We start from the raw sequence: 55890 nt of genomic DNA, 5'->3' as shown, positions 1-55890 counted from the left end.
CCATCGACATCGACATCCTGGAGAGGACCGGTGCTGATGCCGCCGCCCACGCCAACAGACGTCACATTGACATCGTTGTCATTCACGAAAGCTTGCCATTCAGCCGCGACGCTGTCGCTCAGGGCGTTGTTGGTGCCTGTATCGCGATTGGGGTTGCCGTCGCTCAGGAAAAAGACCTGGTTATTCGCATCCGGATTGGCCGCTATGACCGCTCCGAATTCGTCGATCGTCAGGTCGATACCAGCGCTGAAGTTGGTGAAAGCGTCTTGCACACGGTCACCGCCCAACTGGTTGTTGAGGCCGTCAAGCACCGCGGCGAGGCTGGCGAAATCGGTGAAATTGCCTTGTGCAATCGCATCCGCCACTCCGAACTGATCGCCCGAGAATGTAATCAGGCTAACCGTGACATCCCCGGTCGTGTTTTCAAACAGCTGGAACGCTGCATCTTTGACCGCTTCGAGCTGGAGGTTGAGCTCGTCCGAATTGAGCGAGCCGCTGAAATCAAGAACGAACGCGGCGTTGATGTCCTGGTCGACGACTGTCGTGGCAGTGAGATCGTCCTGCGCATCAGGGGCGTCATCAACCACGTTGATTACGAAGTCGTCGGCTACGGTATCGCCATCGCCATCGGCGAGAGTGATCGAAACCGGGAGATCGAAATCGACATTGGTTTCCGTCACCCCGATTTCAGCGATATTAAGCTTAACAGTTCCTTCGACACTGTAGACATCGACGAAGGCGACGAATTCGCCCGGAGGTGCGTTGATCGTGACCGTTTCGGTGGAATTGTTGCCAACAGCGATCTTGGTGATCGACTGGGTCGTGCCATCCGTAAAGTGTGCGACATATTCGATATTGTCGCCCTGGCCGAAATTCTTCATCGAGAAGGTGATGAAGGTCGCGTTCAGCAGGTTCGTACCGCCGATCGGATTGTAATCACCGGGGCCATCGTAATCGTCCAGCGCGCCGAGATCGAAGCGCATGAACTGGCCGTCATCGAAATTGTTGCTTCCAATGCCGAAGCCCGCAGTCGATCCATTTACGTCTGGAAGCTGATCGACGTCAGGAATGCCGCCAGCTTTCCACGCTGCTAGTTCGGCGGGAGTAAAAAACCCTCCATTGCCGACGGGTTGCCAGCCGGTAACGAAAACGAGATCGCTGCCGGTGCTATCTTGTGAAACGATCACACTTTCCGTCGGACCGGTCCCGAATGCGCCATCGTTTTCGATGTCCACGACGGTCACTTCACCGTCGAGAGGCACGATGAGATCGAATTCGTATTCGCCAGACGTTCCCGCTTCAGGATCCACTGTGATCGTGAAGACCTCTGTATCACCGGCGTTCAGCGTTCCGCTGCCGTCATTGTCGACGAAAGCAGTCAGCACATTGCCGTTTTGCGAAGTCACGAGCGGCTGGCCGCCAACCGTGAGCCCTGTCACGTCAGCCGAGATAGACTGCACTGTCCCGGGTCCATCCGCTCCGAAATCGACGTTCAGCGACCCCACAAGCGTCGCTGCGTCAGCGTCGTTCGCGACCATTTCGTCATCGATCGGCGCCGTGAATGACGGGGCGTCGTCCTGGAACGAGATCAGACTTCCGATTGCCGTCGAGGCAGTCGAGCTGTCGCCATCAGCATCCGTTGCGGTGACCGATGCGATCAGCGCACCGCTTGCGATCGAGACAGATTCGTCCGGGCTGGACGTGCCACCGACCGGGTGCTGGACGGATAGGTATTGCACCAGGCTGACCGTGCCAGTGGCACTGTTCACGGCGACAGCGAAAGCTGCCTCGCCGGACTGATTACCCACGCGGCCAACAACCACGTCGCCCTCCTTGTAAAGGACGATGTCGGTGCCATCAGTGGTGTTCAGACCTGAGTCTACGCCTGCGCTCGACACGTCGAGTGCAAACTCTGCATTACCGGGGCCGTCTGCTCCAAAATTGGTGCCGGTGAAGGCCAATCCGTTGATGTCTTGGGCGTAGCCGATGACGTCGCCGGGCACATCCGGATCATTTCCGGTGTTCGTTACGCCAGCGAAGGCCGCAATCGGACCGCTTACGTCCTGCGCGTCGCCATCGAGGCCGGGGGTTTCGTCATGGGAGACGCTCAGGCCTGCGGCGCTGATCGCGGCAACAGGGCTGTCATCGTCGATCGTGATGCTGATCGTGCCATTGGCCGTATCACCTTCGGCGTCGCTTACGACCACGCCGACTGAGAGCGACTGGTCGTCCTCGCTGGCGCCATCAGGGTGATCGACCGGAGCAAGCAGGGTGAAGGTGTAGGCGCCAGTGTTGACGTCCGTGATCACGAGAGTGAAGACATCCGCACCGGTCAAGGAATCCTGGCCGGTCAGCGTCAGAGTGGTCGCATCCCAGACAGTCTCGACCGGATTCCCAGCGAGGGTAGTCAGTCCAGTGTCGGCGCCCGCCGTCAGAGTGATTGAACCTGGGCCATCGGCACCAAAATCGATCCCTGCAAGATTGCCTGTCTGCACGGTCGCTTCCCCGGCGACGTCGCCAGTGCTGTCGCCATTACCAGCGATCCCGCCCAGGCCTTCTTCGTCGACGACAAATGTCGCTGCATCGGCGTTGATCGACGGGCCTTCATCCGTAATGCGGACCTGGAAGATGGCAGTGGTTGTGTCACCGTCGCCATCGGTGATGGTGTAGGTGAAGCTTTCCACAGCGTCTGCAAAGGGCGCAGTGATGTTCGTTGCCGAAGTGTAGAGCAGGTTGCCGCCACCATCGATCGTGACGGTTCCGCCGAGGCTTCCGGTCGCGATGGTGATCGCTGGTGTGCCGACACCGTCCGCGCCGTAGCTGTCATTACCGGTTATGTCGGTGACATTACCGATATTCGCTCCGCTCGCATTGTCGTCGGCGCTTGCGAGGATGCCATCGTCGGTCGCCACCGGAGTATCGTCATCGACGTTGATGACGAGCGATCCGGTCGCAATATCCGTGTCACCATCGGTCACTGTGTAAGCGATCGGGAACAGGAGGTTGTTTTCGGTATCGCCCGGGAAATGCCAGATATTGGCATTCTGCGTCACGGTGTAGTCACCATTGTTCGGATCGAGCGTGACCGTCAGAACCTTCACAAAGTTATTAGCGCCCTGCTCCTGCTCGACGATGATGTCGTCGCCCGATGCGATGTAGCGGAACCCGTTTGGCGAACCGGCGGTCGAGAACGCAATCGTCCCACCGTCATTGCCGAAATCGTGATTGAGCGTGCCCGTGGTGAACTGAGCATCAACATTGTCGTTCAGTCCGCCCGGATTTCCGCCAAGCGCATCGTCGTCAAGACGCACGAAATTGTTTGGACCTGTGGCTGGGACGTCGTCCGTGAAAGTCAGGTTCGAACCGATATCGAGCGTAGTGCTCGCGGTATCGCCATCGTTGTCCGTTACAGTGCCGATCAGTTTGACAAGACCGTCCGATGCCAGCGAAACGCTGACCCCGTTGCTGCCGGTGCTGAGGTCGTGATCAATGGCACGGCTCTGGTCGAGCACAACCTTGCCCGTACTGTCGACCGTTACGGTGAACACCTCGGCGCCCGACGCAGCTGCGGTCGCATCGGTGCCTTCGCGGCCGACCACGACACCCGCTTCGAGGAAGAGGAACACGCTGTTGCCGGACAGCGTGTCGATCAGTCCCGAATCGCTTCCATTGGTCGTTTCGAGCGCGAAGCTCGTGCCGGCCTCGCCATCTTCACCTGCATTGAAGATGAAGTTGTCGGCGAAGTTCGTGTCGGCATCCGCGCCAAAATCCGCATCGCTTACCGAAAGGCTGTCGTTGATACCCGACAGACTTACCGATGGGCCATCATCGAGGAACGTGAGCGCTCCTCCGATTGCGACAGTCGCGCTGTCGGTATCGCCGTCACCGTCCTTGATTGTGACGGTGGCCGAGATCTTGCCGTCGAGATTGAGCGGATCGTTGTGTTCACCATTGGAATCGTCGCCATCGATGAGATGCTCGAGTGCGACAATCTGCGTGAGAGTGATCTTGCCATCCCCGTCGATCGAGACCGTAAAGGCTGGCTGATCACCGTTGCCATCGTCGAAGACGCCGGTGATGAGGGTCGCGCTGGTCGCAACAAGCGTGATCGGATAATCCCCGACCGCCGTTGCAAGACCGCTAGCCGCATCAATAACCGAAAGCGAAAACTCAGTCCCGTTAGGGCCATCTTCACCAAAATCGGCCGTGAAGTTAAGGATCGAAGCTGTTGAAGTAGCGCTCGTGGTCAGGCCATCGGTTTCATCCACGGTCACGGAGCTGCCCAGCGCTACATTGCTGAGCGCAGGACCATCGTCGAGGAAGGTGATACCGCCCGCAATGTTGGCTGTTGCAGTTGCCGTGTCGCCATCGCTGTCTGTGATCGTCGCGCTAAGTGTGATCAGGTTTGCCGCGGCGAGGCCGGTCGGCTCGTTGTCCTGATTCGTGTCGCCATGTTTGACGGCGCGTTGCTGATCGAGCGTCACTGCGCCGGTCGCGGCGTTTACAGAAACGGTGAAGACAAGCGCACCTGTGCCATCGGTACGTCCTTCGACGACGCCATTGTTTACCGAGAGAACAACCGCTTGGTTTGTTGCGGTGTCGACCAGACCGGTCGAGCCCGCATTCACGCCCAACGTGTAGCCGCCGACGGATCCAGGGCCATCGGCATTCGCATCCGATGTGAAGAGACCGGCGAACTGAGCGGTCGCATCTGTTCCGAGAACGGTCTCATCGACCGTCAACGCACCTGCCGCGGGTGCGCTGGCGGTAATGGTCGGCAGATCGTCCGAGATTGCCAGATCGACCGTTGCGTCAGCCGTGCTACCATCCGTGTCAGTCGCGATGACATCGACAGAGCCGAGATTCGCAAGGTCATCGACGTCGATCGTCGGATGATCGTCGTAATTGTCGTTCAGCGTGGCCGTGACGGTTGCCGTTGTGTCAATGACCGAAAGATCCAACGTGACCACCAGTCTACCGCTGTCCGACCCCGTGATTTGCGTGTCGCTGACCCGCACCCAATCGAGATCGCCGTCAAGACCTGTGATCCCGCCGAAGGCGATCGAAACAATATCGTCGGAGCCTTCCGTGAAGACGATTGTGTCGCTGCTGGTGACGGAACCAGGCGTCGACCCGTCCGGAAGGTTCTGATCGTCGACTGTCAATGAAATGTCTGGCCCAGCCGAAGGATCGGCGCCGTCCGTAATGAAGATCGGCTGATCGGCGGTGTCGAAATCCCCGTCGCCATCAGTCAGCGTGTAGCTGAACGAAGCGTCGATCGGACCAAGAGACTGATCGAGATTTGGATTGGGATCGAAGGTCCAGTTGCCGAGCTGGTCAATTGTGTAGGTGCCATTCGCCGTGTTCACCGTCGCTACGGATCCAGGCGTCTGCGGGACGAGCGTTTCGTTTCCGTCGATGGTGATAGCAGTAACGGTCGCACCGTCGGCGCCCAGGGTGTCATCGACGCCGTCGGTCAGAACATTGCCGCTGATCGCGGTCGCAGCGTCCTCTGCGACATTGATGCCAGCCTGATCGGTAGCTGTCGGGACATCGTCGGTGATGTTCACGTCAATCGAACCGTCGCCGATCAGAGCGCCATTGGTATCGCGCACTTCGTAGCTGAAGCTTTCGGCAGCATTCACGACATTCGGGCCGTTTTCATCGACCGCATCCGTGAACGCTTCGCCGAGCGTGTACCTGTAAGCACCAGTTTCGGTGTTGAGGATCAGGATACCGTACTGGCCCGTGATCTGAACCTCGTTTGCGCCTGGCCCAGGAACCGTATTCGGGTCATCGAGGGAAAACACCAGTGTGCCCGTGGCACCGATAACCGAAATCTGCCCATCCGGGTCGATTTCGCTGCCGGAAAGCGGATCGCTGCCCTCCAGAAGTCCGGCTTCATTCACGTTGATATCGTTGTCGGAAACCTCGCCCGGAGCATTCACGACATCGATCGTGAGAGTGGCCTCGGCCCTGTCACCGTCCGCATCGACAATCGTGTAGGTAAAGACATCTGCCACATCGACATTCGTGCGATCGGCAATCGATTCATATGTGTATGCGCCGGTTTGCGCATCCACCGTCAGTATCCCGAGATCCGTGGTTATAACCAGGTCGCCGTCGGAATTGACGGTTGTTTGCGTGATTGTGTCGTTGACGCTGGTGATCTGGATCACCGCACCGGCAGCGCCAAAGCCATCCGCACCGGCTTCATCGACGCCATCGCCATCATTATCGGAAAGCAGGTTTCCGCCGATCGTGGCGCCTTCGTCGACCGTGTTGGAGTTGTCGGTCGCAATCGGCGCGTCGTCGACAATGGTGATGTCCAGATTATCGGTCGCCGTGGAACTATCGGTATCCGTCGCAACGACCGCAAAGCTGTCCGTGAACGAGCCATCGTTACCGTTGGTGTGCAGCAGCGAGTTGTCTTGCAGGGTATAGGTATAGCTAACTGTCGCGCTGACGACATCGCCAGCCGCGTCCGTGGTCGTCGAGACACCTGTGATGACGAGCTCGCCATAAACCGGATCATCGATCTCCACGGGAAAAACGGTGGTGCCAGCTGCATCGAACACAGTTTTGCCGCCGACGGTCAAAGTCGAAAGGCCATCCTGACTTGTGATTTCGAAGGTGCCCGTCTGAACCAGAGCATTGGGATCGGATTCAGTGCCGTCCGGCAAATCGCTTTCGAAAAGCGTCTCTTCCGAACCTTGCCCGTCGAGACCATTGATGACGACAGGATCATCCGCGCCATTGATCCTGATCGTCAGAGTAGTGGTCGAGAGATCGCCGTCTCCATCGGTGATGGTATAGGTGAAAGTTTCGGTGAGGCTCTCGGTTTCATCGAGGCCCTGCACATCAGCATTCTGGTTATTCAAAACGTAGCTGTAAACGCCATCTGCACCGATCGTCAGCGAGCCGTACGTGCCGGTTACGCTGATACCGACCTGTCCGGTCACGTCCGTGGTCGAGGTGCCTGCGGCGACACCCGTGACAGTGGCGCCATCAGCACCCTCGACGTCAGTCACACCGTCGCTGGTGTTGCCATCGGTGCCGCCGCTGCCGGTCAGCACATTGCCATCGGCGATCAGCGGGCCATCCTCGGTCACGCTGTCCATGTCCGCAATCGCGGTGGGAACATCATCGACAATCGCGATTTCGAGCGTGTCCTCGCTGAAATCGTCGTCCTGGTCCTCGACCCGCACAACGAAACTGTCCGAAGTGTTGTCGCCTGATGTGTTGGTTTCCAGCGTATAGCTGTAAGTGATCGAACCGGCGTTGATCGCTATGATTTCAAGCGTGCCGAACGATCCGGTGAAGGTTTGTCCAACCGAACTCACCTCTGTGCCATCGATCAAGACCGTTGCCGGGCCGTCTTCTGCAGAGAAGGTGAAAGTGCCCTCGGTCGTTTCGCTTTCCGTGGCAGCAGCCGAGCCTGCGGGAGGTCCGTCAAGACCTGCTTCGTCGACGGATGTACCGCCCTCACCTGCCACTGGCAGGTCAAGCGTGGTTTCGCCGTCTGCGATCGCAATGACCAGATCGGCATTGGCCGTGTCGCCGTCGCCATCGGTTATGACGTAGTTGAAGGTGTCGCTGACACCGCCCGGAGTGCCTGAGTCACGGGTATAGCTGAAGGTACCGTCAGCAGCGATTGTGAGAACGCCGTACTGGCCTTGCACAGTCTCGCCGGTCGCACCGGAACCGCCAGCACCCGAATACGATGTGACGACAGCGCCGTCAGCACCCTGGGTATCGTTGGTAAGAACGTTGCCGCCGATCGGGTCGAACTCGCCCGCGGCGACCGAACCTGCGTCATCCCGCGCAGTCGGCGTATCATCCACGATCGCAATCACGATCGAGGTGTCGGCCGTATCGCCGTCGCTGTCGGTTACGGTTACGGTAAAAGTATCGCTGTCCGGGTCGGTCAGCGTGTTGTCGGTGAGTTCGTAGGTATAGGAATACTCGGTTCCAGTCAGCGTGACAGTAAGCACGCCCTTCGGGGTCGTTACCGTACCGCCATTGGTCACATCCACGCCGTTTATTTCAAGCGATCCGATAGTGTCGTTTCCGGTGTCGATCAGGATCAGGCCGGAGGTGAATTCGCTGTCGCTCGCTGCGTCTGAACCTGCCGGCTCGTCACCGCGGGCTGCGAGACCGGCTTCGTCCGCGCGGTTATCCCCTTCGGCAGCGATTTCCGGGACGGAATCCGGCTCAAGTTCCAAGGTCACTGTCGCGGTCGAAGTGTCTCCATCCCCATCGGTGATCGTATAATCGAAGGTGACCTCACCCTCTTCGCCCGGCCCAGGCGTGTAGGTGAAGGTGCCGTCACCATTGTTGACGAGCGTGCCTGTGCCGCTGAGGGTTCCGTCGACGAAGGCGACGTCGCCATTCTGGACATCATCCGCGCCAACAACATCGTTATCGAGAACGCTGACGGTGATCGGGCTGTCTTCGCCAACCTGATCCTCCGTGTCATCCACAGCTTCCGGTTCGTCATCAATGATACTGATTACGAGAGTGTCTTCCGCCTCGTCGCCATCCAGATCCGTGACGACGATATCGATCTCAACCGAGGTGTCGTCGCCGTCCGTGTTATCGGCGAGAGTATAGTCGTACGTGATCGTGCCGAGGCCGGTCACGGGTTCGTAAGTCAGGTCGGTCACCACAAGAGTGCCTGTGCCGTCGTCGATCACAGTCTGGGGCAGAGTGCCCGGAGTGATTTCGACGCCATTCAGCGTGACGGAGCCAAGTCCGTCTGGCGATGAGAACTCGATTACTCCGGCCGTGTTTTCGTTGGGATCGCTGTTGTTGTCCGCGATGCCGTCGGCGATTTCGCCCGATCCGACGGGTTCTTCCCCGCGCGGCGCAAGCGCGCCTTCCTCAACCACAGTTCCCGCGCCGGTGCGTGGAACACTGGTGATGACGCCTGGCGCATCGCCGATCTCGATCAGAAGCGTTGCTGTCGAGGTGCTGCCGTCCTGATCGACGATCGTATATTCGAAGGAATCTTCGACCCCGCCCGGCGTGTTAAAGTCGCGAACATAGGTGTAGCTGCCATCCGCATTCAGCGTCAGCGTGCCGTATTCACCCTGCAGGGTTTCGCCGGGTTCGGCTGTGCCATTCGCGTTGCTGAATCCCTGAACCGGGCCGTTTTCAGCGTAACCGTCAGCGCCTGATACGTCGTTGACCAGCACATCGCCGGTGATCGGATCGTGAGTGCCCGCCGGTACTATATTAAAATCATCGGCGGCGATGGGACCATCATCGGTAATGTTAATGGTGAGGGTCGCTTCGCCCGCATCGTCGTTGGTGTCGATCGCAGTAACCTGGAAGACGTCCGACACCGCATCGGTCGTGTTGTCGGAGAGCGTGTACGTGAACGTCACTTCGCCCGAAACCAGATCGAGGCCCGTGATGGTCAGCTCGCCCAGGGGCGTGGTGATCACCTGGCCCGGACCGGTCAGCTCGATGCCATTGATGAGAATTGCGGAAATGCCGTCGAGCGCATCGACGACAATGGTGCCGCTCGTGCTTTCATTGTCGGTTTCGGCCTGGGTACCTTCCGGCTCGTCGCCGCGAGCAGGCAAACCGTCTTCTCCGACGGTGGCGACAGCGTTCGGAACGCCAATCGGATTGTCGATGGTTTCGATTACGACTTCCGGCTGATCGTCACCGAAAGGCAGAATTTCTTCTTCCGGATCTTCCGGGAATTCCAATTCGGTGAACGGCAGTAGATCGCCGATATCGAATGCAGGCTGGATCTCACCCTCGTCGCCAGCGAAGTTGCCACCCGAACTTTGGGTGGCACCGGCGGCAGGCTCAGGCTCGTTGCCGGTGAGAAGTTGAGCGACAGTCTGAGGCGGTACGGCGACGCCTTCGACAACGATCTGGGGCACAAACACGGCCCCGTCAGGAATGACGATCCGCGAACCGTCGGCCAATGTGATGACGAGGTCACGTCCCTCGACCGACAGATCTTCAAGCGACGCGCCAGGCGGCAAAGTGATGATGTTGTCCTGGGCCGGCAAAACAATCTCGCTCGGCTCGCTTACGGAATCGGTTACGAAATCTTCCGTGCGGTCCTGATTGGCGTCGTTTTCGAGTTTCATCGCTTTGCCGTCCTTGCTCGTCGGATTTCGCCGACTTTTTAGGGCGCAAGCGCAGCTAACCTCACGCAACAAATTGCGCTTGGCAACTCTGTACTCGCAGCCCCGATTTATTGTTTTCGCGCGGTTCAGCGCTGAAAAAGCACAACCCCCCGCAACATTGATTCAATTTGACCAGCTTTTGGCAGTGGTTTCAAGCTCGTTTACCAAACCGATGAACTATAATTAAGTCTATGTAATATATAATTTAACTTACTAAAATGCACTGCCAGAAAGAGATTAATTGGTTAACGTGACACCGAATCGCCTCACCCTCATCGAATCGCTGAACGCGAATCTAAGGCCCTGAAAATCAAGCAATCTGCGGGTAGGCGGCGCGAAAAGAGTTCGATTTGTTTGAGGATTTGAAAACAAATCGGGCTATGAGTGACAGTTCGCAGTTGTAATGACTCATCGGGAATTCGGGGGATCGTCTCGTGGAGGAAACACGCGCCAAGAGCGGCGTCAGAGAAGACAAGGTGCTGTTCGCTTGTTTGGCGCTAGTCATCGTAGCGCTGATCGCGGGGACATCGCTTCCGTATTTGATCGAGCAGTCGAATTCCGTGCCATCGCTGGTCTCGCCAAATGATGCGCCGCCCTTGAGCGAGAATGCATCTGCGAAAGAATTTGAGCCGGAGCCACGATCCGGGGCCGGCGCACGAACGGCGCAGATTGACGGAGCTGACAGTCAGAACTCAAAGCCGTCACAACCTGCAATCGACCCTGCACTCGCCCGCACTGCTAAAAACGAGGCAAGCGCTCGTGCCCCGATAGCCATTGGCGATGCTTCACTTGCGTCAATCGCATTCGACCTTGGCGAACAACCAGCGTCAGCTGCAGACGTAAGACCTGTGGGAGGCGACCTTATCGAAGTGCGAAAATCCTTGATCAACCAAGGGACAAATCTGGGATCGATGACCGTCACGATCGATCAGAACGCGCGCATCTTTGTACGCGGTGACGAACTGAAAAGCCTGCTCGAACAATCGGAATTGCACTCTGGCATGCCATCGCAGCTCGCATCGAGCGAACTCGTTTCCTTTCAACAAGTGCGCGATGCAGGCATCGACATCCGGTACGACCCGATCGACGATCAGATCGTGCTTCATCCTTGACTGCACGTCAGGTAGGCTGAGGGCTCGTATTCAGACTGCGATTGGAAAGTTGGCGGAGAGACAGGGATTCGAACCCTGGGTACCCGTAAGGGCACAGTAGTTTTCGAGACTACCCCGTTCGACCACTCCGGCATCTCTCCGCGTCCCTCGATCGGACCGCCAGGTCGGTATCAATTCGGCGGCCACTCATGGAAGGGAGCGCGCGCGTTAGCGCAGGCATTTCAGCTTGCCAAGACCTCTTGGGTCACAAAAATGGGGCATATCTTCGCGCGGCACCGGGCATTCCGCTTGTTTTGCGATTGCTAAGGTCCATATTCCCTAGATCATGGAGCGCTCAGAGTTCTTTTCCACCCAGGCAGGCCGGACGATCAACGCGCCGAGGCAGACGCGCACGCGGTTCGGCATCGGCGATGTCGTTCGGCACCGAATGTTCGATTTCCGCGGGGTCGTCTTCGATATCGATCCGGTATTTGCGAACAGCGAAGAATGGTATCAATCCATTCCCGAAGACATTCGTCCGCTGCGGGATCAACCGTTCTATCATCTCCTCGCCGAGAACGATGACGAGAGCTACGTTGCGTATGTTAGCCAAGGCAACCTCTTAGCGGATGCTGTTCGCGGGCCGGTGGATCATCCGACTGTTTCAGAGCTTTTTGAGCAGTTCAAGGACGGCCGTTATAGGATGCGCCGTTCGCTGACACATTGATCGGCGACTGTAAAAGGTCCCTCAGCTCTTCAGCTTCCACCCCGATCGCAGCACGAAATAGACCGCGACCGCGATCAGCATATTGAAGACACCGATGCCGATTGCGGCCATCATCACATCGCTTGCGCTTCCGATGTCGCTTTCTCCCAGAAAGCCGTACCTGAATCCCGAAATGACGTAGAAGAACGGGTTGGCGCGGCTTACCGCTTGGAACGTGGGGGCAAGGTTGTCGAGCACGTAGAATGTGCCCGAAAGCAGCGAAAGCGGCGCGATAATGAAATTGGTGATCGCCGCATTGTGATCGAATTTCTCAGCCCAAATCGACGTCCCAAGACCCAGCAAAGCGAGCATTGCCGATCCCATTAGACCAAACCAGATGATCGCCCAGCCATGCTCGATCGCCAAGCTTACATCGGGCCAAAGCACCATCGCCAGTGCGACTGCGCAGCCGACAGCGATAGCCCGTGTCACGGCCGCAAGCACGATGCCGCTCATTAACTCACCCGGCGAAAGCGGTGGCATCAGCAAGTCGATTATCGTTCCCTGGATTTTTCCTGAAAGCAGCGAGAACGAGGAATTGGCAAAGGCATTCTGCATCATGCCCATCACGATCAGCCCAGGCGCGACGAAACTGGCAAAAGGTACGCCGAGCACTTCGCGCCCCCCCCGGCCCAGTGCGACCGTGAAAATGACGAGAAAGAGCAAGGTCGTAACCGCCGGGGCCCAAATCGTTTGCGTCTGCACCTTGAGAAACCGGCGCACCTCCTTCATATAGAGGGCGAACAAGCCTGTGCGATTGATCCCGGTGATGACCGGCTGGCCGCGCGGGGGGAACCGGATGCTCCCGCCGGTTGCATCGTCTTCGGGAGCGGCGTCCGATACGGAGCCTGCAGTTGAACCTTGTGAAGCTTGCTTTTGCATGGCTTCGCCGCCTAGGGCCTTGGCCTGAAACTGACAAGCCGGACGCTTGAACAGAATTAAGAACGGATAGACATCTATGAGTTGGACTGACGAGCGGATCGGAACGCTCAAAAAGATGTGGGAAGGCGGATCGACCGCCAGCCAAATCGCGGAAGAATTGGGCGGCGTCAGCCGGAATGCCGTGATTGGCAAGGCTCACCGACTGGGCCTGAAATCCCGACCATCTCCGGTAAAAGCCAACGAAAAGAAAAAGGCTGCAAAGAAGGCGGCCAGCAAGACTGCGGCTCCCGCGAAAAAGGCGCCGTCGGCCAAGGCTACGACATCAAAGCCAGCTGCGCGTCCGGTGGCAACCTCTGCCGCGTCCGCAAATGCGAACACGGATGCACCACCCAAGAATGATGGATCACCGTCTCAACCGGTGCCTAACCCGACGCCAAACCTCCCGAAAATCGTATCGGTCGGTCCCGGCGGGTTCCTGCGCCAAGGGCCAGGGGATCAGCAACCGCCCATTCCACCTGCCCCGCCCCGTCGGCTTGTTCCGGCCAAACCGAGCCCGGAAATCGCCGACAAGACGAGCCTGCTCGATCTATCGGACAAAGTATGCCGGTGGCCGATGGGTCACCCTGGCGAACCCGATTTTCACTTTTGCGGAGAGGCCGTAAACCCGGGATTTCCGTATTGCGTGGAGCATTGCGGTCGGGCCTATCAGGCGCAGCTACCCCGCGGTGCCCGACGCCCCCCACCCCCTTTGCCGTTTGGCGGACCGCGCGTACGCTAAACCGATCATTGCAATTTTGAAGGCCCGCCGGTTTCGACCGGCGGGCCTTTTGCTGGAACAGTTCTGACATCGCCTTCGCATAGGAGATAATCATGCCCCTTTCGCTTCAAGCCGCCTACGTCCCAAGTGCCATCCAGATGTTGGGCACTGCCGATCACCTGCTTGACGTGACAGAGCAGTGGTGCACCGCGCAGGAATGCGACCAGTCCGCGATATTGGGTGCCAAGCTGATCGATGACATGCTCCCCTTCTGCTACCAGATCAAAAGCGTCGCCGAACACACGGCAGGATCGATCGAAGCTGTTCGCGAAGGGGTGTACAGTCCCGACCTCAATCCGCCGCCAACCACCTTCATAGAATTGCGCGCGAAAATCTCAGATGCTCGCACCGTCATGGAAACGATTGGCGAAGAGGAAATGGAAAGCTGGATGGGCCGCGACATGCGGTTTGAATTCAAAGATCGCAGGATGGACTTCACAGTCGAAGACTTCCTTCTGAGCTTCAGCCAGCCGAACTTCTATTTCCATGCGAGCGCAGCCTATTCGATTGCCCGGATGCTGGGAGTACAAATCGGAAAGATGGACTTCATGGGCGCTGTGCGCATCAAAAGGGGCTAAGATGCCTAGACAACTCGGCCTGATCCCTGCGCTTGCGGGCGCCGTCGCAATCACTGCCCCGACGGCCGGACTTGCCGATATCCCCGACCCGGTCCAGGCAATGATCGATGCAGCGCTGGAGTCTGGCGACGAGACCAAGATCCGCGCCATTATCGAAATCGCGCGCGAAACCAATCCAGACGACACCGCGGAATTCGACGCGATCCTGATGGACTACGAAGCGCAGCTGGCGCTCGAGGTTGCAGCCGAGGAAACTGCAAACGAGCAGGCAATCCGCAATGCTGGCCTGTTCCAGAACTGGTCCGGCGAAGGGGAACTCGGCGCATTTCGTTCTACAGGCAATTCGTCCAATACGGGTGTGACCGCAGGCCTTGCCTTGACCCGAGAGGGCATCGACTGGCGTCACAAGCTCTCCGGACGGGCGGACTTTCAACGCTCGAACGGAGTTACAACCCGTGAGCAGTTCGTCGCCCGGTACGAGCCCAATTACAAAATTTCGGAACGCCTCTTTGCCTATGCACTCGCGCAATATGAGCGCGATCGCTTCCAGGGCTTCTCGGCTCGCTATTCGGTATCGGGCGGTCTCGGTTACGATGTTATAGCCACCGAGACCGCGTCGCTATCGCTGAAAGCGGGCCCTGCCTGGCGCCGGACGGAGAGGATCGGCGGCGAAACCGAAAGCAATCTTGCGGCACTGGCCGAAGCGGATTTCGATTGGCAGATCGCCAAGAAGGTCGCGTTCACACAGAATGCCAGTGCGTTCGTTCAAAGCGGATCAAGCACTTACATTTCGGAGACTGGGATACAGGCCGGCATCTCCGACGCATTTCAAGTGCGGCTATCCTACACGCTCGAACACGATACCGATCCACCGGCGGGCGCGGTGCGGACCGACACGCTTAGCCGGGTCACACTGATTTACGGCTTCTAGACGCGGCGTTCCGCCTGAAATCATTTACGCTGAGAGAACCAGATGGTGTGCCGGGGGCCCTTGTTGTTCGGCCGCGCCCGTACTTCGCGCATTTCGACATCGAAGCCTGCTCCGATCAGGCGCTGAGTGAACTTGTGATCGGGCGCGGCCGACCAGATCGACAGCACTCCCCCCGGCTTTAGCGCTTCCCGCGCCTTGGCAAGACCTGTGCGCGAATAAAGGCGGTTGTTCTGGTCGCGTACGAGGCCGTCAGGTCCGTTGTCTACGTCCATCAGGATCGCGTCATACTTGTCGCAAGTACCGTCGTTCGCATCGTCTATCAGCGCGCCGACATCGCAGATCTTGAGGTCTAGCCGTGGATCGGACAGAGCCTCTCCTGTGAGCTCGACCATTGGCCCTTCGGCCCATTCGATTATGCTGTGAGAAATCTCCGCGACGACGACATCCGCGCGCTGACCCAGCAGAGACAGCGCCTTGCGCAAAGTAAATCCCATGCCGTAACCGCCGATCAGGATTCGCGGGGTCTGTTTGCCCAACCGCTGCAGCGTAAGCTCGGCGAGCTGCTCCTCCGAAAACTGCATGCGAGTGCTCATCAGCTCGTTGCGTCCCAGCACGATCATGAAGTCGCGCCCGTGGCTGTACAGCTCCAGCATTTCGCCGTCGTCTATTGTGGTGGAATCGATGAGTTCGCGTTTTAGCATGGCTGGCCGCTAAACGATTTCGTCTTCATCGAACAGTCCATCGGCAAAGGCCGCGTCTTCAATATCGTTCAGACGGTCTTCTGCCGTTGCGTGGCGGTCCACCTCGGCAATGTGCATCAATGCATCGCCCTGATTGACCACTGGCAAATTGCTACGCCCGATAATCACACCCGAAATGTGCGCCTCTACAGGCTCGTCCACGTCACCGAAAGGATCCGCAAGAAAACCGATGGTCTCGCCTTTTTGGACCGCCGCGCCGTTGGTTTTGGTGGCACGGAATATGCCCCCGGCGGGCGCGCGTAACCAGCTCGTGCGGTGACTGCGGATGGGCCTGGCCCCTACCTTGCGCGGCAGCCGGACATTCATCCCGAGATGCGCCATGACGCGCAGAATGCCCTGCACACCGACGCGCATGCTGAGCTCGTCGAACCGCAATGCCTCACCGGCTTCCAAGAGCAACACGTCGCAATCATGATCCGCTGCCGTCTGGCGCAAGGATCCATCGCGCAGGTTCGATACGATGATTGCGGGAGCGGCGAAGATTTCCGCCAGTTCGGCCGCTCTCGTCCGGCCTTCACTGATGCGGATTTGCGGAAGGTTTTCGCGGTGCAGCCCGGCTGAATGCAGATCGATACCGATGGTGCTGCGCGCGATGATCTGTTCGGTAAAATGGTGCGCCAGTTGCGCCGCGAGCGAGCCTTTGGGCGAGCCGGGAAAGCAGCGGTTGAGATCGCGGCGATCGGGCAGATACCGTTGGTGCTGAACGAAGCCATAGGCATTAACGATAGGGACACACAGCAATGTCCCTGCAAGTCGCTTTGCCGAGACAGCGTTGATCACCCGCCTACATATTTCCACACCGATGATCTCATCGCCATGCACGCTGCCGCTGATGAACATTACCGGGCCAGGTTTCCTTCCGTGGATCACACGCACCCGCATCGAAATTTCCGTGGCCGTGGAAAGGCGGCTAACGGGAACGTCAATCGTAGCGCTGGTGCCCGGTTCGACCGTATGGCCTGCAAAGTGGAATGGCTGAGCTAAAGGAGATTGGGCCAAAGTGTCTGACCTTTCGAAATAGAACCGGATCGGATCAGCATGAGCAAAAGGGCCGGTAGACGCACCCGGGTGCAAAAAAGGGCCACCCGGATCGCTCCGTGTGGCCCTTTTCTGTCTGTACCGAAAGCTTTAGTCTTTCAGGAAGTCGGGCATGGCTGCCGGGCCGTCGTTACCGCCCTTGTCGCCGCCGCCGTCACGTCCGCGGCCTCCGCGGTCTCCACCGCGACCACGGCCACCGCCGCCACCGCGCGGTCCACGGCGATCACCGCCACGGCCACCCTTGTCACCGCGCGGCTCGCGTGGTGGACGGGTGTCTTCCAGCTCTTCACCGGTTTCCTGATCGACGACACGCATCGACAGGCGGACTTTGCCGCGTTGGTCGATTTCGAGAACCTTGACCTTAACTTCCTGTCCTTCGGAAACGACGTCGGTTGGTTTCTCTACGCGCTCGTTCTTCATCTCGGACACATGGACGAGACCGTCCTTGCCGCCCATGAAGTTCACAAATGCGCCGAAATCGACGATGTTGACGACCTTGCCTTCGTAGATCTTGCCCACCTCAGCCTCTTCGGTAATGCCTTCGATCCACTTGCGAGCGGCTGCGATTTCATCAGCGTTCGAAGAGCTGATCTTGATCACACCTTCGTCGTCGATATCGACCTTGGCGCCGGTTTCAGCGACGATCTCACGGATCACCTTGCCGCCCGTGCCGATAACGTCGCGGATCTTCGACTTGTCGATCTGCATCGTTTCGATACGCGGTGCGTGCTTGCTGACTTCGCCGCGCGAGCTGCTGAGTGCTTCTGTCATCTTGCCCAGAATGTGCGCACGACCGGCTTTCGCCTGCTCCAGCGCCTGAGTCATGATTTCCTGCGTGATGCCCGCAACCTTGATGTCCATCTGGAGGCTGGTGATGCCTTCTTCAGAACCGGCCACCTTGAAGTCCATGTCGCCGAGGTGATCTTCGTCACCCAGAATGTCGGACAGCACGGTGAACTCTTCACCTTCCAGGATGAGGCCCATGGCGATACCCGAAACCGGACGCGTCAGCGGAACGCCTGCATCCATCATCGAGAGCGAGCCACCACAAACCGTTGCCATCGAGGACGAGCCGTTGGACTCGGTGATGTCCGACAGAACGCGGATGGTGTACGGGAAGTCTTCAACCGTTGGCAGGACCGGACGGAGCGCGCGGAAGGCGAGCTTGCCGTGGCCGGTTTCGCGGCGGCTGGTGAAACCGAAGCGGCCCACTTCGCCGACCGAATAGGGCGGGAAGTTATAGTGCAGCATGAAGTTGCTGTAGCTGAGACCTTCCAGGCCATCGATCATCTGCTCGGCATCTTTCGTGCCCAGCGTGGTGGTACAGATCGCCTGCGTCTCACCGCGGGTGAACAGCGCCGAACCGTGCGTGCGGGGAAGCAGACCGACCATCGCCTCGATCGGGCGGACTTCGTCGGTCTTGCGGCCGTCGATACGCTGACCGTCCTTGAGGATCGCCTTACGCACTATGTCGCTTTCCAGCTTCTTCACGAGCTTGAGGCGGCCCATATATTCCGCCGGATCGCTCTCTGCGAGGTCGGCATAGTGTGTCCGCGCCTTTTCACGGGCGGCGTTCACGGCATCCTGACGGGCCGACTTGTCGGTGATCTTGTAGGCAGCGGCCAGATCGTTACCGATGACACCACGCAGCTCTTCGAGAGCAGCCGTCTTGTCTTCGACCGGATCGAGTTCCCACGGATCCTTGGCAGCCTGTTCGGCGAGATCGATGATCGCACCGATGACCTTGCGGCTTTCCTCATGCGCGAACATGACAGCGCCGAGCATCTGCTCTTCGGTCAGTTCCTTCGCTTCGGATTCGACCATCATCACAGCGTCCTGGGTCGCTGCAACGACGAGGTCGAGATTGCCGTCTTCGCCCAGAGCGTCGGCGACGGTCGGGTTGAGGACGTATTCGCCATCATTGGAGAATCCGACACGCGCTGCGCCGATCGGGCCCATGAACGGCAGGCCGGAAATGGTGAGCGCAGCCGAAGCGGCGATCATGGCAACGATATCGGGCTCGGTCTCGCCGTCATAAGAGAGAACCTGACAGATCACGTTGATTTCGTTGTAGAACCCCTCAGGGAAGAGCGGACGGCAAGGCCGATCGATAAGGCGGCTGGTCAGCGTTTCCTTCTCGGTCGCGCGGCCCTCACGCTTGAAGAAACCGCCCGGGATACGGCCGGCTGCAGAGAATTTTTCCTGATAGTGAACGGTGAGCGGGAAGAAGTCCTGCCCTTCCTTCACGGACTTGGCAGCGGTGACTGCGCACAGCACCACGGTTTCGCCATAGGTGGCCAGAACGGCGCCGTCTGCTTGACGGGCGATCTGTCCGGTTTCGAGGGTGAGGGTTTTTCCGCCCCACTCCAGCGATACGGTTTTCTTGTCGAACATGTATTTTCCTTTTGAACCCGCCTGCCACATTGCAGTGCGGGGCCTACTTTTTCCGAGTGTGCCGGCTCGGTCCGGTGCGGAGCTTCTATCTGCCCCAAGGCTTGCGAACCGGATGTTCGTAAGCCCAAATGCGAAAAAGGCGGCCCGTTGGAGCCGCCTTGATCACGAGACTCTTATTTACGCAGACCCAGCTTCTGGATCAGCGCGTTGTACCGCTCGACGTCTTTCTTCTTGAGATAGGCGAGCAGGTTACGGCGCTTGTTGACCATCATGAGAAGGCCGCGGCGCGAATGGTTGTCTTTATGGTTGCCCTTAAAGTGATCGGTCAGGTTGCGGATGCGCTGGGTCAGGATGGCTACCTGTACTTCCGGGCTTCCGGTGTCGCCTTTGCCTTGGGCGTGGTCCTTGATGATCTTGGCTTTTTCTTCGGTTGTTACCGACATGGTATTCTCTTTCTTACTCAGCGACATCGGGAAGGTTAAAACCCCTCACGACCTTGGCCGTGCCATCCATGATTTCCACCAGCGCCACCGGAACATTGTCCAGCATCGCACAGTAAAGCCCGGATGGTTGGGGCAGTTCAGACAGGACCCGGCCCTGGCGGACCGCCTGCGCGCTAGTCTGATCGAGAATAAGGGCCGGGATGTCGTCCAGCCCTGCCTCGAGCGGCAGGAGGAGGTCGTTCAATGGCGCGCCAGTACCGATTTCGTTGAGTTTGTCCAGTGAAATCGCCTGGTCTTGCACGAAAGGGCCGGCCTTGACCCGACATAGATAGGTAACGTGGCCGCATGTTCCAAGGGCCCGGGCGATATCCCGCGCGAGGGACCGGACATAAGTGCCCTTGGAAACGTGGGCTATCAACGTTACGCTCGATGCGACGACGAGCGGCGCGGTGGGATCGTAAGGATCGGGCCGCCCTTCGGTATCAGCAAAAGCCGAACCCAACTGCCGGGCGTCTGCATCGTCCGAATAACCCGAGGCAAGTTCGAGCGAATGGATCAAGACATTCCTGCTTTTAAGCGCAACTTCTTCTCCCTTGCGCGCGAGATCATATGCGCGCTGTCCATCGACCTTGAGCGCGGAATAGGCTGGCGGAACTTGCTCCATTTCTCCGGTGAAATGGCCGAGCACAGCAGCGATTGCGGCCATGGGAGGAATTCGGTTTGATCGCTGAACGACCTTGCCCTCTGCATCGAGCGTGTCGGTCTCTTCACCGAACTGGATCGTGAATTCGTAAATCTTGCTGGCATCCAGCATCCGCCCGGCAAGCTTCGTCGCCTCTCCCAGTGCGATAGGTAAAACACCCTCTGCAAGCGGATCGAGCGTGCCGCCATGCCCAACTTTGGTTTTGGCATAGCCCCCTTCGCGCAGGTTGCGCTTCACCGCTGCGACAGCCTGCGTCGATCCCAGCCCGCGCGGCTTGTCCAGGATTAGCCATCCATGCGGAGGCGGCTTTCGATCGCTCATGTCCCGAGCGGCTGAGGATCGCCCTGCCCTATCGCCAGCTCTGCGCTTCGGCGAAAGACAATCCGGTTCGCGAGCAGAGAAACGAGCACGGCGAAGATCAGCGTTACAGCCATTCCATGAATGTAGTGCGCCGGCTGCCAGATCATGCTCCAATATGCGTAGAAGGCCACGCCAAGCACGACACCGATCATGGCGGCGCGCGCCTCGACATTCCGGAAGCACAATCCGACGACGAAGGCGCTGAGGATGGGCATCGACAAGAGGCCGTAGAGCTGCTGCACCGTGTTGATCAGGCTTTCCTGCGTGGCAAAAAACGGAACCAATCCGAGCGCCAGCACGCTCATCACCACCGAAACGATTGCCCCCAGCCGCCCAACCCGCGTCACATCCTCGCGCACATAGGCTTCATGAATGTCGCAGACATAAAGCGCGGCCGAAGCGTTCAGGATCGAATTGAAACTGGTAAGGATGGCTGCGACGATCGCAGCCGCAAACGCACCGGACAGCCACAGCGGGAGAACTTCGGCCACAATCATGCCGTAAGCGCCATCAGAGGGGACATCGCCGAACAGCTTGTAGGAAACGATCCCAGGAACCACGACGATGAGAGGCACGATGAGCAGGCGAATGCCCGCAGCTGCCAGCACGCCCTTTTGCGCCTCGCGAATAGTGGGCGATGCCATCGCGCGCTGCGTAATCGTCTGATTGGTTGACCAGTAGAACGTCTGGATGAAAATCATGCCAGTCAGTAATGTGTGCCAAGGAATGTCGCTGTCATTGTCACCGATGAGCGTCAGCCGCTCGGCCGGGATACCGCTCAAATCGAAGTCGATGGCGACGAGGGCGAGATAGGCAACGAGGATCGCGAGCCCCAAAACGAGCACACCGGAATATGTGTCAGATACCGCGACCGCGCGCAGACCACCGAAAATCGCATAGGCGGCACCGATACTGGCAAGGAGCACCGAAGAGATCATGAGGTTTTCGATGCCGCCATCGAGCCCCAGCATCGAAAGGAAGAAGCGGGAGCCGCCATAAAGTATGGCAGGCAGGAAGATGAACAGATTGCCTGCCAGAAACAGCACCGAAATGAGCGCGCGGATATGCTTGTCGCCGAACTTTTTCTGCAGCAACTCAGTCGTGGTGGTGCATTGCTCGCGGTAGTAGACCGGCAGGAACACGTAAGCGAGAATGAACAGGCCGACCACTGCGGCGAATTCCCACCACGCGACCAGCAGCATCTGGTTGCCGTTCATGCTGACGAGTTGATCCGTCGAAAGGTTAGTCAACGTGATCGAACCTGCCACGAAAAACCACGGCAGCGACCCGTTCGCGAGGAAATAATCCCGCTCATCCTGAGGACCAGTTCCGCGCTTTCCCCGGCAGTGCATGTAGGTCACAAAAGCGATGAGGGCGGTGATCGCAATGAAAACCGCAACTTGGACTGTGCTCATGAAAACCCTCTCACCCGAACCCGCATCTTCAGGCGGATTTTCGTTGTCCTAACCGAAGGAGTGCCGCATTGCGATGGGAAATGACCCGGTCTGCATCTGCCCTCCCCAACTGTGTCGAATTGCGCGCTGGCGGCACGCTGGTCGCTATCGAAGCGGAAGCCGGCGAGCGCCCCGTTATGCTCTACGCGGGACCCGATATCCCCGAAACGGGCGCCGCGGAACTGGCTTTGCTTACAACGCGCCAGCATGCGCCGGGAAGCGCTTCGATACCGCTGCGCGGATCCCTCCTCAACGAGATAGGAACAGGCGTTTCGGGGGCACCGGGGCTGCTCGCACATCGCGCGGGACGTGATTGGGCTATCGACCTGCGTGTTGTGGGGATCGAAAAGACCGGAGCGGCAGCGACAACGATCCGCTGCGAAGATCGCCGGAGCGGGATAGCGGTACTCCATGCTCTTGCGATTGAGCCCGGTACGGGGATGCTCGCGTCGGCAACTACAATCCAAAACCTGAATGACGACGACCTCGATATTGAATGGTCAGCAGCTATGTGTCTGCCGTTCGACCCACGACTCTCGCGTTTCATCAGTTTCACCGGGAAATGGGCAGGCGAATTTGCGACGGAGGAAATTCCCGCTTTCTACGGTAGCATCGTCCGCGAGACCAGATCGGGACGGACGAGTCACCACGCCTTTCCCGGCGGCATTCTTGCAGCGTCAGAGACGACAGAAACTTCAGGGCCGGCCATGGGTTTTCATCTCGCGTGGAGCGGCAACCACCGCCTGAGGATTGAACATTCGGCCGACAATCAGGCGCATGTACAAGCGGGTGAATTGCTTCTTCCAGGGGAGATCCGACTGGCGCGAGGCGAGAGCTATCGCACACCGGACCTGCTCGCTGCCTGGTCGGACGAAGGACTGAACGGCGTGAGCCAGTCGTTTCACGCGCACCTCACCGATACCATCGCCGATCGGCGGATCACGTCGAAGCCGCGACCGGTCCATTACAACACCTGGGAAGCGGTCTATTTCAACCACGATGTGCAGGCGCTGATCGATCTGGCCGAGCGTGCTGCGAGTATTGGAGCAGAACGGTTCGTACTGGACGATGGCTGGTTCGGCGCGCGCCGCAACGACCGCGCCGGGCTTGGCGATTGGTGGGTGTCCAAGGACGTGTATCCGGATGGCCTGCATCCCGTGGTCCACCGCGTCAAGGAACTTGGCATGGAATTCGGGCTGTGGTTCGAACCCGAAATGGTCAATCCGGATAGCGACCTGTTTCGAGCTCATCCCGACTGGGTACTTGGGGTGGACGGTGTGGAGCCTATCCCGTCGAGAAACCAGCTGACCCTGGACCTGACCCGATCAGAAGTCCGCGACCATCTTTTCGAGCGAATCGATGCGCTCGTTCGCGAATACAAAATCGACTACATCAAATGGGATATGAACCGCGACACGCACTTCCCCGGTAGCGGCGGTAAGGCGGCGACGCATAAGCAAACTTGCGCAGTATATGCGCTGATCGAAGATTTGCGCGCTGCCCATCCGAGACTGGAGATCGAGAGCTGCTCATCGGGCGGCGCCCGGGCGGATTTTGGGATCATGCGCCGCGCCGACCGTGTCTGGACTTCGGACAATAACGACGCTCGCAAACGGCACGAAATCATGCGTGGTGCCAGCCATTTCTTCCCGCTTTGGGTGCTCGGCAATCACGTCGGACCACGCAGGTGTCATATCACCGGCAGGCGGTTCGACATGGCCTTCCGCGTAGGCAGCGCCATGTTGGGTCATATGGGTGTGGAGCTTGATCTGCGCGCGGAAAGCGAGATCGATCTCGGAGTGCTGCGAGCAGGCATCGCGCTCCACAAGAAGCACCGCAGCCTGATCCACGAAGGCAAGTTTTATCGCCTCCCTTCACCGGATGGCACCAACCTCATCGGGTGCGTATCGCGCGATCGCAGTGAGGCGCTCTATTCCTATGCAGTTCTAGACACGGAATTGGCGACCCTGCCGAAGCGGATCGTGTTCCTCGGCCTCGACGAGACGAAGCGATACTGTGTCCGGCTCGTCTGGCCGCAGCACAATCCCTCGATCAGCGCGCCTTCGATTGTCGATGCCGCCGATCTTGTCCGCGATGGCCATGCTTTTTCGGGTGCAGCCCTGATGAACCATGGTATGCAGCCGCCGCTCACCTTCCCCGATACGTGCCTGATTTACCACTTGGAAGCCCGCGAATGATCGACAGCGAAACGGACATGTACGATCTGCTGGTTGTTGGCGGAGGCATCAATGGCGCAGGTATCGCACGCGACGCGGCCGGTCGCGGCCTGAAGGTTCTGCTTGTAGAAAAAGACGATCTCGCGAGCCACACATCCAGCGCCTCGACCAAGCTGGTTCACGGCGGTCTGCGATACCTTGAGCACCTCGAATTTCGGCTGGTGCGAGAGAGCCTGATCGAGCGCGAACGGCTGCTCAATATCGCGCCGCATATCATCTGGCCGATGAGGTTTGTTCTCCCGCACGATAAGGGCCTGCGTCCCAGCTGGATGCTCCGGCTTGGCCTGTTCATGTACGACCATCTTGGCGGGCGAAAGTTGCTCCCGCCTACCCTAACAATCGACCTGCGCGAGGAGCCACATGCGCATATCCTCGAAGACCGACTAACCAAGGGTTTCGAATATTCCGATTGCTGGGTCGAGGATTCACGGCTCGTGGTGCTCAACTGCGTCGATGCTGCTGAAAAAGGGGCGGGAATCCGGACCCGAACCGAATGCACCCGCTTGGAACGCGGTGCGAAAGCCTGGACTGCGACCCTGCGCGGCGATTCTGGGGAAGAAACTGTCTTGGCCCGGACGGTCGTAAACGCAGCCGGGCCATGGGTCGACAAGGTGCTAGACCGCGCCGCGCCCGGGGCGGATCACGAAAACTTGCGCCTAGTCAAAGGCAGCCACCTGATCTTTCCGCGCCTGTTCGAAGGCGATCATTGCTACATATTCCAGAACAAGGACGACCGGATCATCTTCGCGATCCCTTACGAGCGCGATTTCACTCTGGTCGGCACGACCGATCAAGGTTTCGAGGGCGATCCGACCGGGATCGATATCTCAGCTGAAGAGGCGGCATATATTTGCGACGCGGCGAATGAATATCTGCGGGTCGACATTGCACCGGACCAGGCGGTGGCAAGCTATGCCGGGGTCAGACCGCTTTACGACGACAAGTCCAGCTCGAATTCGACAGTCACAAGGGATTACGTCTTTGAACTCGATCGCGGTGCGGACGACCGCGCGCCCGCGCTCCTTTCGATATTCGGCGGGAAGATCACAACATATCGCAAACTCGCCGAACACGCGCTCGAAAAATTGAACGTTCCAGGATCGTCTTGGACCGCCTCGAAGGATTTGCCCGGCGGCGATATCGACCCCGAGCGGTTCGATGAATTTGTCGCGAAGACTGGGCAGCGCTATCCTTGGCTGCCGCAGAGCGCACTCCAGCGCATGACCCGCGCATACGGAACGCGTATTGCCGCGATGATCGGCAATGCGAAAGGGATCAACGATCTCGGCCCCCATATGGGCGGTGACCTCTACGCACGCGAACTCGACTACCTCGCGAAGCACGAATTCGCGCGCACGGCCGAGGATGTCCTCTGGCGTCGCAGCAAGCTCCGCCTCCACCTGGATGAGGGCGCGCAGGCGCGGGTCCGCGAATGGTTCGCGCATTTGAAGGTCGAGGCATGACTTCGCCCGTTTGCTTGAAGCGTACTGTAGGCGGGAAGGAAATCTTCCGCCGAGATCACCGCAAATCCGATGGGCGAATGCTCCAGCTTTACGGCCGCGCGCGCCATGCGCTCCCTCTTCAGCCAGAAGATACGAACGACATCGCGCAAGGCGGCGAAATCCGCCATCACCCACTGCGCGATGAGTGGAATGTCTACGCCGCGCACCGCCAGAACCGCACTTTCAAACCATCCGCTGCTGAAGATCCGCTGGCCCCCACCTTGCCCGGCGGCCCATTGACCGAGATACCGTTCGAGGATTTCGAACTCGCAATTTTCGAGAACAAGTTTGCAGCGTTTCACCCGTCCGCATCCGACGCGGCAAACCTCGATGGAATCGCGACCGAACCCGCCAAAGGTGCATGTGACGTCGTCGTTTACGGCCCTGAGCCGAGCGGGAGCCTGCATACGATCGGCGCCGACCGGAGGCAGGTCCTGATCGGAGCCCTGATAGATCGTTACGAAACGCTGTTTGCGGATGGCTGCGGATACGTGCTTCCGTTCGAGAACCGGGGCGATGAAGTCGGCGTGACGCTGCACCACCCTCATGGGCAGATTTACGGCTTTGAGCGTGTGCCTCTGGTCCAGCAGCGCGCCGCAGATACCTTCGCCAAAGGATATGATCTTGCGAGCGAAATCACAGCCGCGATGCCGGATTACGGAATAGGTCAGTCCGGAGGGGTGGCGGCGTTCGTCCCGCGCTTTGCCCGCTTTCCTTACGAGGTGTGGCTTGCCCCGCGCATCCGTCGCGAGGGACCATGGGATTGCAGCGACGAAGAGCTGGAAGCGCTGGCCGAGTGGCTCGGCGAAATCACGCGCCGGTACGATGCGTTGTTTGAACAACCCGCCGCAACCATGATGGCATTCCACGCCGCGCCAGCTGGCGGATCGGCGAACTATCATTTCACCGTCCAGTTCTATCCTCTTCTCCGCGCGCCCGGACGGATGAAATATCTCGCCTCCGTAGAACAGCATAGCGGCACGTTTACAGTCGATGTGATGCCAGAGGCGGCGGCGCTTGCGCTGAGGAATTTATGATCGACAGCCAGACCGTCACCGCCCGCGCCCCCGGCCGCGTAAACATAATCGGTGAACACACGGATTATAACGGCGGAATGGTACTCCCTGCGGCGCTTGCAGTCGGCCTCCAAGTGACACTTTCGCCGCGCGACGACAGTTCGGTTGCTGTCAGTTCGAACAATTACGGTGCACCCGCAATCCGGGACCTTGCCGACGATGCGGTCGGTGAATGGGCTGATCCCGTTGTCGGCGCTGTTCGGGAAGCAAATGCGCTGGGACTGATCGAAGGCGGCGCAACGCTCGATGTGCTCTCGACGATCCCCGAAGGATCGGGACTGTCATCGTCGGCAGCTCTGATTGTTGCGGTATTGAAGGCGGCAAGGGCTCTCAATGCGGGTGGCCCGAGCGACGTCGACCTCGCTGTCGCCGCAAGGCACGTCGAAAATCAATACATGGGCGTACCCTGCGGGATCATGGACCAGATGGCAGTGGCGCTGGCGTCACCCGGAACTGCCATGGCGCTCGATACCAAACGGCTCGAATATGGCCTGATAACATTGCCGAAAACACACGACATGGTTGTCGTTCACTCAGGCCTGACGCGCAAGCTGTCTGATGGTCGCTATGCTGCGCGCAAAGAGGAATGCGACGCGGCAAAACGGTATTTCGGGACGGAGGATCTGTGCCTGCTCGATGTCGGTACGGTCGAAGCCGCTCATCTCGATGACACTCCGAAAAAGCGGGCGCTGCACTGTGTGACCGAAAATGCCCGGGTGCACGCAGCCATCGCCGCGCTGGATGGACGCAACATCGCGGCTTTCGGTGAGACGATGAACGAAAGTCACGCCTCCATGCGCGACCTGTTTGAAATGTCGCTGCCCGAAATCGATGCGCTGGTGGAAAGTGCGGTCAAGCTTGGCGCCATCGGCGCGCGCCTTACCGGTGGCGGATTCGGCGGCTGCAATGTGGCTTGCGTCGCTAAAGAAGAGCGCGCCGCATGGCTGGATGCATTACTCGCAAGTCACGGACAGGCACGTTTCATCGACCAGGTGAGCGGCGGCTAATTTCCCGATACGAACTCGGCAACCGCCAAATAGTGACTCATCGCCCATTCCACAGGCGGCATGATGAATTGCGAAATCCAGCCTGTCCCGAACGCCCAGCTGGCGGCGATCAGCGCGAGCAGCAGAACCATCCCGACTTGCTGTAGTTTCTGCCACTGGCCCGCGAGCGAGCGAGGCAGCAACCCTCCGACGATGTGCGATCCGTCGAATGGAGGAATCGGCAGCAGGTTGAACAACCCCAGGAACACGTTGATGAGCATCGAATAAAACAGCATCGTGGTGAGCGGCCGGAAATCGCCAGCTGCGTCGACAAGAATCATCGACGAGGTTTCGCTCGTGCCGAATGCCACCCCATCAGGGGCGAATAGTCCGAAAATTACGGCCGCGATGAACGCTATCACGAAATTGATCCCGGGCCCGGCCGCAGCGACCGCCATCATCCCGTAACGCGGATTGTCGAGCCGCCTCTGGTTGACCGGTACTGGCTTTGCCCAGCCGAACACCGGCCCGCCGAACAGCGCCAGCATTCCGGGTACAAGCAATGTCCCAATAGGATCGACATGCGGAAGAGGGTTCAGCGTGAGTCGTCCCTGCTCGCTGGCGGTGTTATCTCCGAGCAGCTTCGCCACGTATCCGTGCGCGACCTCGTGAAACACAATGGCAATGACGAGACACGGGATCAGCACCAGTGCCAGTATGAGTGTTTGCAGCATGACAGTTAAGTAGGGACCACGAGCGCGCTCAACCAGCCCATTCGTTCTGCAACAAGCCGAAAACTGCCGTGTCACGCCGATAACCGGTCCATGTGACCCGGTTCTGGCGCAGAACCCCTTCCTGCTTCGTGCCAAGCTTAAGGACTGCGGCCATCGAACGTTCGTTCCGTGTGTCCACTCGGAACTCGATCTTGGTGAAGCCGCAGGCATAGGCGTGGTCGATCATCAGTGTCTTCATCACCTTGTTGAAACCGGTGCCCCGGACGGATGGAGCTATGTAAGTCCCACCTATTTCGACGACGCCAAATGCGTCGGGATTGATGTAGTTGCTCGTGCCGACCAGACGATCCTGTTTAAGGTCAACGAGCGCAAATCGGACCCAGTTCTCCAGCGAGTGGAAAGCGGCCATGGCCTTGTCGAAATCCTCGCCGATCATGTTGACCGGGTATATCTTCCATATCTCCTGGTCCTCGGCGCAGGCGGTTCTGAGCGGTTCGACGTGATGCGCGGCGAAGGGCTCAATCCGGACGTTTGCGCTCTCAAGGACCTTCGATAGGGAAGAACGATCCGGTTTCATCATGCCAACGCCTCACTAAAATGTTTGCGGCAAAGCGCCAGGTAGCGATCATTGCCGCCGATTTCGGTCTGTGCGCCTTCAGCAACCGGTTTGCCCTGCTGATCGACACGCAGATTCATGCTGGCTTTGCGTCCGCAATGGCAGACAGCCTTGAGCTCGACGAGCGCGTCCGCAATTCCGAGCAGAGCGGCAGACCCGGGAAAAAGCTCGCCTTGGAAATCGGTTCTGATACCGTAGCAGAGCACGGGAATGCCGGATTCATCGGCGAGACGGGCGAGCTGCCATACCTGCTCCTTCGCCAGGAATTGAGCCTCGTCGATGAGGACGCAATCGAGCGGCGTCTTTTCATGCGCTGCAGTGATGGCCGACCATAAATCTGTCGTCAGCGAATAAAGCTGCGCCTCGGCTTCGAGACCAATGCGGCTACGGACCATCCCTTCGGACCGAGTGTCGAGCTCTGCGGTCCAGAGCATCGTTTTCATGCCGCGCTCGCGATAATTGAAATCGGCTTGCAGCAGGGTGGTCGATTTGCCCGCATTCATGCTGGAATAGTAAAAATAAAGCTTCGCCATACCGGCGTGATTACACCGCAGCCTTACTTGGGCAAGCACCGGGCAAGCAGTGTCCCCAAGCCATCAACATGTCCCGCCATTCAGAAGGCAGACAGGCACGCCGCGCAATGCTACCGCGATGAAAAGCTGACCAAGTAACGAGGACAGATACATGGCAAGCGCAGCTCCGGCTGAGAATAAGCACGAAGGCATGACCGGGGTACTCGGCTGGATCGAAAGAAGCGGCAACAAGCTGCCGGATCCCGTTTTCCTGTTCTTCTATCTGATCATAGCGCTCGTGGTGATTTCGATCATCTGCGCGGTCCTGGGCGTTTCGGCCCTACATCCGACCACTCTCGACGAGGCCAGCGGGGCACCGCTTCAGATCGAGGCCGTCAGCTTGCTATCGGCAGAAAACATCCAGCGGCTGTGGGTGGATATGCCCAAAACGTTTACGCACTTTCACCCTTTGGGTTACGTCCTCGTCGTCATGCTTGGTGCGGGCGTGGCCGAGCGTTCCGGCTTCTTCGCCGCAGGAATGGCGAGCGCCGTCAAGAGCGCTCCCAAAGCGCTTCTGACGCCGGTTGTGGCGCTCGTTGCGATGATCGGCAACCACGCCGCTGACGCGGGATATGTGGTGCTCATCCCGCTCGCAGGCATCCTTTTCGCAGCTGCAGGGCGTCACCCGCTTGCCGGGATTGCGGCCGCATTTGCGGGCGTCTCGGGCGGTTTTTCGGCCAACATCTCCCCTGGTCAGCTCGACGCGCTTCTTTTTGGAATCACCGAAGAGGCTGTCGCCTCTAGCGCGCTGGACCCCGCATGGACCGCCAATATCGCAGGCAATTGGTATTTCATCAGTGTCATGACGATCGTCTTCCTACCGATCATCTGGTACGTCACCGACAAGGTTATCGAACCGCGCCTCGGCCCATGGAAGGGTGGAGCGACAGCCGGCGCGAGCGAAGATCAGAGCCCAGATCCTACGGCACATGACGGAGAGCTCGCAGGGAAAGGATTGCGCCATGCAGGACTTGCCGCTCTCTTCGTTGTAGGGTTGTGGGTGCTCATGGTGTTCGCTCCCGGTACGCCGCTAATCAATGAACCTGCATGCGAAGGGGTCAGCGACTGTTCGATCCACACACAGCTTGCCCCGCTTTACCGGTCGCTGGTCGCAGGCTTCTTCCTGCTCTTTCTGCTCGCGGGGTGGGCCTATGGAAGGGCGACAGGGACGATCAAGAACCACCGCGATCTCGTCGGCATGATGTCGGAATCGATGAAGGACATGGGGTACTACCTCGTCCTTGCTTTCGCAGCAGCGCACTTCGTGGCGATGTTCGGATGGTCGAACCTCGGCCTGATATCGGCGGTTCATGGCGCAGACGCCATCAGGTCGACCGGGCTGCCACTACCGCTCGTATTGGGTCTGATGGTGCTATTTGCCGGTCTGCTGAACCTGTTCGTGGGTTCTGCCAGTGCCAAGTGGGCTCTGCTTGCCCCGATACTTGTGCCAATGCTGATGCTTCTCGGGATTAGTCCAGAGGGCGCGACCGCGGCGTACCGTGTCGGCGACAGCGCGACCAATATCATCACGCCGCTGATGGTGTACTTTCCGCTGATCCTCGTTTTCGCGCAGCGCTGGCAGAAGGATTTCGGTCTCGGCAGCCTTACCGCGATGATGGTGCCGTACTCGGTCTGGCTCTTGGCTTCAGGCACGCTGTTGATCGTAGTCTGGTTCTATCTCGGTATTCCGCTAGGGCCCGATGCGCCTGTCGGATACTCTTTGCCAAGATCGGGATGATGCGCGGTAATTGACGGGCGGAAGTGAAACTTTTGGACCTCCCTGGCCGTACTCAAGAGTACTAGGAGCCCAATGATGTTGAAACGCCGCCTGTTTGTCGCCCCCCTGCTGGCGCTCGCCGTGCTCGCCAATGCGAGCGCGCCGCGCCAGTACACGCTCGACGCGACGGCGAGTGAAGTGACTGCAAAAGTTCCGTTTTTCGGGCTGTCCAGCAAGTCGATGAAGTTTCCGAAGATGTCAGGCGACGTCAGGATCGTGCCGGGTGCGCCTGAGCAGGCGGTGATCGACGTGACCTTCGATGCGACCGCACTGGAGGCTCCCGATGAGACGACCCTGAAACGGCTTCGCGGGGAAAAATTCTTCTGGGTCGAGAAATACCCGACCGTCCGGTTCGTTGGCAAATCGCTCAAGCTGGAATCCGCGACCGAGGGAACTCTGGCCGGTGAACTGACTGCGCGGGGCGTGACAAAACCTCAGGTGCTCGACGTCACCTTCGAAACCGATCCGGTTACCTCTCCCGCCGGTGCACCGGTAAAGTTCACGGCGACCACCACGATCGATCGGCGGGAATACGGAATGAAAAGCTATCGGCTGATCGTTGGCAACAAGGTCGATATCGTCATGAGCGCCAGGATGATGCCGGCCTAAGTTTCCGGCTGGTCGTCCGCATCGAGATCGCGCGCAACTTTAGGATCGCGCAGCAATTCCTCGATCCGGTCTGCCTCTGCGAAACTCTCATCTTTCCGGAATTTGAGTTTGGGCGCGAATTTCAGGCCAAGCCGTTTTGCAACCTCTCGCTGAAGAAACGCGGTATTTTGCCGCAGCGCGTGGACGACATCGTCCTCGCCTGCCCCCAGTAACGGTTTGACATAGGCCGTCGCGTTGCGGAGATCGGGGGTCATGCGAACTTCCGTCACCGCGATATTCGCTGCGCTGACCACATCGTCGTGGACTTCCTGCCGCGCCAAGAGCTCGGAGAGGATATGCCGCACGCGCTCGCCAACCTTGAGTACGCGGACCGATTGCTGCTCAGCGGTAAAAGGATCTTTACGAGCCATCAGCCCATACCGGTTTCTGTTGGCGAGGGGCGCGGAGTGGGGAGCGCGGTGGACGTGGCGCGGGCCATGACGGTGCCATCTTCGGCCAGCAATTCTCCTTCAAGGAAAACGACCCGCCGACCAGCCTTTACGACCCTGCCTTTTCCAATCAGCGGACCTTCAGGTATCAGCCGGATCAGCGTCATCGACAGCTCAAGATTCAGGGGCGCCATCTCTCCACCTGTCGCCGCGACGAAGGCATAGCCCATAACATCATCCAGATAGCCCGCGACAAGGCCGCCCTGCACACCGCCCCGCCACGTCGTCACTTCCTTTTTTACGTTGAAGCGCATCGTCGCAGTCTGCGTGGCTTCGTCGAAGGAGACAAATTCGGAACCGAGCAATACGGAATGCGGTGAACCCGATAGAGATTCATCCGCCGGACTTACAAAGGGCGCGTTTGGCTTCATGCGTCTTGTCCAGGCAACCGAGTTGGAAGCGCGGTAGAGGTCGCGCGAGCCAGCATGCTGCCATCCTCGCTGTACAACTCGCCTTCCAGAAATGCGACGCGATTGCCGCGTTTCACTACGCGACCTTTGGCGATCAGGGGGCTCAATGGAACCATCCTCATAAAAATCAGATTCATATCGAGATTGAGGGGGAGGCGCACCCCGTCACCCGCGTTCTCAGTCACAGCCAGCAGCGCGCCGCCCATTACTTCGTCAAGAAACCCGGCAATCAGCCCGCCCTGCACCGCGCCGCGCGGTGAGGCGAAGCTCGCAGGGGGCGTAAACCGCGTCGTCAATTCGCCGAGTTCGGCATCGAAGGATACGAATTCACTACCCATCAGCTCGGCCGACGGCGAACGCTGACTCTCGTACACCTTACCCACTGGCCTGACCTTTACGAGACCTCGATAGTCCGCTCGCGCTCTTCGACTTCGAAGACTTCAAGCTGGTCGCCCGGCTTGATGTCGTTCGTGTCTTCCAGCACGACACCGCATTCGAGGCCCGAGCGGACTTCGTCCACATCGTCCTTGAAACGCCGCAGTGAGGCGATCGTGGTTGCCGAAACGATGACGTCGTCACGCGTGAGACGCGCAAACAGACCTTTGCGAATGACACCATCTTCCACCAGAAGGCCTGCAGCCTTGTCGCGTTTGCCGGACTTGAAGACTTCCTTGACCTGCGCACGTCCGACAACGGTTTCGATCCGCTCCGGACCCAGCTCACCGGCCATTTCCTTCGCGACTTCTTCGGTCAGGTGATAGATGACGTCGTAATACATCATCCGCACACCGTCGCGTTTCACCAGCTCGCGTGCCTTGGCATTCGGCCGCACGTTGAAACCGATGATCGGCGCATTGGATGCAGCGGCAAGCGTTACATCGCTTTCCGTAATCGCGCCGACGCCCGCGTGAAGAACGCGAACCTTGATATCGTCGGTCGAGATGTTGTGCAGCGAGTTGACGATAGCCTCGACAGAGCCCTGCACGTCAGCCTTCACGAGAACCGGCCATTCGATCACATCCGATGCGAGGTTGTTGAACATCGTATCGAAGCTAGTCGGAGCCAGTGCGGTGCGTTGTTCGGTCGCCTTCTCACGGCGATACTCCGCGACTTCACGGGCGCGCTGTTCGTTTTCAACCACGGTCAGCTGATCGCCCGCCGATGGCACCCCGCCAAGACCGAGGACCTCGACCGGCATCGAGGGGCCGGCTTCCTTGATCTGCTTGCCCTGATCGTTGACGATCGCGCGGACACGGCCGCTTTCCGTGCCGACCACGAAGGTGTCGCCGCGCTTAAGGGTGCCGCGCGTAATGAGGACGGTCGCGACGGGGCCGCGGCCCTTGTCAAGCTGCGCTTCGATCACGGTCGCATCAGCTTCCCGATCAGGACGGGCTTTCAGCTCCAGCAATTCAGCCTGGAGCTGAATTTTCTCGAGCAACTCATCGAGACCGGTGCCCTTGGTAGCGGAAATTTCCACGTCCTGGACATCGCCCGACATCTCTTCGACGATCACTTCATGTTCAAGCAGCCGGCTGCGAATGTTGTTTGCGTCCGCTTCCGGCTTGTCCATCTTGTTGATGGCGACGATCATCGGAACATTCGCCGCCTTGGTATGATTGATGGCCTCGATCGTCTGCGGCATGATGCCGTCGTCACCGGCCACGACCAGCACAACGATGTCGGTCACGTTTGCACCGCGCTGACGCATTTCGGAGAATGCCGCGTGGCCCGGCGTGTCGAGGAAGGTAATCTTTGCCTTATCCTTCGTCGTGATCTGGTAGCTACCGATATGCTGAGTGATGCCGCCGGCTTCGCCCTTGGTCACATCCGTGCCGCGCAGCGCATCGAGAAGGCTGGTTTTGCCGTGATCGACGTGACCCATGATCGTGACGACCGGCGGACGCGGTTTGAGCGTTTCTTCTGGATCGACATCCTCGTCGGTCGCGATGTCGATATCGGCTTCGGAAACCTTCTCGATATTGTGACCGAATTGTTCGACCAGCAGTTCTGCGGTTTCCTGGTCGATCGTCTGATTGACCGTAACCATCATGTCGAGGTTGAATAGCTCTTTCACGAGGTCGGCACCCTTCTCGCCCATCCGCTTGGCCAGTTCGCCAACGGTGATGGCCTCCGGCACGACCACGTCGCGAACCTGCTTTTCGCGCGGCTTGGCCGGACCACCCTGGGCCCGGCGCTCTTTTTCACGCGCACGCTTGAGCGCCGCGAGACTGCGGGCCCGGCGGCCTTCATCCTCGTTAAGCGCCTTCGTAACGGTGAGCTTGCCTGAGCGTCGCTTGTCCTTGCCGCCGCCTCCCGTGTCCTTGGCAGCGCGCTTGTCTTCCTTCTTCTTCTTTTCCGGACGCTTCGGCTCGGGACGCGCGACTGGCGTAAACTTGCGAGCAGCAGGCGACGCGCTCGGCTCAGCTTCGACGCTTGCATCCGCTTTTGCGGTCTCGGCCTGCTTCTCGGCCTCTGCGTTCGCCTTGGCCTCTTCGGCAGCCTGCTTTTCAGCCTCTTCCTCGGCTTTGCGATTGTCTTCGCGCTGCTGGGCTTCTTTCTCATCCCGCTGGCGAACCTGCTCTTCCTCGCGCTTGCGATCCTGAGCAAGCTGATCGAGACGCTGCTCTTCGGCTTCGCGCTGGAGACGCTTTACGCGTTCCTGCGGTGTTTCCCCCGCAGGCGCTTTCTTGGCAGGCTTGGCTGGCGCAGACTTCTTCGCCGCCGGAGCCGGTGCGGGCTCAGGCGCCGGTGCTGGCGTTGGCTCAGCTGCGGGCTCGGGCGCAGGCGTCTCACCAGGCTTCAAGAGCTTGCGGCGGCGCTTGACCTCAACCGCAACCTTATTGGTACGGCCGTGGCTAAAGGTCTGCTTGACCTCGCCAGCATCGACCGCCCTTTTAAGGCCCAGCGGTTTACGGGTGCGTTTTTCTGTATCGTCGCTCATTCTAGCTCAATTGTCCTTCACGTATTAATTCTGTCGTCGCCGCGTTTTTCAGCGAGCTTCACGCCCGCTTCACCATTGATTGGCCGGTCACAAGAGGCTGAAAAGCCGCTTACAAAGCTCGTAAGGCGCGCTGCCGCCTGCGCTACACGCGAAGCCGCGCGTTTCTGATTTGGCGCGCTGGCATCGCCGGGTCGCCCTGAAATGCCCAAATGGACGACATTCTCGCGGCCCAATGCCACAGACAGCGTATCGCGGTCCAGTGGCAAGACCTGTCCGCGCTCACCTGATCCTTCGATTTCCGCCCCGACGCGCCACGCCTGGTCCAGTTTCTTGCGTCCATCAGCGCTGCAGTCGCTGGCATGGAGCAGCAGTCCCAGCCGCCCTTGCCGCGCCTGTTCCTCGATTCGGCTGGAGCCGAGGACGGCGTTGCCCGCACGCAGCTCGAGCCCAAGACGATCGGTGAGGTGCCGGGTCAAAGCCATTTCGACCTGCTGAGGCAAATCGTTAGAGTAGGAAAGCGTAACACCTTCCGGACCACCTTTGAATGCGCGCATCAGCGCCCGTTTGAAATGGCCATCGGCCATAGCGGCTTCAAGTGCGTCGCGGTCAGGGACGATCCACGCGCCGCGACCCGGCGCCTTCGCACCTGGATCGGGCAGGACCAGTCCATCCGGAGAAATGGCCAACCGTACGAGCGCATCGCGCGGATGGCTGTCTCCTGAAAGGATGCAGCGCCTTTCGCTCCCGGAAGCGTTGTCGGCTTCCCGAGTGCGGGGAGTTTCAGCGATGTCTGAACTTACGCGCTCATTGGGTGGAGTCCGCATCGGCGGCCTCCTGAATGTCGGGCTCGGAGACGTCTTCGTCTTCAAACCAGTGTGCGCGTGCAGCCATGATGATTTCGTTGCCCTGCTCTTCCGAAAGGCCGAATTCGCCAAGGACGCCGCCCTTGTCCTGTTCGCGCTGCGGGCGACGCATTGGCGGGCCGTCCGCATTGTTGCGGCGACGCGGTGCTTCGCGCTTTTTGGCAATCAGTTCGTCGGTCGCGAGATCGGCAAGGTCGTCCAGTGTCTTGATCCCGGCCTTGCCCAGCGTGACAAGCATCGCTTCGGAAAGATGCGGGATCTCGGCAAGGTCGTCTTCAACGCCGAGCTCGCGGCGGGCAACACGATGCACCTCTTCCTGACGCTCAAGCGCTTCGATCGCGCGGCTCTGAAGCTCTTCGGCAAGATCTTCATCGAAGCCTTCAATCGCGGCGAGCTCCGCCTTGTCGACATAGGCGACCTCTTCGAGCATAGCGAAGCCTTCGGCGACCAACAGCTGCGAAAGGGTCTCGTCGACGTCGAGTTCTTCTTCGAACATCTTCGAGCGCTCTGCGAATTCCTTCGAGCGTTTTTCCGATGCCTCTTCCTCGGTCATGATATCGATCTGGTGACCGGTGAGCTGGCTGGCGAGGCGCACGTTCTGACCGCGGCGACCAATGGCCAGAGAAAGTTGATCATCGGGCACGACGACTTCGATGCGCCCCTCTTCCTCGTCGAGGACGACACGGGCGACCGTTGCCGGCTGCAGTGCGTTCACGACGAAAGTCGCCGTATCTTCCGACCACGGAATGATGTCGATCTTTTCGCCCTGCAATTCCTGCACAACAGCCTGAACGCGGCTGCCCTTCATGCCGACGCAGGCACCGACCGGATCGATCGAGCTATCGTGGCTGATGACGCCAATCTTGGCGCGGCTGCCCGGGTCTCGTGCAGCGGCCTTGATCTCGATAATGCCGTCGTAAATTTCCGGTACTTCCTGAGCGAAAAGCTTGCGCATGAAATCGGGCGCAGCGCGGCTCAGGAAAATCTGGGGGCCGCGATTGTTGCGCTCGACCTTGGTGATGAGCGCACGGACACGTTCACCAACGCGCGCTGCTTCGCGCGGGATCTGCTGGTCACGGCGAATGACACCTTCTGCGCGGCCGAGGTTGACGATCACGTGACCAAATTCAACCGACTTGATGACGCCGGTGATGACTTCGTTCGCGCGGTCCTTGAACTCTTCGAACTGACGTTCGCGCTCGGCATCGCGGACCTTCTGAAAAATCACCTGCTTTGCGCTCTGCGCATCAATGCGGCCCAGGTCGACCGGTGGCAGAGGATCGACCAGGAAATCACCGACCTTGGCGTCATCCTTCAGTTTGGCCGCCTGTTTCAGATCGACTTGCTTGAAGTAATCCTCGACTTCCTCGACAACCTCGACCACACGCCACAGCGTCAGATCGCCGGTCTGCGGATCGAGTTTCGCGCGGATATCGTTTTCCGCGCCATAACGGTTACGCGCGCTTTTCTGGATCGCCTCTTCCATCGCTTCGATGACGATCGATTTGTCGATCATCTTTTCGGAAGCGACCGAGTTTGCAATCGCTAGGAGTTCTGCCTTGTTGGCGGAAATGGCACTGGCCATCAATCGTCTGCCTTTTCTTCTTCTTCGATTTCGTCGGCACCGCTGGTATCCAGCGGCTTGGTGGCGGCGATGAGCGCGTCTGTAAGGACAAGCTTCGCCGTGTGTATCTGTTCGCGCGGCAATTCAACCACGCCGTTCTTTGCATCGGTCAACCGGACCATACCGGATTCGATGCCGTTCAGTTCACCCTTGAACACGCGCTGCCCCTTATCGTCGCCCGACCAGCCTTTGGCCATGACGATGCGAGCTTCGTGCCCTGCCCAATCGGTGAAATCCTTTTCACGCGTAAGGGGGCGGTCAATGCCCGGGGATGACACTTCGAGATGATACGCCCCTTCGATCAGCGTATCACCGGCCTCTTCATGGGCGTCCATCATGTCTGAGACGCGGCGCGATAACGCAGCGCACTGTTCGATCACGAGCTGGCCCGTTGCCGGGTCCTCCGCCATGATCTGCAAGGCATCTCCGCCATCACCGGCTTCCGATGGCACCATCTTCACGCGCACAAGTTCGAAACCCAGAGCTTCCGCTTCGGGTTCGATCAATTGTGTCAGGCGTTCGATGTCGCTCATCAAGTCTCCGTTACGACCTACGCATGTGCCAATGCCGATCGGTGCCGGCCCCTTGCGGCGCCAGCATCCAAACCTTGCAACGACAATGTTGGGATGACGGTGAAATAGTACCGAGCTCATGGAATGGCAAGCCCTATTCGGCGCTCGAGATCGCGGGTCGGAAAGGCAGCTAGCTTTCGCCTTCCTCCATCAATCCGTGCTTCTTGATCGCGTGTCGAAGCTGGTCGTAGCTCAGTCCCAGAGCCTTCGCTGTCTGGCGCTGATTCCAGCGATGCTTGCCGAGTGCATGCTCGACAATCGTCCGCTCATGCTCATCGACGGCGGCGCGCAAATCGTCGATTTGGTCGAAGGTGTCGGCGGCGGAGTGGGCTGACGCCTGCGACTGGGCTACTCCGCCAGCTGGCAGGGCTGCTGCGGCGCTCGACCGATGAGGAGGAGCCTTCGGTTTCCAAGGGCTTTCGAACGGATCGAATTGCATATGCGCGATCGGACTTTCCGGATCGTCCCAACGATAAACCGCACGCTCCACAACATTGCGCAATTCGCGCACATTGCCGGGCCAGGCATATTCTTCGAGGCTGGTCATGACATGCGGCGCAAACCCGGGCCAGGAATGCCAATCGAGTTCGGCCGCCATCCGCCTTGCGAAATATTCGGCCAGCACTCCGACATCCCCATCCCGCACCCTCAGGGGGGGCAGCGTAATCACCTCGAAGCTGAGCCGATCAAGCAGGTCGGCACGAAACTCGCCGCTTTCCGCCAAAGCGGGCAGGTCGTCATTCGTGGCGGCCACAATCCGCACATCGACCCGGATCGGCCTCGACGCACCGATGCGGGTGATCTCGCCATACTCCACGGCTCTCAGCAAACGTTCTTGCGCGCCCATCGACAGAGTGCCCAGTTCATCGAGAAATAAAGTGCCTCTGTCGGCTTCTTCGAACCTTCCCGCTCTGGCTTTGGTAGCACCAGTGAAAGCGCCGGCTTCGTGGCCGAACAATTCGGCCTCTATCAAGGTTTCGGGAAGAGCCGCACAGTTCATCGTGACGAGCGGCTCATCCCACCGGGTGGATAGGCGATGCAGGCGTTCGGCGATGAGCTCTTTCCCGGTCCCGCGCTCGCCGATGACGAGGACAGGGCGGCTCATCGGTGCAGCGCGCGACGCACGCTCCACTGCATCGAGGAAGGCACCAGACTGTCCAATGAACTGATTATCCCGCTCCATAACCAATCTATAGTGAGATTTCCCAATGTTTGGCAATAGGTACCATCAAGATCTTAGCTCACAGTGAAAATATCGTTGGAAATTCGGGATTTCTGCAGTTTGGCACACCGCTTGCTTAATCTTGGGCAAGATTGGCGGAAATCGGCACAGGGTCGAAAATCGCCGCAGCGGGAGTATCGCCAGATGTACAAGAACATGTTCTTTGCGAAGAGATTTTGGACCAGCAAGCTTGGTCACGCTTCGATCGCAAGCATCGCAGCGATGACCGTCATGGTCGTATTCACCTCGCAATTTGACGCGAACAGCGCGCAAACCGACATGTTTGCTCACCCGCATGCCGCCACGGTCATGCTGGTCGAGATCGCTTGAGAGTTCGGGTGAGCAAGAACGAAACCAACGCCTTCGGGCCGGAGCGGGAAAAGTCCCCCGCAAAGCCTGCTTCGCGCGCAGACAGCTCTGCCAGCGCGCGAAAAAGCAGCCTCGCTTCGGCCCGTTCCACCGGCTCTCTTCAACGCCAGGGCAATTTGTCTCGTCTTGACGCCGAAATCGAGGCCTTGCGTCGCAGCCCCACCCCGACGCAATCTCATGAGCGCAAGCGCGACACCGATTCGAAGCAGAGCGCCACCAACCCGTTCCTAGATGGAGTAGCCTTCATGGGTATTTTCAGCCGCACCCGCGACATCGTTGCGGCCAATTTCAACGACATGCTCGACAAGGCGGACGATCCGTCGAAGATGATCCGGATGATTATCCTCGAAATGGAGGAAACCCTGGTCGAGGTGCGGGCAAGTGCGGCACGTACGATTGCTGATCAGAAAGAAATGCACCGCCATGTCGTGAAGCTTGACCGGCTTCAGGCCGATTGGGGAGAAAAAGCCCAGCTCGCGCTGTCGAAAGATCGCGAAGACCTGGCCCGCGCTGCCTTGGTTGAAAAGAAAAAGGCCGTCAGCATGGCCGACCAGCTTAAAGCCGAAATCGCTGTTCTTGATGATGCATTGCGCGCTTACGAAGACGATATTCAAAAGCTGCAGCACCGCCTGCGCGAAGCGCGTAGTCGCCAGACCGCCATCGCGGCGCGGCTTGAAAGCGCCGAGAACCGCGTCAAGCTGCGCACTCTGATGAGCACGGAACGCACCGACGAAGCGCTCTCGCGTTTCGACCAGCTCGAACGCCGTGTCGATTACGCCGAGGGACGGGCGGACGCGCTTTCGATCGCAGAGGAAGGTCAGCCTTCACTTTCGGATGAAATCGCCGCGCTGGAAGGCGCAGATGCGATCGACGATGAACTTGCAGAAATGAAAAAGGCGTTGGGCAAGGACCACGCCGAGAAGGGGGAATAAATCATGCCATTCGAAGTCGTACTTCTCATTTTCATGGTCGTGATCGCGCTTCCCTGGATGGTCATGCACTACATGACCAAGTGGAAGACCGCAGCGACGATCACCAGCGACGACGAAGTCTTGCTGGAAGAACTCTACAACCTCGCCAAGCGCCTCGACGAACGGATGGACACAGTCGAACGCCTCGTGGCCTCGGACGACCCGTCATTCTCCCCGGTGAAGCGCCTGATGGCCGACCAGGAGACCGACAACCAACAGCTCCGCGAGCTTGAACAGCTCATCGCCGAAAAGAAAGGATCCAAGGTATGAATTCGCCCCGCACCACCATTTATCGCGACAAGTCGAACGGCAAGTTGATGGGCGTCTGCGCAGGCATCTCAGAATATACCGGGATCAATGCTCTGTGGATACGGCTTGGGCTTGTGGCTCTCACTATTGGACTCGGATGGCCGATCCTCGCCTACATTGCTGCGGGTATTCTGATGAACAAGAAACCCCCGCATCTTTATCGTGACGAGGGTGAGCAAAAATACTGGCAGCGCGTCCGCCAAAGCCCGACGCGCACTGCCCGCGAAATCCGCGCCAATTTTCGGGATATCGACCGCCGATTGGCCGCTGTCGAAACGCACTATGTCAGCAGCAATCCGCGGCTGACGGCAGAGATCGAACGCCTGCGCTAAGCGCTCTGGTTCATAGGGAGGACGAAACGTCATGGAATGGTTGGTGGGATTTGCGCCCTTTGCGATGGTTCTGGGGATCATCTGGCTCGTCCAGCGCGGCAAGCTTGAAGAAAAGAAGCTGGCTGCGACAGCCGAAGCCACGGGAGAGAAGGCAGCGCAATATGCCAGCCGGGTCCAGGAGCTTGAGGACCGAGTGAAGGTGCTCGAACGCATCGTGACGGATCGCGGCTATGACATCGCCACCCAGATCGAAGCGCTGCGTGACACCGTGAAGGTCGAATCCCGTGACGCCGGGATCCCGCTCAACCTCAACGACAAGGAAAAAGCATGAGTATCGACGTTGCCGCCAATCTTGCCCCGCATCTGCCTTGGATCGTGGGGGGCGCACTGGCCATCGGGGCAGCTTCCGTCGCTGGCTGGATCCACACGACCCGACTCAGGATCAAGCACGGTTATCCGCTAGAGGGAACCTGGGGCCAGGCTCTCAAACCGGCATCCGATCACGAAGCGAAGCAGCGCGTTACGCTGCTGACGCAGGAAAACGCTGAACTGAGAGCAGAGCTCTCGTCGCTCAAAGACCGGATGGCCAATGTCGAGCGGATCGTGACCGACGGCGGTTATCAACTCGGCAATGAGATCGAACAGCTGCGCGAACGCTCGCTCGAGCATCGCGCCGACCAAGGGAGCGCGTGATGGACAGCGATCTGGTCATCATTTTTTCGAGTATCATCATCATGGTCCTCATAATTGGCGCGAGCATCAACGGGATCGTGTCCAAGGTGCTGGACTACAAGCGCTCGCAGGCCGGAATGAGCGCCGCAGATCGCTCCGATAGCCCCAAAGTCAGCGAAATCGCCGACCGGACCGACATGATCGAAGACCGGCTGCGTGTGCTGGAGCGGATCGCAACCGATCGCGGACAGATGCTTTCCGACGAAATCGATATGCTGCGCGTCCAAGCGGCCGAACCTGGCAAACTGGAGACCAGCCAGCAATGAATTGGCTCACCATCGCCTTGATCGTGTTTGTCGTGCTTTGGATTTACGAGCGCGGTCGGAGCAACCGGCTCCGTCGGGAGAACCGGCAGATGATGAGCCGCTTCGATGGCGCCCCATCGGACCGCGTTGACGAAAAAGCTGCGTCCCGGACCCCGGACGAGATCGATGCGGCTGAGCTCGCAGAACTGCGTGAGCGCGTTCAAGTGCTTGAGCGGATTGCGACCGATGAAAACAGTTCCGAAGCGCGCAAGGCGCAGCGGATCGCCCGTGAGATTGAAAGCCTGCGCGGAGATATTGCGCGGCGTTCCTCGAAGACGACGGAGGACTTGAGCGAATGATGGACCCGATTTTCGTGATCGCAGCCACCTGTCTTGTTGGCATCAGCGTAGTTGCTTTCGCCCTGCTCAGGGCATGGCAGGGTTGGCTTGAATTCAAGCGCGAAGAGCTTGAGCGGCCAAGTCGTTCCCACGGCACCATCGACACATCCGAGATCGAGGGAGGCGCAGGGGTCGGCGCAGCGCGGATAGAGATGGCCGACCTAAAGGAGCGCATCAAGAAGCTCGAAGCGATCGCAAGCGGTGTGGAGCTTTAACGAACAACGCGTCATATCCGTTGGACTTAAGGGCTTGCGCTCCTAAATAGCGCCCATGCGGACCTTGCCGGACATTCTCGAAGAGTACGAATTCCTTGAAGGTGATGAGCGTTATCGCTTGTTGATCGAGCTTGGGCGCGAGCTTGAAGATATGCCGGAAGCGCTGAAAACCGATGCGACCCTCGTGCGCGGATGCTCCGCAGCCGTCTGGGTGTATCCGACCGAACAAACCGATAAGCTGCACTTCCTCGCAGACAGCAACGCCGCCATCACCAAAGGTATCGTCGCGTTGGTCATCGCAGCAGTTCAGGACAAGTCCGCCGGCGAAGTAGCCCGCATGGATGTGACCGGCGCGCTGGAGCCGTTCGATTTGAAGAACCAGTTATCGTCGAACCGCACGCAGGGCGTCCCGAACATGATTGCCCTCGTGAAGGAACACGCGGCCCGGCTGGCTGCGGCCTGAAGGGTAAAGAGGATGCGGCTGCTCTATCTGGCAGGTGGCATCATCGCACTGGGCCTGGCCGCGATCGGCGCTGTGCTGCCGATCATGCCGACAGTCCCCTTTCTCCTCGTTGCAGTTTTCTGCTTCGCTCGCAGCAACCCAGAATGGGAGAGACGGATCATCGAGCATCCCACATGGGGACCGCAACTGCGCGACTGGCGGGAACGGAGGGCAATCAGGCGCCCGGCGAAGCTCGCAGCAATCGGTGCAATGAGTGTAGGTGCGATTTTCACGTGGCTCACTCTGGGCGAGCCTTACGTCTGGATTTCGCTCACCATCCTGGTCGTCGCAGGGGGCTGGATCGCTACCAGAAACGAATAGGCGTCAGGCACCCGCACTTTCGCGAACCACGGCCTGACCCAATTCTTTTTGCATGCGCAGCTCGGCCTTCAGCTTTTGCGGGTCGCGGGCGATGACGAAGCCGAAACTAACCCCGCCCTCTTTGCCGATCGTTGCATGGTGAAGCTTGTGGGCCTGCACCAGCCGCTTCGCGTATCCTCGTTTGGGAACCCAGCGGAAAAAGCGCTGGTGCACCAATCCGTCGTGGATGAACGCGTAGATCACGCCGTACAGATTGACGCCGAGCGCGGCCCACCACAGCGCGTCCCAGTACAGCGCCCCGAAGACATACATTGCGGCGTTGATCGTGCCGAATACGACCGCAAAAAGGTCGTTTTTCTCGAACATGCTGTCATGCGGCTCATGATGGTCGCGGTGCCATCCCCAGCCCCAGCCATGCATGATATATTTGTGCGCGTACCATGCGAACAATTCCATACCGGCGAGCGCGGCAAGCGTCACTGCAATTGCTTCGAGCCAGCTCACGCCGCGATCTCCTTTCTTGGCCTTTCGAGCCCAATACCGGCGCGGCGAGCACCCGGGAGCGCCCACCAGGGTACGTCCGGACGCCGGTGGTGCTCGAGATGATAGCCGAAATGGAAGCAGGTTGCGAGACTGGTCACAGTCCCGAATTCATCGCTGCGCGTATTATGGTTGTCCGCGAATTCGCCATCATTCTGCTCAAGCGTATGCCGATGCGGGCGAAAAGTGCCGAAATAGAACAATTGCAAAGAAGATAGCAGCGCTGGCGCCCCGTAAAGCAAGACGATCTGCACCATCGGGATTCCGATCACCAGCCAATAGATGCCGACAACCATGTGCACGAAGACAAGCGACTGCCAGCCGAAATAGCGCTTGAAGAAGGTCCCGTACCAACGAAGGAAGCTGGTTGGATTATTCTCGTCGAAGTCCGGATCACCGGTCTTCCCGGCGAGCCGGTGATGAGCGAAATGCGCATCGCGAAGCTTGCGCCATGCAAAACCGGCATAAAGAAACAGTAACACGGTCCCGATCACTGCATTCACGCGTGACCGATTTGGCACCAGGCTGCCATGCATGGCATCGTGACAGACGATGAAGACGCCGACGGACAGCCATACCTGAACCAGCGCAAGCACGAGCGCGAATGGCAGGTTCGCCCAAGTCAGCTCGAAAACGAACATCCCATAGGCATGGATGCCAAGCCATCCGCCCGCAATCAGTCCGGCAAGCAGGAGGCCAATCGCACTCTGCATGGTGCGGCCCGGAAGGGAGAAACGCTGATGCATCTCAGATAAATACGCGCGGCCGGCTCATTAGGGTGCGTATAGAGATTTAAAACAGCGCTGCAAATTGCGAAGCGCCGAAGCGATGTTGCAGCTCAGTCTTCGTCGGAGAAGAAAAACTCGCGCATGTGTTCACCGATCCGCGCCGGGCGCAGCGTCTCTGCATCGATGCAGCACCAACTCGATTTTACCTCCGCCAAAACATCTTCGCCGCGGCGGATGACCGTATGGTAAAATGCACGGGCGCCTTTGAAATGCTCCAGCACCGTACTTGCGGTGACGTCGTCTTCGAGGAAAGCGGGCTTGCGGTAGGTGATCTCGTGCTTGAGCGCGACCCACGCTTTCGATGCGACATCCTCTGCCGGGGCGAGCTTGTTCCAGTGCGCGAGGACCGCATCCTGCACCCAATTAAGGTATCGCGCATTGTTCACGTGACCCATGAAATCAATGTCCTCGGGCAGGACTTTGATCGGAAAGGCAAATGGTAAGGCGGTCCGCATTGCTGACATGAATGTTAGTTAGACCTACAATGCTTTCATTTCCATGACGAAATGCAAACCGCTTCATCAGCAGCTTGCCAGTGTTGCGCAATCGCCGCTAATCCCGGCAATCAACACATTGGAAACGACGAATGGCGAGCAAACCGCGCACCCTCTACGAGAAAATCTGGGACGATCATGTCGTCGAGACCCGTGATGATGGCACGGCGATCATCTATATCGATCGTCATCTCGTACACGAAGTCACGAGCCCGCAGGCGTTCGAGGCGTTGAGGATCGCGGGTCGGCCGGTCAGGCGACCGGAGCTGACCCTCGCCGTGCCCGATCACAATCTACCGACAACGGCGCGCCGCGATGCCAGCGGCGGGAAGGTGCCAATCGCAGACCCGCAGAGCGCCGCGCAGCTCGAAGCGCTCGAAAGAAACGCACCTGATTTCGGCATTCGGTATATTGGTGATGCCGATGCTCAACAGGGCATCGTCCATGTCGTGGGACCGGAGCAGGGATTCTCCTTGCCCGGCACGACGATCGTTTGCGGAGACTCTCACACTGCAAGCCATGGCGGCCTTGGTGCGCTGGCTTTCGGTATTGGTACAAGTGAAGTTGAGCACGTTCTCGCGACGCAAACCCTTCTGTTGCAGAGGTCTAAATCGATGGAGGTGCGGGTCGAAGGCGAACTTTCCTACGGCGTGACCGCCAAAGACCTCATCATGAACATCATCGGGGTGATCGGCGCTGCGGGCGGTTCAGGCCATGTCATCGAATATCGAGGTTCTGTCTTCGAGAATATGACCGTCGAGCAACGCCTAACAGTTTGCAACATGAGCATCGAGGCCGGAGCGCGAGCCGGGTTGATCGCTCCGGACGAGACGGTTTTCGAATATCTCGAGGGCAAGCCCATGGCGCCAAAAGGAGCGGAATGGGATCAAGCGGTTGCGTATTGGCGCACGCTCCATTCCGATCAGGGTGCCGCGTTCGATAAATCGGTTGTGATCGACGCAGCCAGCGTAGAGCCGACCGTCACTTGGGGCACCAGCCCGGAGGACGTGGTTGCGATCGGCGGCGACGTGCCCTCCCCCGATAGCTTTGCAGATGAAAGCAAGCGTGCCGCCGCACGGAAAAGCCTCGACTATATGGGCCTCAATCCCGGAACCAAGATGACGGAAATTCCGGTCGAGAACATCTTCATTGGATCGTGCACGAACAGCCGGATCGAAGATTTGCGCGCCGCGGCGACTGTGCTCAAGGGACGCAAGAAAGCAGACAATGTGCGCTGGGCCATCGTTGTGCCGGGATCGGGACTGGTGAAAAGGCAGGCCGAAGAGGAGGGGCTTGATCGCATCTTCATCGACGCCGGTTTTGAATGGCGCGAACCGGGATGCTCTGCATGCCTCGGCATGAACCCGGACAAGGTTCCGCCGGGCGAACGGTGTGCATCGACATCGAACCGCAACTTCGTCGGTCGTCAGGGACCGGGCGCGCGGACGCATTTGGTGTCCCCGGCCATGGCCGCGGCGGCGGCTGTCATGGGTAGACTTACTGATGTGAGGGAAATGACTTAATGCGTGCCGTGTGCCCATGCGGAGCGATTGCGATCACACTGCCGCAGCGCCCGACCAGTGTGACATTCTGCGACTGCTCTTTGTGCCGCAAGCTCGGCGCGATTTGGAGCTATTATCCGAAAGCCGCAGTCGCTGTGACAGGATTGACCCACGTATTCACCCGATCCGATGTCGAAAACCCCAGCGTGGAAGCGCATTTTTGCGGTACATGCGGAGCGACCACTCATTGGCAACCGACCGCGTCTAATGGTAACGACCGTATGGGCGCAAACATGCGGCTCTTTCAGCCGGAAGATCTGACCGGGATCGAAGCACGTTTCATGGACGGGATCGGCTGGGATGGCCGCTCGTCGCCTCGGGAGAGAAGGCCATCAGGCATTATCGGCAAGGATGTCGTGATCGCTTGATTGATCCTGGTGGCAGACTTCTCTTGCAACCCCGCAAGGCCGAGCGCATTGTGGTGGCATGACGAAAGACAAGAAGTCCAAAGCCGCCATAGGTGCGGCAGCCACGATCGGATCGGCGGCCATTGCCGCAGCGCTGCTTTACGCTGGCAAGCGCTTCAAGCAGAAATCGGCTGACGCCGAAAAATCCGGCACGGTCCCCTCTGGCGAGCCGCCGGAAACCGACTGACCCGGTACTCTGATCTGGGGGAGATTACGAAATGAAAGCCATGCTTGCGGCGCTGCTGGCAGCCTCTTTGACGTCTTCGCTCTGGGCGCAAATACCGTCCGAGCAAACCGATATCGAAATGTGGCGGCTCGATTGCGGGAAAATTGATCTTAGCGACGCAGCATCGTTCTCTGATGCACACCTTTACGATGGCGAGCCGAGAACGCTGATCGTCAGCTGTTATCTCATACGTAACGGCGATGAATACATGCTCTGGGACGCTGGTCTCTCGAAAGACCTGGTCAGAACAAGCTTTACCCAGGGTGCCTTCACCCTCTCGGTCGAACGCTCCATAGTCGACCAGCTCGGTGACATCGGAGTTTCCACGGACGACATAACCTTTGCGGGTGTCAGCCATTATCACTTCGACCACGTAAGCCAGCTTCCCGACTTTACGGGATCGACATTGTTGATCGGCGCGCAGGATTGGGACGCGGTCAAGGCCGCCATCATTCCCAACCAACTTATCGACCCGCGGCCCTTTGCACCTTGGCTGGACGAGACAAGCTCCAATGTGACAGCCATTGCGCATGATCACGATGTCTTCGGCGACGGATCCGTAATCATGAAAGCGACCCCAGGCCATACTCCCGGTCATTCAAGCTTGCTCGTGCGGATGCCGCAGATGGGGGACGTCCTGCTGACCGGGGACCTCTACCATTTCGAGGAGCAGGTCACCAATCGCGGAGTGCCCGAATTCAACACGGATCGCGCTGATACCCTCGCCTCGTTCGAGCGTTTCGATGCCATCGCCAAGTCACTCGACGCGATGATCATCATCCAGCACGATGCGCGGCATCTCGATCGTCTCCCCGCTTTTCCAGCCTCGGCAAAATAATGCAGAAACTGACCAACGTCGAAGGCCGCGCCATTCCGTTCGGCGCAAAGAATGTCGACACCGACATCATCATTCCTGCAAAATGGCTCAAGACAATCACGCGCGACGGGCTTGGCGAAGGCGCTTTTGAGTCCATTCGCGCGGAACCAGGCAACGTTTTCGACGATCCCGCGAACCAAGGGGCACCGATCCTGATCGCGGGCGACAATTTCGGCTGTGGATCGAGCCGGGAGCATGCCGCATGGGCGATCCTCGATCTCGGAATCCGTGCGGTTCTGGCTCCGTCCTATTCCGATATCTTTTCAGGAAATGCGGTGAAGAATGGCATATTGCCAGTTGTGCTGCCGCAGGAGGCGATCGATCGTCTCCTCGAAGTCGCGCGCGACGGCCACGAGATCAATGTCGACCTCGAAACACAGACAGTCACCACTCCGTTTCAGGACCGATTCTCATTCGAGATCGATCCCTTCCGTAAACACTGCCTGCTAAATGGTCTCGATGAGGTCGCGATAACGCTTGAGCGCCAGGCAGCGATAGGCGATTTCGAGCAGTCTCGCGCAGGATCGCGGGACTGGCTCACCAAAGGCACCGCGATTTAATGGAGAAATCGACATGAAGACGATGCGCAGCCACGAAACCGGCGGCCCGGAAACGCTGAAACTCGATGAGGTCGACACGCCTTCCCCTGGCAAGGGCGAAGTGCTGGTCGCGGTGAAAGCCTGCGCGATCAATTACCCTGACACGCTTATCATCCGCGACATGTACCAGTTCAAGCCGCAGCGACCGTTTGCGCCCGGCGGAGAGCTTGCCGGCGTGATCGAAGCGATCGGCGAAGGGGTGGAAGGTTACTCGATCGGTGACCGCGTGCTGGCCGTCATCGGTAATGGCGGTCTTTCGGAGAAGATCGTCGTACCAGCAGGGCGGATGTTCCCTATCCCCGCTGATGTTTCATTCGAGAAAGCCGCGTCGCTGCTGATGACCTACGGTACGACAATCCATGGACTGAAGGATCGCGGGCGCATCAGCGAAGGCGATACAGTGCTCGTACTGGGCGCAGCAGGGGGCGTCGGCCTGTCCGCGGTCGAGCTGGCCAAAGCCTTCGGTGCGCGGGTTGTCGCAGCGGTCTCAAGCGAAGCCAAGGGTAAGGTCGCGAAAAATGCAGGCGCGGACGAAGTCGTCATCTATCCGCGTGAAGAAATGGACAAGGCCGCCTCGAAAGAGCTCGCCAACGCGTTCAAGGCGGCATGCGGGCCAGAAGGCGCTGACATCGTTTATGACATTGTCGGTGGACAATATTCCGAACCCGCGCTGCGGTCGATCGCGTGGGAGGGCCGCTTCCTGGTCGTTGGCTTCCCTGCAGGTATCGCCAAGATGCCGCTCAACCTCACATTGCTCAAATCGTGCGATATCTGCGGCGTGTTCTGGGGTGCGTTTACTCAGCGCGAACCAGCGAAATTTGTCGCGCAGGTCGAAGAGCTTTTCGAGCTAATGAAAGCCAGCAAAATCGATCCGCTCATTTCAGAGACGTTCCCGCTCGAACGCGCGGGCGATGCCATCGCGAAGCTTGAAAACCGTGAGGCGGTCGGGAAGCTTGTCGTCACGATGCCATAAGTTAGGGCGCGTAACGCTTGTGAGGCCCGGCGCCCGCACCTATTTCAGAAGAGATCATTTTCCGGAGGGATTGCAATGACAGATTTTAAAGATCGCGAACGCGCTGAAGAAGCGAAATTCGCGATGGACGAAGAAACCGCTTTCAAACTTGCCGCACGCCGCAACCGCCTGCTCGGCGAGTGGGCTGCAGGCCTGATGAACCTTACGCAGGAAGAAACCGACGCTTACAAGAAAGCCGTGGTGCAGGCCGATTTCGAAGAAGCAGGTGACGAAGACGTCATTCGCAAATTGCTTGGCGATCTTACCGCAGCGGAAACTGATGTCAGCGAGGCCGATATCCGGCTCAAGCTCGAAGAAATGACCATCGAGGCCAAGCGCCAATTGATGAGCGACAGCTGACATCATGCCGATGTCCCGTTCCGCGATCGAAACAGCAATTGCTGCAGCGCTACCCGGCGCAAAGGTCGAATTGACCGACCTCGCAGGCGACGATGACCATTGGGCCGTCACGGTCGAGGCGCCGCAATTCGCTGGCAAGAACCGCGTGCAGCAGCACAAGCTGGTTTATGCGGCACTCGGCGGCCGGATGGGCGGAGAGCTGCACGCCTTGCAAGTGACGACCGTGGTCCCCACGTAATCTCACGAGAGACACCCAAACCAGAGGCCGCTTCCTATCATGGCTGATACAAATACCCGGATTTCCACCCTCGTCGGCGACAACGATGTCGTCCTCTTCATGAAGGGCACGCCGCTGTTCCCGCAGTGCGGTTTTTCGAGCCGCGCCGTGGCGATCCTCGATCATTGCGGAGTCGCCTATGAAAGTGTCGACGTGCTGCAGGACATGGAAATACGCCAAGGTATCAAGGCGTATTCCGATTGGCCCACAATCCCGCAGCTTTACGTGAAGGGCGAGTTTGTCGGTGGCAGCGACATCATGATGGAAATGTTCGAAGCGGGCGAGCTGAAACAGATGCTAGACGATCATGGAGTCGCCAAGGCCGAAAGCTGAAACGCTTACGGCCAGTTTTTTCGGACCAAAAGAAACCGCCTTGCTGACCAAAGCAAGGCGGTTCTTTTTTGATAGGGGAGATCTGACCTAGAGACCAGAAAAGGTCGATCTCGTTTCGAAGACCACTTGGGCTACCCAACCAGATGCATCTGCCGTGCCAAACGCGTTGGGCCTAGTAAATTCAGATGCTTACATAGTTAACAGGAAATCAAACCTCCGCTTTTTGTAAACTTTTCCGACACACTTGAAAGCCAGCCCAAGCACCGCCACCCTTGGCAAGCGTGCGCGGACAAGCCATCACGCAAGCCATGTCAGATTCTTCAGGTACCGAAGGCATCCCAGCCGCCACGATTGTCATTTTCCGCAAGGCCACTGAAGGCGGGCCGCCCGAGTTGCTTATGACGGTGCGGTCCCGAAATATGGCCTTTGCGGGGGGCATGGCCGTGTTCCCTGGCGGGCGCGTCGATCCTGCCGATTTCGACCTCGCAGCGAACGTCTCAGGCCAGTTTGGTGATGCAATGACGCTGGACGAGATGGCTCATCAGATTGCCGCTATCCGTGAAACACTCGAGGAAACCGGCCTTGCTCTGGGCCTCTCGGGCAAGATCTCCGCCGACACGGCGGAGAAAGCCCGCGTGATGCTGGAATCGGGCGGAGCGCTCGCGCCTGTACTGGACGCATTCGATTGGACGCTCGATTTCTCGCAGATCATCCCGTTCGCGCGCTGGTTTCCCAAGAACGAGAACATTTCCCGCGTGTATGACACGCGCTTTTATCTGGCCGATCTGGGGACCGGAGCGGTCGACGTGTCAATCGACAACTCGGAAAACACACGGTTGTTCTGGGTCAGCGCACAGGGCGCGCTCGATGCAGCGGAGCGCGGGGAGATCAAGCTCATCTTTCCCACCAGGCGAAATCTCGAGCGTCTGGCACTCTTCGCCAATTTCGAGGAAGCTCGCGCTCAGGCTGAGGCCATACCGGTGAAAACAATCATCCCGCGGGTCGATGACAGCAACGATCCGCCCATGCTCACGATACTCGAAGACGCGGGCTATCCGGTGACTTCGGAACTGCTTGAAACAGTCGCGCGGGGCTGATCCCCGTTAGCGACGCGACACACGAAAGCGGTCCTCGCGAAAATCGGCTACGCGGTACCCCCGCTCCCACATTTCCTTGCGATAGTCATAGCGCGCATCGGCGATTTCGCGCCGGTATTCCTCGTGCGCCTCGCGGCGATCCTCGCGATCGGTTGCGCGGCGCAGATCGCTCGCGAGTTCGCGTTTCGCCTCGCTGATGTCGGTCTTGTAATCGAGCCAATACGAATTGCTATCATTGTTCGGAGCGATTGGCAGACCGCGATCGCGCTCGACGATGATGGGATGCGCAATTGCTGTCGCAGGTACGATCAGCGCCGCCATGCCAAGGGTGAATTTGGAAAGGTTCTCCATTCGACATCTCCTTTACTATGCGGGGAAACGGAGGGTGAAGAAGAGGACCTGAACCTGGCACGACTCAAGGACGCATTGCGGGAAGCGCATCCGCGAGACGTGGCTCTACCGCGATGAGGTGTGGTGGCGCGCCCGGCAGGACTCGAACCTGCTGCCTCAAGATTAGAAGTCTCGCGCTCTATCCAGATGAGCTACGGGCGCGCGCTTGGAAACACGCGGGATTCCGTACTTTCTTGGCATTTGCGGGTCAATCGCCAAACGGAACGCAGCGGAAACAAATGGCACAGTGCGGCACAATGTGGTCACAAATTCAGTCACACGGAATCTTTGGCATCCAGACACAGACAGAAGTCACCTCGAGGCTTTCGCAAAGTACTTTCATCCTGCGTTTATGCGACCGCTGCGCGGTATTTATTCGAAGGACGCACTCACAACTTCAATGCGCGCTGCGCAATAAAAAGGCCCCGCCGAAGCAGGGCCAAGGTGGTTGAGGAAGGAAGCGTCGAAGCCGCCACCAGGCGATTAGGGCATCACACTATCGTGAACACCAGTGCGCGCGCACGTGTTCAATGCTTACGTAACGAAACGGCAATATGCCGAAAGACGAACCATTTCGCATTTTCCTTGCGGTTGGCGCGAGGACACGCGATTCCCTGTTTTCCAAGACGGAGATACGCAGCGCCTCGCGCTGGGTTAATCCAGGGGCCGGCCCTCGGGTCGGCCCTTTTGCGTTGGTGATTATATCGTTTGCAAACACGCCCGCTAGGAGCGATTGATCCGCTTAGGCAAACGCTCAATGCTATTCTGATTAAATTGGATCTGCTCGTGCAGCCTACCAATTGCCTTTAGCAAGTCTTGGTGCCGTATGCGTTCTTCGCGTTTGCTAGCCTCTAGCGAGGCCTGAATTGCTCGGCCTGTCCAGATGACAGACATGGCAATGACAACGCTTCCCCAAAAGGCTGCATCAGTCAGCACCAGACTTCCCCTTCGCGACCTTCTTTAGCCGCTCGTCCCAGCGGCCCTCGTCCTCGTCACATTCGAGTTCGCGGGCGGCTTCTTTGAACTTGTCAGCTTGAGTCTTTGTCTTTTTTGCCAAGATCAAACCTCCTTTGCCTTGCCGCTTCGGGCTTGCGGATTTTCAGTAGGGGCTCCCCCACTTTGCCGCTCTTCTTGAGCAACCCTTCGTCGAAAGTCTCCAAAGCAGACACAATGAGATTTAAGGCGGTGGCCACATGGATCGCGTCCTTCGGTTTTATGCTATTTTCCCAAACAAGCGTCTGGGCGCTTTCAGCGACTTTCCGAGTGACGTTATAGAGCCTGATATACGAACGCCGAAAGAACTTCTGCACCTTCTCGGCTTTGTCAGGGCTCAGCTTTTTCTGGCCGCGCATCCAAAGCACTTCAGCCAATGTTAGTGTGGAGGTGACTATTAGCACCTCACCCCTTTCCGCACGCTGGATCACACCGTCGCAGCACTCAGCCTTCTCGGTTTCGTCATTGAACCAAGCGACAAAACAATCGCTATCCCAATAGATGCGCTCCACGCTCATGCTGCGAAGATCCCGCGAACATCAGAGGCGGTTGGCAGTTCATCGTCTTCGGGCAGAATCTCGATTTCAAACGCTTCAATACTGATGGGCGTGCCGCCGCGTCGGTAGTGCACCTTACCTGTAATCTCGACACGCTTGCGGAAGCTAGCGAACACCTGCTCGATCATCTTCTCCGGCACAACGCAGCTGATCGGCTTGGGGTATAGGTAATCCTGCACCCTTATTTTGAGCGCGCCGCTCGCGTCTTGAATTGCCTCAAGACGCCCCTCTATCGTTCCGACATCGTAGTAGTCGCTCTCCCAAGACTGTTTGATGGCCTTGGAGATACTTGCCCCGACAGTTTTAGGATTTTTCCTGACCCACACACGATAGGTTGCTTGGCTGGTGGTCCGACTAGAGATTTCGGACAGTGTGTTGAGGTGATT

At 58.7% G+C, this 55890-nt stretch carries 58 protein-coding genes and 2 tRNA genes (2 of these 60 cut by a window edge); 32 read left to right on the top strand and 28 right to left on the bottom strand.

The window, feature by feature from the left end; all coding sequences use genetic code 11:
• On the bottom strand, positions 1-10112 hold the 5' portion of the coding sequence (locus KCG45_RS09945) for a DUF5801 repeats-in-toxin domain-containing protein (RefSeq protein ID WP_218317089.1). The gene continues 2455 nt to the left of window position 1, outside the view; 10112 of the gene's 12567 nt are visible here — the first part of the coding sequence; it begins with the start codon at positions 10110-10112; its stop codon lies beyond the left edge, outside the window.
• Positions 10113-10585: 473 nt separating this feature from the next.
• Between KCG45_RS09945 and KCG45_RS09940 the strand changes: the two genes are divergently transcribed.
• Positions 10586-11263, top strand: coding sequence for a hypothetical protein (locus tag KCG45_RS09940; RefSeq protein WP_218317088.1), 678 nt, complete (start codon positions 10586-10588; stop codon positions 11261-11263).
• A 50-nt stretch (positions 11264-11313) separates the two neighbouring features.
• Here KCG45_RS09940 and KCG45_RS09935 read toward each other — a convergent pair.
• A tRNA-Ser gene (locus tag KCG45_RS09935) sits at positions 11314-11403 on the bottom strand.
• A gap of 185 nt (positions 11404-11588) precedes the next feature.
• Between KCG45_RS09935 and hspQ the strand changes: the two genes are divergently transcribed.
• Positions 11589-11969 (top strand): heat shock protein HspQ, encoded by a 381-nt coding sequence (gene hspQ, locus KCG45_RS09930; RefSeq protein WP_218317087.1) that lies wholly within the window; start codon positions 11589-11591, stop codon positions 11967-11969.
• A 21-nt stretch (positions 11970-11990) separates the two neighbouring features.
• Here the strand turns inward: hspQ and KCG45_RS09925 are convergent, their stop codons facing one another.
• Positions 11991-12890 (bottom strand): ABC transporter permease, encoded by a 900-nt coding sequence (locus KCG45_RS09925; RefSeq protein WP_218317086.1) that lies wholly within the window; start codon positions 12888-12890, stop codon positions 11991-11993.
• A 76-nt stretch (positions 12891-12966) separates the two neighbouring features.
• Here KCG45_RS09925 and KCG45_RS09920 point away from each other — a divergent pair, with 76 nt between their 5' ends.
• The 3 genes from KCG45_RS09920 to KCG45_RS09910 all read left to right on the top strand — a co-directional run bounded on the left by KCG45_RS09920 (position 12967) and on the right by KCG45_RS09910 (position 15216).
• Positions 12967-13668, top strand: a complete 702-nt coding sequence (locus KCG45_RS09920) for a GcrA family cell cycle regulator (RefSeq protein ID WP_218317085.1) — start codon at positions 12967-12969, stop codon at positions 13666-13668.
• Between the two features lie 92 nt (positions 13669-13760).
• Complete coding sequence (locus KCG45_RS09915) at positions 13761-14285, top strand: DUF1993 domain-containing protein (protein ID WP_218317084.1); 525 nt, start codon at positions 13761-13763, stop codon at positions 14283-14285.
• Position 14286: 1 nt separating this feature from the next.
• Positions 14287-15216 (top strand): DUF481 domain-containing protein, encoded by a 930-nt coding sequence (locus tag KCG45_RS09910; protein ID WP_218317083.1) that lies wholly within the window; start codon positions 14287-14289, stop codon positions 15214-15216.
• A 20-nt stretch (positions 15217-15236) separates the two neighbouring features.
• Here KCG45_RS09910 and KCG45_RS09905 read toward each other — a convergent pair whose 3' ends face one another.
• The 6 genes from KCG45_RS09905 to KCG45_RS09880 all read right to left on the bottom strand — a co-directional run bounded on the left by KCG45_RS09905 (position 15237) and on the right by KCG45_RS09880 (position 22330).
• Positions 15237-15917, bottom strand: a complete 681-nt coding sequence (locus KCG45_RS09905) for a spermine/spermidine synthase domain-containing protein (protein WP_218317082.1) — start codon at positions 15915-15917, stop codon at positions 15237-15239.
• A gap of 9 nt (positions 15918-15926) precedes the next feature.
• Positions 15927-16817 (bottom strand): succinylglutamate desuccinylase/aspartoacylase family protein, encoded by an 891-nt coding sequence (locus tag KCG45_RS09900; RefSeq protein ID WP_255548122.1) that lies wholly within the window; start codon positions 16815-16817, stop codon positions 15927-15929.
• Between the two features lie 288 nt (positions 16818-17105).
• A complete protein-coding gene (pnp, locus tag KCG45_RS09895; RefSeq protein WP_218317080.1) occupies positions 17106-19409 on the bottom strand; it encodes a polyribonucleotide nucleotidyltransferase in 2304 nt (767 codons plus the stop codon).
• 173 nt (positions 19410-19582) lie between these two features.
• Positions 19583-19852 (bottom strand): 30S ribosomal protein S15, encoded by a 270-nt coding sequence (rpsO, locus tag KCG45_RS09890; protein ID WP_218317079.1) that lies wholly within the window; start codon positions 19850-19852, stop codon positions 19583-19585.
• Positions 19853-19865: 13 nt separating this feature from the next.
• Entirely contained in the window at positions 19866-20876 is a 1011-nt protein-coding gene (gene truB / locus KCG45_RS09885) for a tRNA pseudouridine(55) synthase TruB (protein WP_218317078.1), read from the bottom strand.
• Entirely contained in the window at positions 20873-22330 is a 1458-nt protein-coding gene (locus KCG45_RS09880; RefSeq protein WP_218317077.1) for an SLC5 family protein, read from the bottom strand. The genes truB and KCG45_RS09880 overlap by 4 nt, the downstream gene beginning before the upstream one ends.
• An 80-nt stretch (positions 22331-22410) precedes the next feature.
• On the opposite strand from KCG45_RS09880, the gene KCG45_RS09875 reads away from it, so the two are divergent.
• From KCG45_RS09875 to galK, 4 genes are read left to right on the top strand one after another with little or no spacing between them, the layout of a single operon-like run.
• Positions 22411-24567, top strand: coding sequence for an alpha-galactosidase (locus tag KCG45_RS09875; protein ID WP_218317076.1), 2157 nt, complete (start codon positions 22411-22413; stop codon positions 24565-24567).
• The gene (gene glpD / locus KCG45_RS09870; protein WP_218317075.1) at positions 24564-26069 is read left to right on the top strand and encodes a glycerol-3-phosphate dehydrogenase; all 1506 of its coding nucleotides are present in this window, start codon (positions 24564-24566) and stop codon (positions 26067-26069) included. Before KCG45_RS09875 ends, glpD begins: the two co-directional genes overlap by 4 nt.
• Before the next feature lie 14 nt (positions 26070-26083).
• Positions 26084-27145 carry a galactose-1-phosphate uridylyltransferase gene (locus KCG45_RS09865; protein WP_255548121.1) on the top strand — a complete coding sequence of 354 codons (1062 nt, stop codon included), beginning with the start codon at positions 26084-26086 and terminating at the stop codon, positions 27143-27145.
• The gene (gene galK, locus KCG45_RS09860) at positions 27142-28191 is read left to right on the top strand and encodes a galactokinase (protein WP_218317073.1); all 1050 of its coding nucleotides are present in this window, start codon (positions 27142-27144) and stop codon (positions 28189-28191) included. Before KCG45_RS09865 ends, galK begins: the two co-directional genes overlap by 4 nt.
• Here galK and KCG45_RS09855 read toward each other — a convergent pair.
• From KCG45_RS09855 to KCG45_RS09845, 3 genes are read right to left on the bottom strand one after another with little or no spacing between them, the layout of a single operon-like run.
• Entirely contained in the window at positions 28188-28904 is a 717-nt protein-coding gene (locus KCG45_RS09855; protein ID WP_218317072.1) for a site-2 protease family protein, read from the bottom strand. The genes galK and KCG45_RS09855 overlap by 4 nt on opposite strands.
• Positions 28905-28932: 28 nt before the next feature.
• Positions 28933-29484, bottom strand: coding sequence for a GNAT family N-acetyltransferase (locus KCG45_RS09850; RefSeq protein ID WP_255548120.1), 552 nt, complete (start codon positions 29482-29484; stop codon positions 28933-28935).
• A complete protein-coding gene (locus KCG45_RS09845; RefSeq protein ID WP_218317071.1) occupies positions 29481-30053 on the bottom strand; it encodes a thymidine kinase in 573 nt (190 codons plus the stop codon). The genes KCG45_RS09850 and KCG45_RS09845 overlap by 4 nt, the downstream gene beginning before the upstream one ends.
• 151 nt (positions 30054-30204) lie before the next feature.
• Here KCG45_RS09845 and KCG45_RS09840 point away from each other — a divergent pair, with 151 nt between their 5' ends.
• Positions 30205-31830, top strand: a complete 1626-nt coding sequence (locus tag KCG45_RS09840; protein ID WP_218317070.1) for an AbgT family transporter — start codon at positions 30205-30207, stop codon at positions 31828-31830.
• 72 nt (positions 31831-31902) lie between these two features.
• A complete protein-coding gene (locus KCG45_RS09835) occupies positions 31903-32478 on the top strand; it encodes a YceI family protein (protein WP_255548119.1) in 576 nt (191 codons plus the stop codon).
• Here the strand turns inward: KCG45_RS09835 and rbfA are convergent.
• The 8 genes from rbfA to pspF form a co-directional block, all read right to left on the bottom strand.
• Positions 32475-32888 carry a 30S ribosome-binding factor RbfA gene (gene rbfA / locus KCG45_RS09830; RefSeq protein ID WP_218317069.1) on the bottom strand — a complete coding sequence of 138 codons (414 nt, stop codon included), beginning with the start codon at positions 32886-32888 and terminating at the stop codon, positions 32475-32477. The genes KCG45_RS09835 and rbfA overlap by 4 nt on opposite strands.
• Entirely contained in the window at positions 32888-33337 is a 450-nt protein-coding gene (locus tag KCG45_RS09825) for a PaaI family thioesterase (protein ID WP_218317068.1), read from the bottom strand. The genes rbfA and KCG45_RS09825 overlap by 1 nt, the downstream gene beginning before the upstream one ends.
• The gene (locus tag KCG45_RS09820) at positions 33334-33714 is read right to left on the bottom strand and encodes a PaaI family thioesterase (RefSeq protein ID WP_218317067.1); all 381 of its coding nucleotides are present in this window, start codon (positions 33712-33714) and stop codon (positions 33334-33336) included. The genes KCG45_RS09825 and KCG45_RS09820 overlap by 4 nt, the downstream gene beginning before the upstream one ends.
• Positions 33715-33770: 56 nt before the next feature.
• Positions 33771-36317, bottom strand: a complete 2547-nt coding sequence (gene infB / locus KCG45_RS09815; protein ID WP_218317066.1) for a translation initiation factor IF-2 — start codon at positions 36315-36317, stop codon at positions 33771-33773.
• 17 nt (positions 36318-36334) lie between these two features.
• The gene (locus KCG45_RS09810) at positions 36335-37141 is read right to left on the bottom strand and encodes a DUF448 domain-containing protein (protein WP_218317065.1); all 807 of its coding nucleotides are present in this window, start codon (positions 37139-37141) and stop codon (positions 36335-36337) included.
• Positions 37122-38765: a transcription termination factor NusA gene (nusA, locus tag KCG45_RS09805; protein ID WP_218317064.1), complete on the bottom strand. Its 1644-nt coding sequence runs from the start codon at positions 38763-38765 to the stop codon at positions 37122-37124. Before nusA ends, KCG45_RS09810 begins: the two co-directional genes overlap by 20 nt.
• On the bottom strand, positions 38765-39337 hold the full coding sequence (gene rimP / locus KCG45_RS09800) for a ribosome maturation protein RimP (RefSeq protein ID WP_218317063.1): 573 nt from the start codon (positions 39335-39337) through the stop codon (positions 38765-38767). Before rimP ends, nusA begins: the two co-directional genes overlap by 1 nt.
• Before the next feature lie 169 nt (positions 39338-39506).
• A complete protein-coding gene (gene pspF / locus KCG45_RS09795; protein WP_218317062.1) occupies positions 39507-40559 on the bottom strand; it encodes a phage shock protein operon transcriptional activator in 1053 nt (350 codons plus the stop codon).
• A 183-nt stretch (positions 40560-40742) separates the two neighbouring features.
• Here pspF and KCG45_RS09790 point away from each other — a divergent pair, with 183 nt between their 5' ends.
• Genes KCG45_RS09790 through KCG45_RS09740 form a run of 11 tightly spaced genes read left to right on the top strand, consistent with a single transcriptional unit; the run spans position 40743 to position 44992 of the window.
• Entirely contained in the window at positions 40743-40928 is a 186-nt protein-coding gene (locus KCG45_RS09790; protein WP_218317061.1) for a hypothetical protein, read from the top strand.
• A gap of 8 nt (positions 40929-40936) precedes the next feature.
• Positions 40937-41899, top strand: coding sequence for a phage shock protein PspA (pspA, locus tag KCG45_RS09785; RefSeq protein ID WP_439648918.1), 963 nt, complete (start codon positions 40937-40939; stop codon positions 41897-41899).
• 3 nt (positions 41900-41902) lie between these two features.
• Complete coding sequence (pspB, locus tag KCG45_RS09780) at positions 41903-42208, top strand: envelope stress response membrane protein PspB (protein ID WP_218317060.1); 306 nt, start codon at positions 41903-41905, stop codon at positions 42206-42208.
• A complete protein-coding gene (pspC, locus tag KCG45_RS09775) occupies positions 42205-42579 on the top strand; it encodes an envelope stress response membrane protein PspC (protein WP_218317059.1) in 375 nt (124 codons plus the stop codon). Before pspB ends, pspC begins: the two co-directional genes overlap by 4 nt.
• 31 nt (positions 42580-42610) lie before the next feature.
• A complete protein-coding gene (locus KCG45_RS09770; protein ID WP_218317058.1) occupies positions 42611-42910 on the top strand; it encodes a hypothetical protein in 300 nt (99 codons plus the stop codon).
• Positions 42907-43272: a hypothetical protein gene (locus KCG45_RS09765; RefSeq protein WP_218317057.1), complete on the top strand. Its 366-nt coding sequence runs from the start codon at positions 42907-42909 to the stop codon at positions 43270-43272. The genes KCG45_RS09770 and KCG45_RS09765 overlap by 4 nt, the downstream gene beginning before the upstream one ends.
• Positions 43272-43577, top strand: coding sequence for a hypothetical protein (locus KCG45_RS09760; RefSeq protein ID WP_218317056.1), 306 nt, complete (start codon positions 43272-43274; stop codon positions 43575-43577). The genes KCG45_RS09765 and KCG45_RS09760 overlap by 1 nt, the downstream gene beginning before the upstream one ends.
• Complete coding sequence (locus KCG45_RS09755; protein ID WP_218317055.1) at positions 43574-43915, top strand: hypothetical protein; 342 nt, start codon at positions 43574-43576, stop codon at positions 43913-43915. Before KCG45_RS09760 ends, KCG45_RS09755 begins: the two co-directional genes overlap by 4 nt.
• Entirely contained in the window at positions 43912-44169 is a 258-nt protein-coding gene (locus KCG45_RS09750) for a hypothetical protein (RefSeq protein WP_218317054.1), read from the top strand. Before KCG45_RS09755 ends, KCG45_RS09750 begins: the two co-directional genes overlap by 4 nt.
• Positions 44170-44224: 55 nt before the next feature.
• A complete protein-coding gene (locus KCG45_RS09745; RefSeq protein WP_218317053.1) occupies positions 44225-44632 on the top strand; it encodes a SufE family protein in 408 nt (135 codons plus the stop codon).
• A gap of 12 nt (positions 44633-44644) precedes the next feature.
• The gene (locus KCG45_RS09740) at positions 44645-44992 is read left to right on the top strand and encodes a YbaN family protein (protein WP_218317052.1); all 348 of its coding nucleotides are present in this window, start codon (positions 44645-44647) and stop codon (positions 44990-44992) included.
• A gap of 3 nt (positions 44993-44995) precedes the next feature.
• On the opposite strand, the gene KCG45_RS09735 is transcribed toward KCG45_RS09740, so the two are convergent.
• The 3 genes from KCG45_RS09735 to KCG45_RS09725 form a co-directional block, all read right to left on the bottom strand.
• Complete coding sequence (locus KCG45_RS09735) at positions 44996-45496, bottom strand: sterol desaturase family protein (RefSeq protein ID WP_218317051.1); 501 nt, start codon at positions 45494-45496, stop codon at positions 44996-44998.
• The gene (locus KCG45_RS09730; RefSeq protein ID WP_255548118.1) at positions 45493-46245 is read right to left on the bottom strand and encodes a fatty acid desaturase; all 753 of its coding nucleotides are present in this window, start codon (positions 46243-46245) and stop codon (positions 45493-45495) included. Before KCG45_RS09730 ends, KCG45_RS09735 begins: the two co-directional genes overlap by 4 nt.
• A 125-nt stretch (positions 46246-46370) precedes the next feature.
• Positions 46371-46784, bottom strand: a complete 414-nt coding sequence (locus KCG45_RS09725) for an acyl-CoA thioesterase (protein WP_255548117.1) — start codon at positions 46782-46784, stop codon at positions 46371-46373.
• Positions 46785-46906: 122 nt separating this feature from the next.
• On the opposite strand from KCG45_RS09725, the gene leuC reads away from it, so the two are divergent.
• The 10 genes from leuC (at position 46907) to KCG45_RS09675 (ending at position 53564) form a co-directional block, all read left to right on the top strand.
• Positions 46907-48337, top strand: coding sequence for a 3-isopropylmalate dehydratase large subunit (gene leuC / locus KCG45_RS09720; RefSeq protein WP_218317049.1), 1431 nt, complete (start codon positions 46907-46909; stop codon positions 48335-48337).
• Complete coding sequence (locus KCG45_RS09715; RefSeq protein ID WP_218317048.1) at positions 48337-48744, top strand: GFA family protein; 408 nt, start codon at positions 48337-48339, stop codon at positions 48742-48744. The genes leuC and KCG45_RS09715 overlap by 1 nt, the downstream gene beginning before the upstream one ends.
• A 58-nt stretch (positions 48745-48802) precedes the next feature.
• Entirely contained in the window at positions 48803-48970 is a 168-nt protein-coding gene (locus KCG45_RS09710; RefSeq protein WP_218317047.1) for an isopropylmalate isomerase, read from the top strand.
• Positions 48971-49001: 31 nt separating this feature from the next.
• Complete coding sequence (locus tag KCG45_RS09705; RefSeq protein WP_218317046.1) at positions 49002-49847, top strand: N-acyl homoserine lactonase family protein; 846 nt, start codon at positions 49002-49004, stop codon at positions 49845-49847.
• Positions 49847-50446, top strand: coding sequence for a 3-isopropylmalate dehydratase small subunit (gene leuD / locus KCG45_RS09700; RefSeq protein WP_218317045.1), 600 nt, complete (start codon positions 49847-49849; stop codon positions 50444-50446). Before KCG45_RS09705 ends, leuD begins: the two co-directional genes overlap by 1 nt.
• A 13-nt stretch (positions 50447-50459) precedes the next feature.
• A complete protein-coding gene (locus KCG45_RS09695; RefSeq protein ID WP_218317044.1) occupies positions 50460-51458 on the top strand; it encodes an NADPH:quinone oxidoreductase family protein in 999 nt (332 codons plus the stop codon).
• A 75-nt stretch (positions 51459-51533) separates the two neighbouring features.
• Entirely contained in the window at positions 51534-51857 is a 324-nt protein-coding gene (locus tag KCG45_RS09690) for a DUF1476 domain-containing protein (protein WP_218317043.1), read from the top strand.
• Positions 51858-51861: 4 nt separating this feature from the next.
• The gene (locus KCG45_RS09685; protein WP_218317042.1) at positions 51862-52095 is read left to right on the top strand and encodes a BolA/IbaG family iron-sulfur metabolism protein; all 234 of its coding nucleotides are present in this window, start codon (positions 51862-51864) and stop codon (positions 52093-52095) included.
• 39 nt (positions 52096-52134) lie between these two features.
• Positions 52135-52467, top strand: coding sequence for a Grx4 family monothiol glutaredoxin (gene grxD / locus KCG45_RS09680; RefSeq protein ID WP_218317041.1), 333 nt, complete (start codon positions 52135-52137; stop codon positions 52465-52467).
• A gap of 308 nt (positions 52468-52775) precedes the next feature.
• On the top strand, positions 52776-53564 hold the full coding sequence (locus KCG45_RS09675; RefSeq protein ID WP_218317040.1) for an NUDIX hydrolase: 789 nt from the start codon (positions 52776-52778) through the stop codon (positions 53562-53564).
• 6 nt (positions 53565-53570) lie between these two features.
• Here the strand turns inward: KCG45_RS09675 and KCG45_RS09670 are convergent, their stop codons facing one another.
• The 5 genes from KCG45_RS09670 to KCG45_RS09655 form a co-directional block, all read right to left on the bottom strand.
• Complete coding sequence (locus KCG45_RS09670) at positions 53571-53915, bottom strand: hypothetical protein (protein ID WP_218317039.1); 345 nt, start codon at positions 53913-53915, stop codon at positions 53571-53573.
• A 124-nt stretch (positions 53916-54039) separates the two neighbouring features.
• A tRNA-Arg gene (locus tag KCG45_RS09665) sits at positions 54040-54116 on the bottom strand.
• A gap of 763 nt (positions 54117-54879) precedes the next feature.
• Positions 54880-55011, bottom strand: coding sequence for a hypothetical protein (locus KCG45_RS15495; RefSeq protein WP_255548116.1), 132 nt, complete (start codon positions 55009-55011; stop codon positions 54880-54882).
• Positions 54983-55465 carry a type II toxin-antitoxin system VapC family toxin gene (locus tag KCG45_RS09660; RefSeq protein ID WP_218317038.1) on the bottom strand — a complete coding sequence of 161 codons (483 nt, stop codon included), beginning with the start codon at positions 55463-55465 and terminating at the stop codon, positions 54983-54985. The genes KCG45_RS15495 and KCG45_RS09660 overlap by 29 nt, the downstream gene beginning before the upstream one ends.
• Positions 55462-55890, bottom strand: the 3' portion of a protein-coding gene (locus KCG45_RS09655; RefSeq protein ID WP_218317037.1) for a hypothetical protein. It continues 312 nt past the right edge of the window; the window shows 429 of its 741 coding nt (coding positions 313-741); its start codon lies off the right edge, out of view; the stop codon is at positions 55462-55464. The genes KCG45_RS09660 and KCG45_RS09655 overlap by 4 nt, the downstream gene beginning before the upstream one ends.

This window comes from Erythrobacter ani, from assembly GCF_019204025.1.
Taxonomy (GTDB): Bacteria; Pseudomonadota; Alphaproteobacteria; order Sphingomonadales; family Sphingomonadaceae; genus Erythrobacter; species Erythrobacter ani.
This window is presented reverse-complemented; position numbering and strand designations above follow the sequence as displayed.

What these genes read in the sequence shown, in the direction of transcription:
- hspQ (WP_218317087.1), top strand. Translation starts at nt 11,589, where the DNA reads ATGGAGCGCTCAGAGTTCTTTTCCACCCAGGCAGGCCGGACGATCAAC.
- KCG45_RS09925 (WP_218317086.1), bottom strand. Translation starts at nt 12,890, where the DNA reads ATGCAAAAGCAAGCTTCACAAGGTTCAACTGCAGGCTCCGTATCGGAC.
- KCG45_RS09920 (WP_218317085.1), top strand. Translation starts at nt 12,967, where the DNA reads ATGAGTTGGACTGACGAGCGGATCGGAACGCTCAAAAAGATGTGGGAA.
- KCG45_RS09915 (WP_218317084.1), top strand. Translation starts at nt 13,761, where the DNA reads ATGCCCCTTTCGCTTCAAGCCGCCTACGTCCCAAGTGCCATCCAGATG.
- KCG45_RS09910 (WP_218317083.1), top strand. Translation starts at nt 14,287, where the DNA reads ATGCCTAGACAACTCGGCCTGATCCCTGCGCTTGCGGGCGCCGTCGCA.
- KCG45_RS09905 (WP_218317082.1), bottom strand. Translation starts at nt 15,917, where the DNA reads ATGCTAAAACGCGAACTCATCGATTCCACCACAATAGACGACGGCGAA.
- KCG45_RS09900 (WP_255548122.1), bottom strand. Translation starts at nt 16,817, where the DNA reads ATGTTCATCAGCGGCAGCGTGCATGGCGATGAGATCATCGGTGTGGAA.
- pnp (WP_218317080.1), bottom strand. Translation starts at nt 19,409, where the DNA reads ATGTTCGACAAGAAAACCGTATCGCTGGAGTGGGGCGGAAAAACCCTC.
- rpsO (WP_218317079.1), bottom strand. Translation starts at nt 19,852, where the DNA reads ATGTCGGTAACAACCGAAGAAAAAGCCAAGATCATCAAGGACCACGCC.
- truB (WP_218317078.1), bottom strand. Translation starts at nt 20,876, where the DNA reads ATGAGCGATCGAAAGCCGCCTCCGCATGGATGGCTAATCCTGGACAAG.
- KCG45_RS09880 (WP_218317077.1), bottom strand. Translation starts at nt 22,330, where the DNA reads ATGAGCACAGTCCAAGTTGCGGTTTTCATTGCGATCACCGCCCTCATC.
- KCG45_RS09875 (WP_218317076.1), top strand. Translation starts at nt 22,411, where the DNA reads ATGACCCGGTCTGCATCTGCCCTCCCCAACTGTGTCGAATTGCGCGCT.
- glpD (WP_218317075.1), top strand. Translation starts at nt 24,564, where the DNA reads ATGATCGACAGCGAAACGGACATGTACGATCTGCTGGTTGTTGGCGGA.
- galK (WP_218317073.1), top strand. Translation starts at nt 27,142, where the DNA reads ATGATCGACAGCCAGACCGTCACCGCCCGCGCCCCCGGCCGCGTAAAC.
- KCG45_RS09855 (WP_218317072.1), bottom strand. Translation starts at nt 28,904, where the DNA reads ATGCTGCAAACACTCATACTGGCACTGGTGCTGATCCCGTGTCTCGTC.
- KCG45_RS09850 (WP_255548120.1), bottom strand. Translation starts at nt 29,484, where the DNA reads ATGATGAAACCGGATCGTTCTTCCCTATCGAAGGTCCTTGAGAGCGCA.
- KCG45_RS09845 (WP_218317071.1), bottom strand. Translation starts at nt 30,053, where the DNA reads ATGGCGAAGCTTTATTTTTACTATTCCAGCATGAATGCGGGCAAATCG.
- KCG45_RS09840 (WP_218317070.1), top strand. Translation starts at nt 30,205, where the DNA reads ATGGCAAGCGCAGCTCCGGCTGAGAATAAGCACGAAGGCATGACCGGG.
- KCG45_RS09835 (WP_255548119.1), top strand. Translation starts at nt 31,903, where the DNA reads ATGATGTTGAAACGCCGCCTGTTTGTCGCCCCCCTGCTGGCGCTCGCC.
- rbfA (WP_218317069.1), bottom strand. Translation starts at nt 32,888, where the DNA reads ATGGCTCGTAAAGATCCTTTTACCGCTGAGCAGCAATCGGTCCGCGTA.
- KCG45_RS09825 (WP_218317068.1), bottom strand. Translation starts at nt 33,337, where the DNA reads ATGAAGCCAAACGCGCCCTTTGTAAGTCCGGCGGATGAATCTCTATCG.
- KCG45_RS09820 (WP_218317067.1), bottom strand. Translation starts at nt 33,714, where the DNA reads ATGGGTAGTGAATTCGTATCCTTCGATGCCGAACTCGGCGAATTGACG.
- infB (WP_218317066.1), bottom strand. Translation starts at nt 36,317, where the DNA reads ATGAGCGACGATACAGAAAAACGCACCCGTAAACCGCTGGGCCTTAAA.
- KCG45_RS09810 (WP_218317065.1), bottom strand. Translation starts at nt 37,141, where the DNA reads ATGCGGACTCCACCCAATGAGCGCGTAAGTTCAGACATCGCTGAAACT.
- nusA (WP_218317064.1), bottom strand. Translation starts at nt 38,765, where the DNA reads ATGGCCAGTGCCATTTCCGCCAACAAGGCAGAACTCCTAGCGATTGCA.
- rimP (WP_218317063.1), bottom strand. Translation starts at nt 39,337, where the DNA reads ATGAGCGACATCGAACGCCTGACACAATTGATCGAACCCGAAGCGGAA.
- pspF (WP_218317062.1), bottom strand. Translation starts at nt 40,559, where the DNA reads ATGGAGCGGGATAATCAGTTCATTGGACAGTCTGGTGCCTTCCTCGAT.
- KCG45_RS09790 (WP_218317061.1), top strand. Translation starts at nt 40,743, where the DNA reads ATGTACAAGAACATGTTCTTTGCGAAGAGATTTTGGACCAGCAAGCTT.
- pspB (WP_218317060.1), top strand. Translation starts at nt 41,903, where the DNA reads ATGCCATTCGAAGTCGTACTTCTCATTTTCATGGTCGTGATCGCGCTT.
- pspC (WP_218317059.1), top strand. Translation starts at nt 42,205, where the DNA reads ATGAATTCGCCCCGCACCACCATTTATCGCGACAAGTCGAACGGCAAG.
- KCG45_RS09770 (WP_218317058.1), top strand. Translation starts at nt 42,611, where the DNA reads ATGGAATGGTTGGTGGGATTTGCGCCCTTTGCGATGGTTCTGGGGATC.
- KCG45_RS09765 (WP_218317057.1), top strand. Translation starts at nt 42,907, where the DNA reads ATGAGTATCGACGTTGCCGCCAATCTTGCCCCGCATCTGCCTTGGATC.
- KCG45_RS09760 (WP_218317056.1), top strand. Translation starts at nt 43,272, where the DNA reads ATGGACAGCGATCTGGTCATCATTTTTTCGAGTATCATCATCATGGTC.
- KCG45_RS09755 (WP_218317055.1), top strand. Translation starts at nt 43,574, where the DNA reads ATGAATTGGCTCACCATCGCCTTGATCGTGTTTGTCGTGCTTTGGATT.
- KCG45_RS09750 (WP_218317054.1), top strand. Translation starts at nt 43,912, where the DNA reads ATGATGGACCCGATTTTCGTGATCGCAGCCACCTGTCTTGTTGGCATC.
- KCG45_RS09745 (WP_218317053.1), top strand. Translation starts at nt 44,225, where the DNA reads ATGCGGACCTTGCCGGACATTCTCGAAGAGTACGAATTCCTTGAAGGT.
- KCG45_RS09740 (WP_218317052.1), top strand. Translation starts at nt 44,645, where the DNA reads ATGCGGCTGCTCTATCTGGCAGGTGGCATCATCGCACTGGGCCTGGCC.
- KCG45_RS09730 (WP_255548118.1), bottom strand. Translation starts at nt 46,245, where the DNA reads ATGCAGAGTGCGATTGGCCTCCTGCTTGCCGGACTGATTGCGGGCGGA.
- KCG45_RS09725 (WP_255548117.1), bottom strand. Translation starts at nt 46,784, where the DNA reads ATGTCAGCAATGCGGACCGCCTTACCATTTGCCTTTCCGATCAAAGTC.
- leuC (WP_218317049.1), top strand. Translation starts at nt 46,907, where the DNA reads ATGGCGAGCAAACCGCGCACCCTCTACGAGAAAATCTGGGACGATCAT.
- KCG45_RS09715 (WP_218317048.1), top strand. Translation starts at nt 48,337, where the DNA reads ATGCGTGCCGTGTGCCCATGCGGAGCGATTGCGATCACACTGCCGCAG.
- KCG45_RS09710 (WP_218317047.1), top strand. Translation starts at nt 48,803, where the DNA reads ATGACGAAAGACAAGAAGTCCAAAGCCGCCATAGGTGCGGCAGCCACG.
- KCG45_RS09705 (WP_218317046.1), top strand. Translation starts at nt 49,002, where the DNA reads ATGAAAGCCATGCTTGCGGCGCTGCTGGCAGCCTCTTTGACGTCTTCG.
- leuD (WP_218317045.1), top strand. Translation starts at nt 49,847, where the DNA reads ATGCAGAAACTGACCAACGTCGAAGGCCGCGCCATTCCGTTCGGCGCA.
- KCG45_RS09695 (WP_218317044.1), top strand. Translation starts at nt 50,460, where the DNA reads ATGAAGACGATGCGCAGCCACGAAACCGGCGGCCCGGAAACGCTGAAA.
- KCG45_RS09690 (WP_218317043.1), top strand. Translation starts at nt 51,534, where the DNA reads ATGACAGATTTTAAAGATCGCGAACGCGCTGAAGAAGCGAAATTCGCG.
- KCG45_RS09685 (WP_218317042.1), top strand. Translation starts at nt 51,862, where the DNA reads ATGCCGATGTCCCGTTCCGCGATCGAAACAGCAATTGCTGCAGCGCTA.
- grxD (WP_218317041.1), top strand. Translation starts at nt 52,135, where the DNA reads ATGGCTGATACAAATACCCGGATTTCCACCCTCGTCGGCGACAACGAT.
- KCG45_RS09675 (WP_218317040.1), top strand. Translation starts at nt 52,776, where the DNA reads ATGTCAGATTCTTCAGGTACCGAAGGCATCCCAGCCGCCACGATTGTC.
- KCG45_RS09670 (WP_218317039.1), bottom strand. Translation starts at nt 53,915, where the DNA reads ATGGAGAACCTTTCCAAATTCACCCTTGGCATGGCGGCGCTGATCGTA.
- KCG45_RS09660 (WP_218317038.1), bottom strand. Translation starts at nt 55,465, where the DNA reads ATGAGCGTGGAGCGCATCTATTGGGATAGCGATTGTTTTGTCGCTTGG.